We start from the raw sequence: 57,671 nt of genomic DNA, 5'->3' as shown, positions 1-57,671 counted from the left end.
GCAAAATCAAGCCCTCGGCCTGGCCCCAGTACAGCCGCTGGCAGGATATCAACATCCGCGCCGGCCGTGCCGACGTGCGCCTGTGGAGCAAGTGGCAGAACGCGCGCCTCAGCCATGTGAACGGCCTGCTGGCACTGGAAGACACACTGGTTCGCGGACACGGCAACAGTAACCTGATTCGCGAGTTTAGCGGCATGTTCAACCTGCAACGCGACAGTGACGACAGCTGGCAGGCGGCGGCCCGTATCAGCCGCCTGCAGACCTGGAACGGCAACTGGCCGGAAACGATACTGCGGGCCAGCGGTAAACGCACGGCGTCGGGGCAGCGTGTCGAATCAGCCTATGTCAGCCACCTCGCCATTGAGGACGTAATCGGCCTCGCCGGCATGGATGGACGCCTGGCGACAACGCTCGCTGACTGGACCGGGAGCAATCAACCACATGGTCATATCGAGCAGCTGCTTTACCGGCACGAGACAGCGGACGGTTGGCAGCTCAGCGGCCGGCTGAGCGAAGTCGGCATCGACAGCATCAGCCAGCGTAACCGGGTCAGTGGCATCAGTGCCGAGTTTGCCCTGAACGAACAGCGCGGCCGCCTGCGCCTGGCCAGCCAGACACTGGGCATTGCCGACCCGACACTGTTTGCGGCGCCGATCAACGACATCGGCGTCACCGGTACGGTCGACTGGTTCCGGCACGCTGGCGACAGCTGGCTGTTGCGCAGCGACGGTCTGCATATCGACACCCGACCGCAACGCCTGAGCCTGCGTGGCAAGCTGCAACTGGACGGTGCCGACGGCACGCACGTCGATCTGGCCGCGACATTGTCGGGCGGTGATATCGAACCGCTGAAACGCTTCATCCCGCAACCGGCCAAGGATAAGCTGAAGAACTGGCTGCGCGACGGGCTGGTCAGCGGTCGTCTGGCCCGCGCCGACCTGGTCCTGCGCGGCGATCTCGACGAATTCCCCTTCAAAGACGGCCAGGGGCAATTCAAGCTCGAGTCGCAATTCAACGACGTCAACATGGTCTACCACCCGGAGTGGCCGCCGATCTATCACATCGATGGCGAGGTGAGTATCGATGACGACCGGCTCATCGTCCGAATACCGGGTGCCGATGTCTACAACGCGCGTCTGCATGACGTTGAGGCAACGATCAGCGATCTGTATGCCGAGGACCACACCCTGAACATTGACGGCCAGGCGCGCGGCAGCACAGCCGATGCACGCCGCTTCCTGCAGGACAGTCCGCTGCGCGAGCGCGGCGCCATCCAGCGGCTGCTGGATCTGGAACTGGCCGGTGATCTCGATATCGACCTGGCGCTGGCTGTCGCCCTGTTTCCGGAAGGCGAGGATGTTGTCAGCGGCGAGATCGAGCTGCTGGACAACCGCATCGTTTCACCCGGCCTGGGCCTGACGCTGGAACAGGCCCGGGGCTACATTGCCTTCAATAATGACAAGATCGACTCGCGCGATCTCAGGGCCACGTACTATGAGACACCGGTCGATCTGACCATCAGCCGTGCCGCCGGCGACAACGCGCCGGTACGCTTGCGCATGCAAGGCCGGGCCGACGTTGACCTGCTCGAACGGATAGTCCGGGACAAGATCGCCGACAGCACGACCGCCACCAAGCTGTTACGCGAACACGTGCAGGGCGCCAGCTACTGGCAGTTCGAGATCGAGGCCGCCACCCCCGGCGACAAGGCGGAACAACTGTCGATTAGCAGTGACCTGGATGGCATGGCACTCGATCTGCCACCGCCGCTGGGCAAGCCGGCGACCGAGCGACGGCCACTGCAGCTGCAGCTGGAACTGGCGGACGGTACCGACGCCGCCGTAACCGGGCTGACACTGGATTACGCCGACATACTGAACGCCCGCCAGAGCGGCGATGGCCTTGCCGTTCGCCTCGGCGGCAACAAGGCCGCGGCCGTCAGCGACAATCGCGTTGTCATCGACGGCCGCATGGACACACTGGATGTCGATGCCTGGCTGGATTTCCTCGCCGCCCATGACACCGCGGTGCTGGCCGACGCAACCATAAAACCCTTCGACATCGATATTCGTGCCGACACGCTGGCCGTTTATGGTCAGCGCTTCAACAATACGCGGCTGGCTTTCGCGGTTAACGCCGACGCCAGTCGCCGCCTGCGACTGGATGGCCCGGCGATCGCCGGGCACGCCGATCTGCCTGCCGATCTGAGCCGCGGCACGGTCAACGCCGAGTTCGAACGCCTGCACCTGCAGCCCATCGAGGAACGCACCGACGACAACGATGAGCAGAACTTCGACCCGCGCGATTTTCCGGCTCTGGAGGTCAGCGTCGCGGACTTCCGCTACGGTGACTCCGATCTCGGCCGCTTCCGGCTGACAGCCGACAGGACGACGCGCGGACTCGACATCCGCGAGATCGGGTTCCACAAGCCCGGGCTCGATATTAGCGGCAACGGCACCTGGCAGAACACCGCCCGGGCGACGCGATCACAATTCAATCTCGAGCTGCAGTCCGAGCGTATCGGCGAGATGCTGTCGACTTTCGGCTATACCGACGAAACCATCGCTGGCGGCCAGACAGCACTCCGCATGCAGGCCAGCTGGCCCGGCAGCCCGATGACTTTCAGCCTCGCCAGTCTGAATGGTTCACTCGATCTTGCCATCGAAGAGGGCCGGTTCCTGGATATCGATCCCAAGGCCGGCCGCCTGTTCGGCCTGCTCAGTATCCAGACATTGCCGCGGCGCCTGTCGCTGGACTTCGAGGATCTGTTCAGCAAGGGCTTTGCCTTTGACCGCATTCGCGGCAGCTTTTCCCTCGAGGACGGCCAGGCCTATACCAGCGACCTGACCATGGAGGGGCCGGCCGCACTGATCACGGTGACCGGTCGCACCGGCCTGGCGGAACGCAATTACGACCAGATCGTTTCCGTGGTCCCGCAGGTCAGTGACAGTCTGCCGGTGGCCAGCGCCCTGTTCGGGCCGATCGGCATCGGCGTCGGCGCGGCCATATTCCTGACCGGGCAGATATTTGAATCCATTCCCAAGCAAATCAACCGCATGCTTGGCTACCAATACCGTATTACCGGCAGTTGGGAAGACCCGGTCATCGAACAGATGACGCGCACCCAACAGGCGCCGCAGTCACCGCCGCTACTGCCCGAAATGACGCCGTAAGTCGCGGCAACCGCGTGCGTTGCAGTTCGAATATTGTGACAATAGGCATGTTTTGCACTCCGCCCGACTTGCGGTACCGACCCATCAACACGGACAACCCGATCACGAATGAACCAGACTGCTGAGTCCGCCGCCGAGCGCCCCTGGAAGCCCAACGTCACCGTCGCCGCCATCATCGAACGCGACGGCCACTTCCTGCTGGTCGAGGAAGAAGCCGATGGCGGTATCTTCATCAACCAGCCGGCCGGACATCTGGAACCGGGCGAGACGCTGCTTGAAGCCGCCCGCCGCGAGGTACGCGAGGAAACTGGCTATGAATTCAAACCGCAGACCTTGATCGGCGTATACCTGTACCCGAACCCGCGTGTCGGTGTGACCTACCTGCGCTTCTGCTTTGCCGGCAATGCCCGCGCACCGGCTGGCGACGTCCGGCTCGATGACGGCATTCTGCGCACACTCTGGCTCAATCGTGCGGAAATCGCCGAGTTGGGTACACGGCTGCGCAGCGAACTGGTGCCGCGCTGTGTCGATGACTACCTGTCCGGCCGGCGCTATTCCCTGGAAATGCTGATGCATCTGTCAGCGACCGAATAGACCACGTCCATTCGCCGTGCCCAGCCCTGAGACCGCGCCCATCGTCGTTGCCCTGTCCGGCGGCGTTGACTCGTCCGTCACCGCATTGCTGTTGCAACAGCGCGGTTACCGCCTGCAGGGGCTGTTCATGAAAAACTGGGAAGGCGATGACCGGCCCGGTTATTGCGCGGCGGAAGCAGACGTCGCCGACGCGCTGGCCGTGTGCGAACAGCTGGACATCCCGTTGAATACCGTCAACCTGTCGCAGGCCTACTGGGATTCGGTGTTCAGCCGCTTTCTGGCCGAATACGCCGCCGGCCATACACCCAACCCGGACGTGCTCTGCAACCAGTCGATCAAGTTCGACGCCTTCGTCGAGCATATCCTTGCACTCGGTGCCGAACGCGTCGCCACCGGCCACTACGCGCGCATCGACGAGCGTGATGGCCGCTACCGTCTGCTCAAGGCCGTCGATCGGAACAAGGACCAGAGCTACTTCCTCTGCCGGCTTGGCCAGCCGCAACTCGCACGCACACTGTTCCCGCTCGGTGAACTGAGCAAGCCGGAAGTCCGTCGGCTGGCAGCCGCAGCCGGTTTCGCCACCCATGACAAGAAGGACAGCACCGGCATCTGCTTCATCGGTGAAAAACCGTTCCGCGAATTTCTCGGTCAGTACCTGACGCCGAAACCGGGGCCGATCCAGACCCCCGAGGGCCAGGTCATCGGCGAACACGACGGCGTCATGTTCTACACCCTCGGCCAGCGCCAGGGTCTGAATATCGGCGGTGTGCGTGGCATGCCCGACGCACCCTGGTACGTCGTCGCCAAGGATATCGACACGAACGTGCTGACCGTCGCCCAGGGCCAGGATCATCCGCTGCTGTATTCGACCGCGCTGTTGGCCTCCGAGGTGCACTGGGTCGCCGGTACGGCACCTGGCCTGCCGCTCGACTGCAGCGCCAAGACCCGTTACCGACAGCCGGACCAGCACTGCAGCGTGAGCGACGCCGGTGACGGCCGCATCCATGTAGCGTTCAGCGCGCCACAGCGCGCCGTCACGCCGGGCCAGTACGTAGTGCTCTACGCCGGCGAGGAGTGCCTGGGCAGCGCGCGGATCGACAGCAGCCTGCGCTGAACGCCAGGAAAAAGACCGGCAAACCTGTCACCGGGCGGCCAAATCAAGCATAATAGGCGGCTCGCTGAGGGCCGCGGCAGCACGAAGCCGCCGCGCCATCCGGGCACGCGTTCCGTCAAATCCATACCCCGTTCACGCCGGTAACCAGGTAATGCCAACGAAACGGAGCCGGGGCTGATGGCCACGACGGGTGCCCCGTTTAACTGGAAGTGACAGCCTGGCGCTGACCGGGCACTGATTTCGATCCAACATTGTGGAGCTGCTACATGAGCAACAGCTATAACGCCCGCACGACGCTCAACGTCGGCGATAAAACCTATGAAATCTTCAGCCTCAAGGCACTGGAAGACAAATACAAGGTCTCGCGCCTGCCCTATTCTCTGAAGATTCTGCTCGAGAATCTGCTGCGCACCGAAGACGGCGTCAACGTCACTGCCAACGACATCGAAGCGCTGGCACAATGGGACGCCAAGGCCGAACCGGACAAGGAAATCGCCTTTTCGCCGGCGCGCGTGCTGATGCAGGACTTCACCGGCGTACCGGCAGTTGTCGATCTGGCCGCCATGCGCGACGCGATGAAGCAGCTGGGCGGTGATCCGGCCAAGATCAATCCGCTGGCGCCGGCTGAGCTGGTGATCGATCACTCGGTCATGGTCGACTTCTTTGCCCAGGCCAATGCCGCGGAAAAGAATGCCGAGATCGAATTCGAGCGCAACAAGGAACGTTACACCTTCCTGCGCTGGGGCCAGCAGGCATTCTCCAACTTCAAGGTCGTGCCACCGGATACCGGCATCTGCCACCAGGTCAATCTCGAATACCTGGCACGTACCGTGTTCACCAAGGAAGAAGACGGCAAGACCCAGGCGTATCCGGATACGCTGGTCGGCACGGACTCGCATACGACCATGATCAACGGTCTCGGCGTGCTGGGCTGGGGCGTCGGCGGCATCGAGGCGGAAGCCGCCATGCTCGGCCAGCCGATCACCATGTTGATCCCGCAGGTTATCGGTTTCAAGCTGATCGGCAGCCTGCCGGAGGGCGCCACCGCCACCGATCTGGTCCTGACCATCACCAACATGCTGCGCGAGAAAGGCGTGGTCGGAAAATTTGTCGAATACTATGGCGACGGCCTGGCCAACCTGCCGCTGGCCGACCGCGCGACCATTGCCAACATGTCGCCGGAATACGGCGCCACCTGCGGCATCTTCCCGATCGACGAGGAAACCCTGACCTATCTGCGCCTGTCCGGCCGTTCCGATGAGCAGGTCAAGGTCGTCGAGGCCTATGCCAAGGCCCAGGGCATGTGGCGCGAGGACGGCGCCGCCGATGCCGACTATACCGACACCATGGAGCTGGACCTGAGCACGGTCGTGCCGAGCATTGCCGGCCCGAAACGGCCACAGGACCGCATCGCGCTCACCGACGCCAAATCCACCATCGGTCATCATCTGGGCGAGATGCAGGAACAGCGCGCCGGCGCGCCGACCCAGAATGAAGAAATCGCCGGTTTCGAGGGCGAGGGCGGCGGCACCGCCGTGGCGGCCGAGGAATCGCATCACGTCGGCACGGTCGCGGTGAAGGACGAGGACGGCAACGAGTACGATCTGACCGACGGCGCCGTGGTCATCGCCGCCATCACCTCGTGCACCAACACCTCCAATCCGTCGGTCATGGTCGCCGCCGGCCTGGTCGCAAAGAAGGCGCACGAGAAGGGCCTGACCCGCAAACCCTGGGTCAAGACCAGCATGGCACCCGGCTCGCTGGTGGTCACCGACTACCTGAACAAGTCCGGCCTGATGCCGCATCTGGAATCACAGGGCTTCCACGTCACCGGCTACGGCTGCACTACCTGCATCGGTAACTCCGGCCCGCTATCGGAAAGCATTACCCAGGCCATTCACGACGGCGATCTGATCGTCGCTTCGGTGCTGTCCGGCAACCGCAATTTCGAGGGCCGCGTGCATGCCGAAGTACAGATGAACTTCCTCGCCTCGCCACCGCTGGTCGTCGCCTACGCGCTGGCCGGCCGCGCCGATATCGACATCAACAAGGAACCGCTGGGTCAGGACCAGCAGGGTAACAATGTCTACATGAAGGACATCTGGCCGACCCAGAGTGAAATCCAGGAAGCCATTACCGCGGCCATCGATTCGGACATGTTCCAGTCCAGCTACGCGACGGTGTTCAAGGGCGACGAACGCTGGAACAGTCTCGATGTGCCGGAATCCGATCTGTACAACTGGGACAGCAAGTCCACCTATGTACAGAACCCGCCCTACTTTGAGGGCATGGGCAAAGAGCCGCAAGATTTCGAGCCGATCACCGGTGCCCGCGTGCTCGCGCTGCTGGGCGATTCCATCACCACCGACCACATTTCCCCGGCCGGTTCGATCAAGGTCGACAGCCCGGCCGGCAAATACCTGACCGACAACGGCGTCGAGCCGAAGGACTTCAACTCCTACGGTGCGCGGCGCGGTAACCACGAGGTCATGATGCGCGGCACCTTCGCCAACATCCGCCTGCGTAACAAGCTGCTGCCGGGTTCCGAGGGTGGCGTGACCAAGCACATACCGAGCGGCGAGGAAATGTCGATCTACGACGCGGCGATGAAATACCAGAGCGACAACGTGCCGCTGATCGTCATCGCCGGCAAGGAGTACGGCACCGGCTCGTCGCGTGACTGGGCGGCCAAGGGCACCAAGCTGCTGGGCTGCCGTGCGGTTCTGGCGGAAAGCTTCGAACGCATTCACCGTTCCAACCTGGTCGGCATGGGCGTGTTGCCGCTGACCTTCAAATACGGCGAAAGCGCGGAAGGTCTGGGCCTGACTGGCAGCGAGACCTTCGACATCGAGGGTCTGGAAACCGGGGCGAAGGAAGTGACCATCATTGCTAAAGCCGACAACGGCGAGGAGAAGCGCTTCCAGGCCAATGTCCGGGTCGATACGCCGAAGGAGTGGGAGTACTTCAACAACGGCGGCATCCTGCACTACGTACTGCGTCAGCTGGCTGCCTGAAGCGAAGCTGAACAACCCCGAAATCGGCACATGAAAACGGGTCTCCCTGCGGAGACCCGTTTTTGTTTGTTCTGTTCTGAACTTCCCCCGAACACACCGGTCGCAAATATTCGAGCAGGGGCGTTTGTACGATATTGACGTGCGAAGTCCAAATCGCGGCCCTGCCCGTCTGTCTTTTACGCAAGATGTAGCTATGCGGACCCTGAATTACAATCACCTGTATTATTTCTGGACTGTGGCGCGGGAAGGCACCATCGCCCGTGCCGCCGAAGTTCTGCACCTGACGCCACAGACGATCAGTGGCCAGATCGGCGAATTTGAAGTACGGCTGGAAGCACGACTGTTCAACCGTAACGGCCGTAAGCTGATCCTGACGGATGTCGGCCGCATGGTTTTCGACTACGCGGACAATATCTTCCAGCTTGGCAACGAGCTCACCGACATGCTCAAACGCGGCACGCAGAACAACAGCCAGCCGCTGAGAATCGGCATCGTCGACATCATGCCACCATTGCTGAGCAGCGAATTCATCAAGCCGGTGTTCGCATTCGAGAATACCAGCATCACCTGTCGTAACGGCCAGTTCGACGATCTGATTGCCGATCTGTCGCTACACCGTATTGATATAATCCTGGCGGATACACCGCTGAAAAGCGGCGGCAATATCCGCGCCTATAACCACCATCTGGGTGACAGCGGTATTGCGTTTTTTGCCGCCAGCGATCACGCGCGGCTCTATCGGGAAGACTTTCCAGAATGCCTCGACAAGGCACCGTTGCTGTTACCGACGATGGAAGCGCCGCTACGGCGTTCGCTGGAACAGTGGTTTAGAAAAAACGATATCACACCGGCCATTAGCGGCGAGTTTGAAGACAGCACACTGCAACGCTACCTGGGCGAGGCGGGCGCCGGCATTTTCGTGGCACCCAGTGTCATGAAGCAGCGACTGCTGTCGAGCTATGGGGTCGAGTGCATCGCCGACATCGACGATGTCACCGAATCCTACTACCTGGTTTCCACCGAACGACGCCTGCAGCATCCCGCTGCCGTCGCCATTTTTGACAATGCCCGCAATGGACTGCTGTACGGTCACCGGGAAAACCAGCCAGTACAGGCAGCGTCCTGAGAGGACTGCCCCGCGCGTTTGCCGGGGGCACAACCTGGCCGGCGTCAGAAAATACCGCTGGCGTCCTGCAGGTGACGCTTCAGCATTTGATCAACACAGCCGCCATCGGTCGTTTTGCCAATATAGTCATCGCAACCCGCCGCTATGGCACGATCGCGTTCCTGCTCGGATTCGGCCTGCGCCAGTACAACGATGGGATTGTTGTAGCCGTCGTCGCGCAGCAGCTGTACCACCCGTATGCCATCAAATCCGGCCAGCTTACTGTCCAGCAGTAACAGGTCCGGGTTCTCTTCCTGGCACAGCTGTAATGCCTGCTCGCCAGTGGCGGCGATAAGCAGCGCATAGCCGGCCTGTTCGACACGTGACCTGACACGGTCGACAAACAACTGATGATCGTCGGCGTACAGCACTGTCTTCACACTCACCTCCGTAGACCCTCCCATCAACCACCAGTATTACCGGCAAACCCGTGCGGGCGCATGCGCAACCGCTGCGCCACACATTAGTTCTGTGAGACGATACCGCCCTGGGCCAGCGCCGCCGGATCCAGTAGGCGGTCCAGTTCTGCCTCGGATAAATCGGTCATTTCGCGGGCAACTTCCTTCACCGGACGGCCTTCAGCATACGCCTTCTTGGCGATACTGGCGCCCTTTTCATAGCCGATAGCCGCATTCAGCGACGTTACCAGGATCGGGTTCAGATCCAGCGCCGCCTGCAGACGTTCTGCATTGACCGTGAAACCGGCGATGGCGCTGTCAGCGAGCAGTCGTGAACTGTTGGCCAGCATTTCGGTGCTCTGGCACAGGTTATATGCAATTACCGGCAGCATGACATTAAGCTGGAAATTACCCGACTGGCCGGCGACCGTCATGGTCGTGTCGTTACCGATAACCTGGGCGCAGACCATGCACACGGATTCCGGAATCACCGGATTGACCTTGCCCGGCATGATACTGCTGCCCGGCTGCAGGCTCGGCAGCGCAATCTCGGCCAGCCCGGCCAGCGGGCCGCTGTTCATCCAGCGCAGGTCGTTGGCGATCTTCATCAGGCTGACGGCGATCGTCTTCAGCTGACCGCTCATCTCGACCGCCGCGTCCTGTGAACTGAGACCCTCGAACAGGTTCTCCTTGCGGCTGAAGGCAATGCCCGTCGCCTGCTGCAGTTCCTCGGCAACCAGGCGGCCGAACTCGGGGGGCGTGTTGATGCCGGTACCGACCGCGGTGCCGCCCTGGGGCAATTCCTGCAACCGTATCAGGGCCGATTCGACGCGCGCGATGCCATGACGCACCTGGGTTTCCCAGCCCGACAGTTCCTGACCCAGGGTTACCGGCATCGCATCCATCAGGTGCGTACGGCCGGTGGTCACGACATTCGCCAGTTCCGCGGCACGCTCGCCAATCGTGTCAGCCAGATGATGCAACGCCGGCAGCAGCGCCTGCCGCGCCAGCAAACAGCTACTGACGTGAATGGCCGTCGGGATCACGTCGTTACTGCTCTGCCCCATGTTGACGTGATCGTTGGGATGCACTGTTTCACCGAGCTTGTCCGTGGCCAGCCGTGCAATCACCTCGTTGCTGTTCATGTTCGAACTGGTGCCGGAACCGGTCTGAAATATATCAACCGGAAAATGCGCGTCATGCTGACCTTCGGCAACCTCGTTGGCGGCCGCCTGTATGGCATCGCTCATGGCCTGATCCATCAGACCGAGACGCGCGTTTGCCGCAGCAGTGGCTGCCTTGATGAGCCCCAGTGCACGGATGACGGCACGCGGCATGGCCAGGCCACTGACGGGAAAGTTATCGACCGCGCGCTGTGTCTGGGCGGCATACAGCGCATCGGCCGGCACCTGCACTTCACCCATGCTGTCTTTTTCCGTACGGAATTTCTTGTCCGTCATATCACTTATCCTCTAACTCATAGATCATGTAAAACTTCCGCTCGTATCTCGTTATCCAACGAGACTTTGCCGCCAGGGCTATCCTGTCAAGTCTGCCCCCACCCACGAGATACGCTTCACGAACGACGAGATACGAGTTTGATTCGCGTTCATTGGCGGTTTCTCTAATAGTTTTCAAACAGCTACCGGCAAACCCTGCCTGAACACCGTCAGCTCTCCCGGCTGCATGATGTTCCAGTCTTCATTATTCGTCAGTGGCCGCGTAGCGATCACGGTGACGATATCGTTCGGCGTGGTTTCTTCCTTGAAGTCCACCGTCATATCTTCATCAATTAAGCGCGCCGGACCGAACGGTGCCCGCCGGGTAATCCAGCACAGCGAGGTGCTGCAATAAGCAAACAGATCACGCGAATCGCTGAGCAGAAAATTGAAGATGCCCAGTTTCCCCAGTTCTGTTGCCAGTTTGCCGATGTATTGCCGCAGCTGGCGGCTGCTGCGTGGCGCCTGCGGGAAACGCCGGCGAATACGATCGAGCATCAGGCAGAAAGCGTATTCGCTGTCGGTAGTGCCGATCGGCCGGTAATGACGCAGCGGATATTGCTTGATACCGCGCAACTGACCGTTATGTGCAAATGTCCAGCTACGTCCCCACAACTCGCGCGTGAATGGATGCGTATTTTCCAGACAGACACGCCCGCGGTTGGCCTGACGGATATGGGAGATGACAATCCGGCTCTTGATCGAATACTCACTGATCAAACGGGCGATTTCCGATTCCGCGCTGGCCAGCGGATCGTGAAAGACACGGCTGCCATTACCCTCGTAAAACGCGATGCCCCAGCCATCCCGATGCGGGCCGGTCCGGCCACCACGCCGCATCAGCCCGGCAAAGCTGAAACAGATATCGGTCGGCGTATTGGCACTCATACCCAGTAATTCACACATTGGCGGGAGGCGCTGGCAAAAAGGCTATTTTACCGAAGCACAGACGCCAGCACAGCCACTAATTCGGCCGCCTGCAGCCAGGGCGAGACTGGCAAAAAATAGCCAATTATGGTTTCATGCCAACATGTCCGTTTCCCGATTCAGTGACCATACCGGCGCCATAATTTGCCTGTTGTTGGCCCTGCCGGGCCTGCTCGGCGGCTGTGACGGCGACGCCTCAGCGGCCAACCAGACCGGCGCGGGCGCGACGGCGACGCTCAATGCGCCCGAGCCGCAATTGCTGGCCAGGCATGACCCGGCGACCGCCGAGCGCTCACCGGCCGATCGACGGCAGACACAATCGACCGCGCCCGATGATCGCAGCAACCCGCAATTCAGCATCGCCCAGAACCAGTATCTGTTCGACGTATCGCAGCGCAGCCGGGAAGAATTCATCGCTTTTCTCAAGCGAGCCGATGAACTGGTCACCGTGGCCGCACCGGAAACCGAGAAGCTGGAGCTCGCGCTGATTCTGAGCGACCATGATATTGACTGGTTTGCCAAGGACAATTATGAACAGAACAAGGAACTGGTCGACCTGGCCGCGCGTCTGGATGCACTTGAAGTCATCGACCTGAAAATCTGTCAACGTGCCATGCAGGAACATGGCTACCAGGAAGACGATATACCCACCTTTATCGATCGTGTTCCCTATGCGGCTGCAGAAATGCAACGCCTGCAGGGGTCCGGCTATTTCCAGTTGTAGCCGGCTGTTGTCAGCCTTTTGAATTCCTGAAATATTCGTACGAGAGTGCGCAGTATGTCGCAAGAAAAGACACTGTACATGACGCTGCTGATGTCGCCGGACATGGCCAATTTTGCCGGCAATGTCCATGGCGGCGCACTCCTGAAGATGCTCGACCAGGTGGCCTATGCGTGTGCCGCACGCTATTGCGGCACGTACGTGGTTACGCTGTCACTGGATCAGGTCAGCTTCAAGGAACCGATCAAGGTCGGCGAGCTTGTTTCATTCCGTGCCCATGTCAACTACGTTGGCCGTACGTCGATGGAGATCGGCGTCAAGGTGGTTACCGAGGATTTGCGTAACAAGGAAAAGCGCCACGCCGTATCCTGTTACTTCACCATGGTAGCACTCGACGAAAACGGCAAACCGACGCCGGCACCGCCGCTGAAATTCAACAACGAGTTCGACAAGAAACTTTACGAGGCGGCCAAGATGCGCCAGGAAATGCGACGAGAGACCCAGCGTCGCAACAAGGAAATCACCGCCGGCATTCCCAGTTATAATCCGGACCTGTCGGAAACCGACGACGACAGCTAGTCGGGACGCTGTTCCAGCATCCGGCTGAGTGGCGCACCCGGTTCGCCAACGGCAAACATCACGATAACGGCATCTTCATCGCCATGGTTGAAGCCATTATGCGGCGTATTGATAGCTTCGGCTAAGGCATCCCCGGCCGTGTAGGTACGGCGTTCATGATTTTCGAATTCAACCGTCACCGTACCGCTTAATACGTAGGCAAAGGCATGAATGTCATGAACATGCCAGCCCGTTTCGGTGTTGGGCGGAATGACAACTCGTACTGCCCTGACTTCGGCCGTCGATAATTCACTGAAATCCAGCGTCTGCCCGACAACGGTACGGTCCGTTTCCAGTAACGGCTTGATACGGATATCGCTGCCATACTCGGCAGCATGAACTGCAGTCACATGAGTTGCGATCAGCATGACCGACAGCAGCATGATCAGGGCGGAGCCCTGTGTGCTACTCCGTGTTGATAACATGGTATCGCGCTCCTCGCCGTTCACGGCTGACGTCAGTGGTACCTAGAAATGCGCATAACCGGACTGACTGAGCCCGTCTACTGCCGGTTCAAGCTGCACGCCCGAACCTTCATGCAGGCAGCCTAGCACATACAGTTCACGGTTGACGGCACGCAGCGCTGTGCGCACGTCATCTTCGGCAGCGGCGGCCAGAGCCAGGCATAACTCGTAGTCATCACCGGCGGTCAATGCCAGTTGCAGGGCCGTCTGCCGATCGCAGGCAGCGGCCAGCTGCGGACTGATCGGGATGTGGTCGGTGTGGATGACGGCGCCAAGGCGGCTTGCTGCCAACAGGTGATCGCTATCGGCCAGCAGTCCGTCGGATATATCGATGGCCGCGTTGACGCGTCCGCGTACAGACATTCCCGCGGCGACCGGTGGATGGGGCCGATGCAGGCGTTGCCGGAAGTAATCAGCATCGTTATCAGCAGCACCGCTGCCGGTCAGCGCGTAACCGGCATCGCCCAGATAACCGCTAACGGCGAGCAAATCACCGCATTGCGCCCCGCTCCGCGTAATCGCTGTCGCCGCCGGCACCAAACCGTGTGCCTGTACCGTGATCGTCAACGGCCCACGGGTCAGATCGCCACCTACCAGGCCGACACTAAATTGCTCTGCCAGGTCAAAAAAGCCCTGGCTGAATCCTGCCAGCCAGTTGCTATCGGCCTGCGGTAACGTCAGCCCCAGGGTAATCCAGCGCGGTTCAGCGCCCATCGCCGCCAGGTCGCTGAGATTGACCGCCAGTGCCTTCCAGCCAATATCGGCTGGTGCTGCCGTGGCAGCGAAGTGAACGCCGCTGACCAGCGTGTCCATCGTCACGACAAGCTCGTAACCGTCAGGTACCTGCAAAACGGCGGCGTCATCGCCGACACCCACGCGTACAGCGACATCGTCGATATCGCGCCGGAAGTACTGGCGGATGAGGTCAAATTCGTTCATTGAATGCTGTCCGCGAATGAACGCAAATCATAAAACTGGCTTTTAAGCTGACACGTTTAATAAACAGGATTATTTTGAAACCAAGATGACTTTTCTGTTGCGTTCATTAACGCTTTCTCACGTGCCTACTGTTTCACACCAAATTGTTCAAACCGGATACGTCGCGCTGCCTTGTCGAGCACACTGTTGATGTACTTGTGCGATTCCTCGGCACCAAACATCTTTGCCAGTTCGACGGCTTCATTGATGATCGCGCGCGGCGGCATATCGGTTTCATACAACAATTCGTACACGGCGATGTGCAATATTGCCTGTTCGACCGGATCGATTTCCTTTAATGGTCGATCCAGCAATGGTTCGATCTGTTCATCAAGTTCGCTGTGCTGCTCGCAAGCGCCCTTGACCAGCGTACGGAAGTAGTTCTTGTCGGCACGCTTGAGTGCCGGATCATCGACATAGCGGTTGAGTATTTCCGCCACCGACTTGGCGCTCAGACGGACCTCGTAAAGCGCCTGCAAGGCGGTGCGCCGGGCGCGTTCGCGGGCGCGACGTGAAAACGGAGCCGGTATCAGGCTCATCGGCGTACGTCGCGCTTAAGCGCGAGCATTTCCAGCGCCGCCTGCACGGCCTCGCAACCCTTGTTATCCTCATCGCCGGCTCGCGCCAGTGCCTGCGCCTCGGTATCGACGGTCAGCAGGCCAAACCCCAGCGGCAGACCGTGATCCAGGCTGACACGCATGAGTCCGGCGGAAGCCTGCGAGCAGACGTAATCAAAATGCGCGGTTTCACCACGGATCACTACACCCAGTGCGATCACGGCATCGCAGCACCCGGTCGTGGCCAGTTCGCTCGCCGCCAGTGGCAGTTCGAACGCCCCCGGTACGCGCAGGATGGTTATCCGGTCATTGCCGATGCCATGTTCGGCAAGGGTCTGCTCGGCACCCGCAACCAGGCGGTCCACCACAAAACTGTTGAAGCGGCTGGCGACTATACCAATGCGTGCGTCCTCGACGTTGAGATTGCCTGTCGCCGCAGCGCGGCCTTTTTGTTCGCTCATATTCTTTTCAGTCATGGATATACTCCACCACTTCCAGGTTGAAGCCGGAAATGGCATGGATTCGTTTCGGCGCACTCAGGACGCGCATCTTGCGCACACCAACATCGGCCAGTATCTGTGCACCGAGACCAATCGTGCGCAGGTCACGAATATTTGCACGTGGCACCGGCACCTGTTCGTCAGCATAGCTGGCCAGGCTCTCGACCTGGCGGATAATCTCGTTGTTCTGCACCTGGTTACAGAGAATGACGGCCACTCCCGCGTCGGCCTCACCAATACGCTTGAGCACATCGCGTAACGGCCAGCCAAACTGGTCACTGACCGCCGCGGTCAGATCGGCGACGGGGTTTTCGATATGCACCCGCACCAGTGTCGGTTTTTCCGGTTCGATATCGCCTTTCACCAGGGCCATGTGCAGATCCTTGTCGATACTGTCCTCATAGGTAATAAGCCGGAATTCACCGAACTCGGTCTGCAACGGCGTCTCGGCAACACGCATCACGGTTTTTTCATTACTGATTCGGTAGTGAATCAGATCCGCGATCGTGCCGAATTTCAAATCATGCTCGTGGGCAAAGGCCTCGAGATCGGGGCGCCGGGCCATGGTCCCGTCTTCATTCAGGATCTCAACGATCACGGCAGCCGGACGGTAACCCGCGAGCCGGGCCAGATCGCAACCGGCTTCGGTGTGACCGGCACGCGCCAATACGCCGCCCGGATGCGCCATGAGCGGAAACACGTGGCCCGGTTGCACCAGGTCGGATGGCCTGGCATCCAACGCCACCGCCCTCTGCACCGTAACCGCGCGGTCGGCCGCAGAAATGCCGGTGGTCACGCCATCAGCTGCCTCGATAGACACGGTAAAGTTGGTGCCGTGACTGGTCGGCGAATTACTCGCCATCAGCGGCAGCTTGAGCTGCTCGCAATGTTCCTTGGTCAGCGTCAGGCAGATCAGTCCGCGCCCGTAGCGCGCCATGAAATTGATATCCTCGGGGCGCACGCATTCTGCCGCCATGACCAGATCGCCCTCATTCTCACGATCCTCATCGTCCATGAGAATGACCATCTGGCCGGCGCGTAACGCCTCAATCAGTTCCTCGGGTCGGTTCAGAGACATAGCTGTTTTCTGCAATCACCCGCATCATGACAACCGGGCGTGTTCGAATGGGACCGGCCAGGCGCCGGCGTAAACGCGTGATTATACCCGCTCAGCGGGATTCAGTAATCATCAAACCCGCCTAGCCACTGCGCATGGCCCGTCAGCTAGCGTTCGCCGAGCAGCCGCTCCAGGTAACGAGCGATCATGTCAGCTTCGAGATTGACACTGGCGCCGCGCTCCAGCGCCCCCAGTGTTGTCACCGCCTGTGTGTGCTGGATCAGATTGACGCTGAATTCAGCGCCGCTCACGGTATTGACCGTCAGGCTGACGCCATCGACGCAGATCGAGCCCTTGACCGCGATATAGCGGGCCAACGCACGTGGCGCCTGGATCTGCAGCTGCAGGGATTCGCCGACCGGGTCGCGACTCACCACCGTGCCGACACCGTCGACGTGACCGCTGACCAGATGGCCGCCGAGGCGCTCGCCAAGCTGCAGCGCCCGCTCGAGATTCACGCGGCTGTCGCGGTGCAAATCGCGCAGGGTCGTGCAGCGCAACGTCTCGGCGGAAACATCGACCACGACGCTGCGATCGTGCTTTTCGACCAGCGACAGGCACACGCCGCTGACGGCCAGACTATCACCCAGCGCCATATCCGCCAGTTCCAGGTCGGCGGTATCGATAATCAGCCGTGCGTCCTCGGCCCGGCTGTCCAGCTCGATGATACGACCTATGCTTTCAACAATTCCGGTAAACATCGTGGTGCCTCAGTCCGCGTTGCCGGCAGCTGTCACGCAGGGACAATAGGTCAGGCGCAAATCCTGACCGACGCGGCGACTGTCGATCATTTTCAGGTTCAGACGTTGCTGCATCTGCTCGATACCGGCCAGCTGCAGGGCGGCACGCGCGTCCGGCCCCAGCAACAGGGGTGCCATGTAGACCACCAGTTCATCGGTCAGTCCCGCCTGCAGCAGGCTGCCATTCAGCATCGCACCGGCCTCGACCATGACTTCGTTGATGCCACGCTCATGGGCCAGCCAGTGTAGCGCGGTGTGCAGGCGCTCGGTACGATCCGTTGCCTGAAGACGCACGACCTCGGCACCCGCTTGTTCCAGTTGCGCCTGCTTGCTGGCATCCGCGGCCGCCGTGGTGAATACCAGGGTCTGACCGGGCTGGTGCAGCAGCGCCGCGGTCGGCGCCAGTCGCAGCTGGCTGTCGAGTATGACGCGCAGTGGCTGGCGTGCGGCCAGCGCGCCGTTCGGCCGTGCCGTCAGTTGCGGATCGTCGGCCAGTACCGTGCCGCTGCCGGTCAGGATCGCGCAGCTCTGTGCCCGCAGGCGATGGACATCCTGGCGCGCGGCGCCACTGGTGATCCAGCGGCTCTCGCCACTGGCCAGTGCGGTACGGCCGTCCAGGCTCATGGCCAGCTTGGCGGTCACGAACGGCAAGCCCTCGCGCATGCGCTTGAAAAAGCCGCGGTTGAGCTGCTCTGCCGGACCGTCCAGCAGACCGCAGGCGGTCGCAATGCCGGCGGCCTCAAGCTGCTGCAGACCGCGGCCGCTGACGGCCGGATTGGGATCGCCGACGGCGGCAACAACGCGCCCTACCCGGGCGTCGACCAGCGCCTGGCTGCACGGCGGCGTGCGGCCCGTGTGCGAACACGGCTCCAGGCTGACGTAAACCGTAGCGCCGGCCGGCTGCTCGCGGCAGGCGCCCAGGGCATTGATCTCGGCGTGGGGGCCACCAGCGTGTTCGTGCCAGCCCTCAGCGATGATCCGATCCTCACGCACAATGACACAGCCGACGCGCGGATTTGGCGTCGTCGTGTACAGGCCACGCCGCGCCAGTTGCAGCGCCCGCGCCATGTAACGGTGATCCGGGGCGGAAAACTCCACAGGCAAGCCGGTTTACTGCTCGTTGCCGCCGTCGTTACCACTGCCGTCGGGCGGTAACAGCTTTAACTGGTTCTCCTGGAACTCGGGTGGCAGCTCGTTTTCCAGACGTTCGATCTCCTCCAGGAAAGCGCGCACATCTTCGAAGGAACGGTACACGGAAGCAAAGCGCACGTAGGCGACCTGATCCAGGGCACGCAACTCATCCATGACCCATTCACCGAGCTTCAGCGATGGAATTTCGCGATCGCCATACGACTGCAGTTGCTGCTTGATATGCGACACGGCGACCTCGACCTTGTCCATCTCGACCGGCCGTTTTTCCAGTGCCTTGAGAATACCGCCACGCAGCTTGTCTTCCTTGAACGGCTCGCGCCGATCATCGGATTTGATGATGCGCGGCATATTCAGCTCGGCCGTCTCATAGGTCGTAAACCGGGCCTGACAGTCGTTACACGAACGCCGTCGCCGGATCTGTTCACCCTCGCCCACCAGGCGAGAATCAATAACCCGTGTATCCAGACTGGCGCAAAACGGACAGCGCATGATCCGCCCCGCTAGGAAGACACCGGTAACAGCCGGTGGTCACCACGACCACCGGCCTGTTCGACGGCGATTAATGAAGGGACCTGACGTTGCAGGCCCGGTTGTAACCGTTCACCCCCGACAGTCAGTTGCCTGACGCTTACTTGGGATAGACCGGGAAACGGCCGCACAGCTCAAGCACCTCGCCCTTGACGCGCTTGATGGTGGCCTCGTCCTCGATATTATCGATGATCTGGCATATCCAGTCGGCGATCTGCTTGCACTCGGCTTCCTTGAAACCACGGGTGGTTACGGCCGGGGTACCGATACGAATGCCGCTGGTGACGAACGGGGACTGCGGATCATTCGGCACGGCATTCTTGTTCACGGTAATGTTGGCCTGGCCCAGTGCGGCGTCGAGCGCCTTGCCGGTAATGCCCTTGTCGACCAGATCAACCAGGAACAGATGATCGTCGGTACCACCGGAGACGATCTTCACACCCTTGTCGATGAAGGCCTGCGCCATGACCTTGGCGTTTTTCACGACCTGCTCCTGATAGGCCTTGAAGTCCGGTTCCATGGCTTCCTTGAAGGCGACCGCCTTGGCGGCGATAACGTGCATCAACGGACCACCCTGGTAGCCCGGGAACACCATCGAGTTGATCTTCTTCTCAATCTCGTCGTTCTGTTTGCCGAAGATGATGCCGGAGCGCGGTCCACGCAGGGTCTTGTGCGTGGTCGTCGTGCAGATGTCGGCGTACGGCACCGGGCTGGGATAGACACCCGCGGCAACCAGACCGGCGACGTGGGCGATGTCGGCCAACATGTAGGCGCCGACCTTGTCGGCGATCTCGCGGAAACGCTTCCAGTCGAGGATGCGGGAATAGGCCGAGAAACCGGTAATGAGCATCTTCGGCTTGTGCTCCAGCGCCAGCTGTTCAACCTGATCGTAGTCGATCTCGGCAGTATCCGGCTTGATGCCATAAAGCACCGAGTTGTAAGTCTTGCCGGAGACATTAACCTTGGCACCATGCGTCAGGTGTCCACCGTCAGACAGACTCAGACCCATGATGGTGTCGTGCGGCTGGAGCAAGGCATTGTAAACAGCGCCGTTGGCCTGCGAACCGGAATGCGGCTGGACATTGGCCCAGTCGGCATTGAACAGTTTCTTGGCACGGTCGATGGCCAGCTGTTCAACGACATCGACATATTCGCAGCCACCATAGTAACGCTTGCCCGGATAACCCTCGGCGTACTTGTTGGTCAGCACAGATCCCTGCGCTTCCAGGACCCGCGGGCTGGTATTATTTTCCGACGCGATCAGCTCGATGTGCTCTTCCTGGCGCGTAGCCTCATTTTCCATCGCCTGCCAGAGCTCGTCGTCATAGCCTTTGATCGTCATGTTATTGGTAAACATCTCAATCCTCTCTCGTCATTCTTGATGTTGTAGCGCTTAATCGCGTTCTACCGGGTTCGGGAAACGGTATCCGGGCTGCCAGGCAACTCTCTATTCAGGCACGAACACCCGCCAAAGCGCATCAGATTAGCAAAAACCGGAGACGCTTGCATGCCCGGGGATACACGGTCCCGGTTCGACCGGCACAAGCCGGCCGCGGTTTCCCCGCCGCCCCGCGGTATCCCATCCACGCTCTTACGTTATTGTTTTACATGGAAATTACAGGCCCTGCTGCGGATTCTTCTGTGCGCCCATGTTCAGCAATGGCTTGAGCATGTCCAGGGGCAGCGGGAAGGCGATAACCGAACTCTTGTCACCGGCAATCTGCGCCAGCGTCTGCATGTAGCGCAGTTGCATCGCCTGCGGATTGCGGCCCAGCACCTCGGCTGCCTGGGTCAGCTTCTCCGACGCCTGCAGTTCACCCTCGGCATTGATAACCCGCGCCCGACGTTCACGCTCGGCCTCGGCCTGGCGGGCGATCGCCCGGATCATGCTCTCGTCGATGTCAACATGCTTGATCTCCACGTTCGACACCTTGATACCCCAGCTGTCGGTCTGCTCGTCGAGAATCCCCTGGATGTCGGTATTGAGCTTGTCACGCTCCGACAGCATCTCGTCGAGTTCGTGCTTACCGAGCACTGAACGCAGCGTGGTCTGGGCCAGCTGGCTGGTGGCCATGTGGTAATTCTCGATCTGGATGATCGCCCGCTCCGGATCGATAACCCGGAAATACAGCACCGCATTTACTTTCACCGAGACATTATCCTGCGAAATCACGTCCTGGCTCGGCACGTCCATGGTGATGATGCGCAGGTCCACCTTTTCCAGTTGCTGGATCAACGGAAAGACAAACGTTAGGCCCGGGCCTTTTACGGCGGTGTAACGCCCCAGTGTAAAAATAACCCCGCGTTCGTATTCGCGCAGGACATAAAAGGCCGACCAGATAAACAGTAACAGGGCAATAACAACAAACATGGTTACAGACATATCAGCTCTCCTCGCTCTTGTAAGGCTCGACTTCGAGTATCAATCCCCGGCGGCTGACTACACGCACACTGTCACCGGCACGTAATGATTCATGACTATGACACTGCCAGGTTTCGCCATGCACGAACACCCGGCCCTGACCCTGGCAGTCTTCAAGCATCCGACCGCTACTGCCGATCATCTCCTCGCTGCCGCTGACCACGCGGCGCCGGTGCGAACGAATCAGAAGCCCCATGGCCGCCATGACGAGCAGACCGGACAGCACTGCGGCGGTGCCGATCATCCACAGCGACAGTTCATAACCTGGTGCATCGGCATCGAACAGGATAACCGAGCCGATGACGAACGCGATCAGACCGCCGATACCAAGCGCGCCGAAGCTGGGTACGAACATCTCACCCGCCATGAATGCGAGACCGACAAGTATCAGTGCCATGCCGGCATAATTGACCGGTAACACCTGCACCGCGTACAGCGCCAGAATCAGGCAAATGGCGCCGACCACACCCGGCAGTATGTAACCGGGATTGGCCAGTTCGAAAATCAGGCCGTAGAAACCGAGCAGCATGAGCAGGTAGACGATGTTCGGATTGGTAATGATAGCCAGCAGTTCGGTGCGCCAGTCCGGGTCAAAGCTTTCCACGGCGAGACCGGCGGTATCCAGCGTCACGTTCCTGTCACCCAACATGACGCTGCGGCCATCGATCTGCGTCAGCAGCTCGGCCGTGCTGCCCACGACCAAATCGATCACATTCTGTGCCTCAGCCTCACTGGCGGACAGGCTGGCGGCCTCGCGCACCGCCTGCTCGGCCCAGTCGGCATTGCGCTCGCGCAGTTCGGCCAGGCTGCGAATGTAGGCAATCGCATCATTGACCATCTTGCGCGACATGGCGTCGCCTCCGGTCTCGTCATCGCCATTGTCATCCGCCGACTTGGCATCGCCGGGCTGGCGCTCGCCGCCATTCGGTTCCGGCTGACCCGGCATGCCACCGCCCAACTGCACGGGTGTCGCCGCACCAAGATTGGTCCCCGGCGTCATTGCCGCGATGTGCGAGGCATATAGCATGTAGGTGCCGGCACTGGCGGCGCGGGCACCGGCCGGATGGACGTAGGTGGCCACGGGGATCGGCGAATCGATAACGGCCTGGTTGATCTGGCGCATGCTGGCATCCAGGCCGCCCGGCGTATCCAGTTTTATGACGACGAGTTCAGCCTGCCGCTGCCGCGCCTTGTCCAGGCCACGCAGAATATAGTCACTGATGGCCGGACCAATGGCATCGGCAACGGTCAGTTCCAGTGCGATCGGCTGGCGTTGTTCCGTTGCCTCATCGGCCATGCCAACCGATAGCAGCAACGCGGGTAGTAATGCTGCCACGTATAGCAGCCGCCTGAGCCAGCGCCGGGTGGTAACGAGTCTCATGATAGGCACAGTGTAACGCCTGTCACGCCGAAAAGCGCGTTCGATCCGGGGACGTGCTATTCCTGTCCGGGACAAAATTCGTTAGAGTTCTGCGCTGCCCAAGCAAAGCAATCAGACATGTCAGAACAGGACCGTTTTTTTAACCGCGCCAATGCGTTGCTCGACCGCGTCGAGGCGTTGTTCCCCGAAGTGCAGGCGCCGGCCCCGCCGACAGACAGCCCGGCTTACCGCTGGCTACAGCGCGGCTATCGCGGCCAGTTACAGGCTATAGAGCATATCAGCCGGGTTCAACTCGACGATCTGCTCTGCGTCGATGCACAAAAGGAAAAACTGGTCCGCAACACGCGCCAGTTCCTCGCCGGACTGCCGGCGAACAACGCCCTGTTATGGGGGCCGCGCGGCACCGGCAAATCGTCGCTGCTGAAGGCACTACTGAACGATTTCAGTGACCGGGGCCTGCGCCTTATCGAAGTGGAAAAAGGCCTGCTCAAGGACTTGCCGGAGATTGCCGGCGCGTTGCCGGACAGAGACCACCGCTACATCATCTACTGTGATGACCTGTCGTTTGAATCCGGCGATCCGGGCTACAAGGCACTGAAGGTCATGCTCGACGGTAGCCTCAGCCGCATGCCCGATAACCTGCTGATATATGCCACCTCGAACCGACGCCATCTGTTGCCGGAATACCAGAGCGACAACCAGGCCAGTCAGATCATCGATGGTGAACTGCATCACAGCGAAGCCGTGGAAGAAAAGATATCGCTGTCCGAGCGCTTCGGACTGTGGCTGGCTTTTCACCCATTTTCCCAGGATGATTACCTGACCATTGTGCAATACTGGCTCAATCAGCAGGGTATTGCTGAATTTGACGATGAAATACGCCAACAGGCGCTGCGCTGGGCACTGGAACATGGCTCGCGCAGTGGCCGCGTTGCTTCCCAGTTCGCCCGCGACTACGCCGGCAGGAACCAACTTGATGATCGCGAGCATGACTGAAAACAAAGTAACTCTGACAGAAATCGAACAGGTCCGTGCTGAAGCCGAACGTCTGTTCACGACAGAACAGGTCAATGCGTCCTACGACAGCATGGCGGTAGCCATCGCCAGCCGCCTGCGGGATAGCAATCCGCTGCTGTTGAGCGTGCTGATCGGTGGCATCATGCCCACCGCTGCAATCATGGCGCGACTTGATTTCCCGCTGCAGGTCGATTACCTGCACGCGACCCGCTACCGTGAAAAAACGCACGGTGGCGCGTTAGAATGGCTGAAACCGCCTACTGATATTCAGGGTCGCAGTATCCTGGTGATTGACGACATACTCGATGAAGGTCACACCCTGCGCGAGATCGTCAGTGCCTGTCATGATGCCGGCGCCGCGGAAGTACTGACCGCCGTATTGGTCGACAAGCAGGTCCGCCGCGATAGCGGCCTGGCACAGGCGGATTTCACCGGCCTGACCATCCCCAACCGTTACGTCTTCGGCTGTGGCATGGATTACAAGGGCTATATGAGAAACCTGCCGGAAATTTATGCCGTAAAGGGAATGTAGATGACACAACTCGCCATCATCGGGGGTTCCGGGCTAACCGCATTGCCGGGGCTGACCATCACGGGACAGCAGGTTTTCAAGACACCCTACGGCGAACCGTCGGGATTCCTGACTTTCGGCACCTACGCCGGACACGAACTGCTGTTTCTGCCGCGCCACGGCAATCCGCATACGATCCCGCCCCACAAGGTCAACTACCGCGCCAACATCTGGGCGCTACAGGCCAACAACATCACCGACATCATTGCCGTCAACGCGGTTGGCGGCGTTACGGATGAGATGTATCCGGGCCGACTGGTAATTCCGGATCAGATCATCGACTACACCTGGGGCCGTGGCCACACCTTCTTCGAGGACGGGCTCGCGCACGTCACGCACATAGACTTTACCCAGCCCTACAGCGAACCGCTACGGCGCCTGCTGATCCAGGCCGGCGACCAGGCCGAACTGCCGATCTATGCCGCCGGTACCTACGGCGCCACCCAGGGTCCACGGCTGGAATCCACCGCCGAGATCGACCGGCTCATGCGCGATGGCTGCGATCTGGTCGGCATGACCGGCATGCCGGAAGCGGCGCTGGCCCGGGAGATGGATATCAATTACGCCAGCGTCTGTGTGGTCGCCAACTGGGGCGCCGGCCGCGGCAGCGAGGCGATTACCATGGAGTCCATCCGTCTGACACTGGATTCCGGCATGCAGAACGTCGTGCAGCTGCTGGAAGCGGCCATTCCCTTGCTGGAACACGACAATTGATTGGTGATTAAAAAAGCGTGACCGCCACCGTTCCAGCGTCAAGGAAATAATTCAATACCGATAACCAGTTAACCACCCAACCTGCAGGAGCCGACTTCAGTCGGCGAAACATGGTCTGAAGAATTCGCGGATTTCAATCCGATTTCACAGCAGCCGGACCTGCTAATCACTAATGACCTATCACCAGTCACCAATTACCCCCCGGCCCGCGTCACCCGCACGATCGCGCCGAACACCGGGTTATCGAAGTAATGCAGTTCCTTGAGCTTCAGGCGGCGCCGTTCCTTGATGCGGGCGTAACGTCCGTCGCGATCGCCGAACGGGTAGATCAGGTCCAGATCAACGTATAGAAAACGCGACTGCTCCAGCTTCAATTGCCCCTCGACCTGGCCGCCGTCGCTTTCCAGATAAACGGCCCGGGCGCGCGACGCCGGCAGACCATCCTGTATCCAGGCCGCATGCAGCAGCGGCCGGTAGGCCTGTGCCGAACGCAAGGTCCGATAGACACCGGACATCCGGTAACTACCTGACGAAAGCGGGTTGAAACGGCTGTCACTGTCGCCGGCGAAGATACGCTGGGCATTGTCCCAGCGCGGGCGTTCATCCTCCGGCGGCCAGCTTTCACTGGAATTCATGTTCAAGTGCTCGAAGACAATGACTTCCACGTGATAGCGATAGTCGGCAGCCGTCAGCGGCTGATGAAACAGGGCCAGCGCCAGCAGCGTCAGCAGGGGTAGTAATCGTTGGCGGCACATTCAGGCAGCATCCCGGGTTGCGAGTTCGTCGAGTAAATCATGCAATACTTTGAAGCGCGTATCGACCTCTGAAGTGTCGGCCATGATGCGCAGCTTGTCGGGGCCATCGAAGCGATACATCTGTGGCTGCTGCTTCAGCAGCTGGACCAGGCGTTGCGGGTCGACTACGGCATTGTCCTGATCGAACTGGATACGGCCGCCCTGGGCGCCAATATCGATCTTGCGCACGCCCAGCGATTTCGCCTTCAGCTTCAGCTGGGTCTGGCGGAACAGGTTGGCCGCCGGCTCCGGTAATGGACCGAAACGATCGACAACCTCCTCCCTGAGATCATTGAGTTCCTCGATATCCGCTGCCGAGGCGATGCGCTTGTACAGGATCAGGCGGGCATGGACGTCGGGCAGATAGTCTTCCGGCAGCAACGCCGGCAGGGTCAGGTTGATCTCCGTGCCGGTGTCCAGCGGCCGATCCAGTTGCGGCTGCTTGCCGGCCTTGAGTGCCTCGACGGCACGTTCCAGCATGTCCATGTACAGACCAAAACCGATCTCGTGCATCTGGCCGCTCTGGTCCTCGCCGAGAATTTCGCCGGCACCGCGGATCTCCAGGTCGTGCGTCGCCAGGGTGAAACCGATACCGAGCTCTTCCAGTGATTCGATCGCTTCCAGCCGCTTGACCGCGTCGGCACTCATCGCCTTGCGCGAGGGCACAATCATGTAGGCGTAGGCACGGTGATGCGAACGGCCGACGCGGCCGCGCAGCTGGTACAGCTGCGCCAGGCCAAAGCGATCGGCACGGTTGATGATGATGGTATTGGCGCTCGGCACGTCGATGCCGGTTTCGATAATGGTCGTGCACACCAGCACGTTGAAGCGCCGGTGGTAGAAATCCAGCATCACCTGTTCGAGCTGTTTTTCCGGCATCTGACCGTGTGCCACCTGTACGCGTGCCTCCGGCATGAGCGCCTCGATCTGCTCGGCGGTCTTCTCGATCGTCTCGACCTTGTTGTGCAGAAAGTAGACCTGGCCGCCGCGTTTGATCTCGCGCAGCAGGGCCTCGCGCATCAGGCCATCGTCCCATTCGCGCACGAAGGTCTTCACCGCCAGGCGCTTCTGCGGTGGCGTGGCAATGATTGACAGGTCGCGCAGCTCCGACAGTGCCAGGTTGAGCGTGCGCGGGATCGGCGTCGCTGTCAGCGTGAGAATATCAACGTCGCTGCGCAAGGCCTTGATCTTTTCCTTCTGGCGCACGCCGAAGCGGTGTTCCTCGTCGATGATCACCAGACCCAGCCGCTTGTACTGCACGTTCGACTGCAGCAACTTGTGCGTGCCGATGACGATGTCGACCTGGCCGTCCTTCAGCCCCTTGAGCGCGGCCGTGTGTTCTTTGGCACTGCGAAACCGCGACAATAGTTCGACCTTCACCGGCCAGTCGGCGAAGCGATCGCGGAACGTCTGGTAATGCTGCTGGGCGAGCAGTGTCGTCGGCACCAGTATCGCGACCTGGTAGCCGTTCTGTACCGCGATAAACGCTGCGCGCAGCGCCACCTCGGTCTTGCCGAAACCGGCGTCGCCGCAGATCAGCCGGTCCATGGGCTTGGCGCTCTTCATGTCGCCGAGCACCGCATCGATCGCTTCCTGCTGACCGGCGGTTTCCTCGAACGGAAAGCCCTGCACGAACGCCTGGTAGGCGTCGTCATCGATCGCCTGGCTGACGCCCTCGCGGGCGGCACGCCGGGCATAGAGATCGAGCAGTTCGGCAGCCACGTCGTGCACGCGCTTGGCGGCCTTGCGGCGTGCCTTCTCCCACTGGCCGCTGCCGAGCTTGTGCAGCGGTGCGTGTTCGGGATCGGTGCCGGTATAACGGCTGATCTGATCGAGGTTGGTCACCGGCACGTACAGCTTGTCGCCCTCGGCGTAGCTGAGCGTGATGAACTCGGACTCGATGGCGTTAACGGTCAGCCGCTCGAGACCGACGTAACGGCCGACACCGTGCTCTTCATGCACGACGGCCGCGCCCTCGGTGAGCTCGGTCAGATTGCGGATGATGGCGTCCGGGTCGCGCTTGCCGCGGCGACGCAGGCGTCGCTGCTGGGCACGCTCGCCGAACAGCTGCGACTCGGCGATGACGGCGATGCGCGGATCGTCCAGCTGTGCGCCCTGCTCCAGCGGCGCGACGGTCAACGCCAGCCGCGCGTCAGCGTGCAGGAACGCCGGCCAGTCATCCACCAGGGCCGGTTTCAGTCTGTGCTGCTGCAGCAGTTCCAGCAGCGTCTCGCGCCGGCCGCCGGATTCGGCGACCAGCAGCAGACGGCCGTCGAATTCGTCGATAAAGCGGCGCAGCAGTGCCAGCGGGTCGCTGGCACGGGCGTCGATCGGCATCTTGGCCGGTAGCGTGGCGGCAAACGCCTGCGCCGCGTCCGGCCCGCCGACGGTATGGATGCGGATGCGGCTGTGCAGGCCGGCGCGTTCCTCGAGCTGCGCCGGGCTGATGAACATCGTCTCCGGCGGCAACAGCGGCCGCTCGACGTCGTGACGGCCGGACTCATAGCGCGATTCGATGTCGTCCCAGAAGCCGCTGGCCGCCTCGCCGACATCATCGACCTCCACCAATACGGCGCTGTCGCTCATGTAGTCGAACAGCGACTGCGTCTCCTCGTAGAACAGCGGCAGGTAGTACTCGATGCCGGCCGGCGCCAGTCCCTGGCTGACATCGCGGTAGATCGGGCAATTGCTCGGGTTGCCGGCAAACCGCGCGCGCCAGTTGGCGCGGAAGCGGGCGATGGCGTCATCAACCAGCGGCACCTCGCGTGCCGGCAGCACGCGTACCTCATTGACGGTCTCCTGTGAGCGCTGGCTTTCCGGATCGAACACGCGGATGGTATCGATCTGGTCGTCGAACAGGTCGATGCGCAGGGGCTCACGCGTGCCCATCGGGTATAGGTCGATGATCGAGCCGCGCACTGCCAGGTCGCCATGTTCCATGACCTGCGACACCACCCGGTAGCCGCTGTCGACCAGGCGCCGGCGGAAGGCGTCGATGTCCAGCTGCTGGCCGACCTGCAGGTCGAGACTGTGGGCCAGCAGGTACTCGCGCGGCGGCAGCCGGTGCATGACGGTGTTGACCGGTGCCACCAGAATGCCGCGTTCGATGTCCGGCAGGCGCACCAGCGTCGCCAGGCGCTCGGAGATGATGTCCTGGTAAGGCGAGAAAATGTCGTACGGCAGCGTTTCCCAGTCGGGAAAGAACAGCACCGGCCAGTCGCCGGCCGCGCCCTGGTAGAAACGCAGCTCGTCGGCCAGTCGCTGGGCACTGAGGCTGTCCGGCGTCAGCACCAGCAGCGGGCGCTCGGCCTGCGCGGCCAGCTGCACCAGTGCCAGCGCACGGCTGCTGCCGGCGAGCCGGCTCCAGTCACTGCTGCTGCCTATGGCGGGAACGGCGGGCGGGTTAAGTGGACTGCAACGCGCGGACTTCTGACTCACACAGCTTCCTCGACAGCGGTTTCGATTTCATGTTCGATGGCACCCAGAACGGCGAGCGGATCCGCCGCGCGGGTGATCGGCCGGCCGATCACCATGTAATCGACGCCGGCTCGGACGGCGTCGGCCGGTGTCATGATACGCCGCTGATCGTCGGCATCGCTGCCGGCCGGCCGGATGCCGGGCGTCACCAGCCGGAATGCCGGGTCGAAGCGACCGCGCAGCGATGCCGCCTCGCGCGCCGAACAAACGACACCGTCGAGGCCGCAATCGCGGCTGAGATCGGCCAGCGCGGTAACCTGGCCGTCGATGTCGCGCTGGTAGCCGAGCTCGGCGAATTCCTCCACCGACAGGCTGGTCAGTACCGTCACGGCGGTCAGCAACGGCCGCCGGTCGGCGCCCCGGACGGCCTCGGCGGCGACCTCGAGCATGCGGCGGCCACCGCTGGCGTGGACGTTGACCATCCACACACCCAGGCCAGCAGCGGCCCGGCAGGCGGCCGCAACCGTCGCCGGGATATCATGGTATTTCAGATCGAGAAATACGCCGAAACCGCGTTCAACCAACTCACCCACCAGCGCCGGACCGCTGGCGGTGAACAGCTCCTTGCCGACCTTGAGCCGGCAGCGCGCCGGGTCCAGCTGTGCGGCCAGCTGCCGCGCCGGTTCGGCGTCGGCGTAATCGAGCGCGACGATGATGCGTGGTTCGGTTTTACTCACCCTCGACCCCGTGAATCGGCTTGATCGTGTTCCACTGCTTGCAGCTCGGGCATTGCCAGTGCAGCGACTTGCCGACAAAGCCGCAGTGGTAGCACTTGTAGACGGGCCGGTTCTCAAGCAGTTTCGCGGTCAGTTCGCGAATCGTGATAAGGCTCTCACGGGTGCGGCCCTCGGCCTGTTCCAGGGCATAGGCGATGAGCCGCTCGAGGCCGCGCACCGACGGCCGCTTGCGCAATTCACTGGTAATGAATTCCGCCGCGGCTTCCTCACCCTCGCGCTGGGCGATGAGATCGGTCAGCGTCAGCATGGTGGTGATACCGCCGTCGCGGTCCAGCACGTCGCGCAGATAGGCGGTGCATTCGTCCAGCTTGTCGAGCTGGCGGTAACAGTCGAGCAGCAGCGGGATCACTTCCGGCATGTACTCGGGATCCTGCTTCTCGATGCGTTTGTAGGCACGCAGGGCGTGACGCAGCTTGCCGGACAGCTGCGCCAGCTCGGCCTCGAGAAAGCTGGCCCGGGCGCAGTTCGGGTCGATCGCCAATGCCCGGCGAATATTGTCGCGCGCCGGCCGATGCTGGCCCTGGTCGCGCAGTTCCTCGGCCTTCTCGCAATAGTACTGCGCCACTACCGGGTCAAGGCGCTCGCCCGAGGTCGTCTCCAGCCGCCGCGCGGTAGTGATGCATTTGTCCCACTCCTTTTCCTGCTGGTAGATGTCCAGCAATTCGCGGAAGGCCTGCACCGAGTAACTGCCGGTTTCGACCAGCTCCTCGAACAGGCTCTCGGCGCGGTCCAGCAGGCCGGAGCGCATGTAGTCCATGCCCAGCTCCAGCAGCGCCAGGGCACGCTGCTCCCTGTCCAGGGTCGGCCGCGCAATCAGGTTCTGGTGGATGCGGATGGCGCGATCGACCTCGCCACGGCGGCGGAACAGGTTGCCCAGCGCCAGGTGCGTCTCGACCGTTTCGCTGTCGACCTCGAGCATCTTGATGAAGACCTCGATGGCCTTGTCCGGCTGTTCGTTCAGGACATAGTTCAGGCCCTTGAAATACTCCGGGTGAATGCCCCGGCCGTGTTTGCCTTCACCGCGCTGGTAATGACGGCGCGCCACCCACCAGCCGGACCAGGCGGCGACCGGCAGTAGAGCGAGCAGGAAGTACTGGATCAGGGTGTGATCGGTTATCAATGCGAATCCTTGACCGGTATGACCCGCAAGTTATTGATCTCGCGCGCCGCCAGCGATGCCTGCTTCGACAGTTTCATGTTTTCACGCTTGAGCGTCAGCACCAGTGGCATGCAGGCAAGCACGCCGAGGACGGCACCGAGCGCCAATGCCAGCACCATGAAAAAGGAAAACGGCAGATCGAAACTGCCAAGGTAATAATTGAAATTGACGAACTGATCGTTTCGCAAATGAAACGCCAGACCGATGAGAAACACCACCAGCACAAGACTCAGTTTCAAAAGACGCGACATGGGACCTCCTTCAATAAGGTTGAAACAAGGGCCAGCGCACCCTCATTCAACGACCGGCGTCGACACACCCGACAACGGGCGGCGCGCCCGGCTATATGGGCTACAGATAGGACCAACCTTACGCAGAGGCTTGCGTCAAGACAAGAGACGGGACCCCGTCGAGCACCATTATTCCGGAATAGGCGACTGCCGACGGGCAACAGGCGGTTACGGACAGCTGCTACTAGCTGGCCTGGGATTCGCTTTGCCGGGCATCATCCTGTTCCTGGCGGAACTGATCCACGCGTTCGCGCAGCTGCTTGCCGGGCTTGAAGTGTGGTACGTACTTGGCAGGCAGAGACACCGGATCGCCGGACTTCGGATTGCGACCGACACGTGGCGGCCGGTAGTGCAATGAAAAGCTGCCAAAACCGCGGATCTCGATACGCTCACCCGCCGACAGGGTATTGGCCATGTGCTCGAGAATCGTCTTCACGGCCAGTTCCACATCCTTATAGGCCAGTTGGGCCTGACGCCGCGATAATGATTCAATCAGCTCTGACTTGGTCATCGTTGTTCCCCTCGGCTTTGCATCCCGCCAGTTACAGATGAAGTGCGAGTGACTGCATTATTCTGCCTCCCCGGCCGGGCTTCACAACACACCCGCCGGCCCCGTACTCGTGACGGCACCCGTTCGGGTGCCGCCCTGATAATGCACTGTCTTACTTGTTTTCGAGGTGCTCTTTAAGAATATCACCCAGTTTGGCACCACCGCCCTCGCTCGGCGCATAGTCCTGCACCGCGGCACGCTCGTCGTCGCTGTCCTTGGCCTTGATCGACAGGCTGATGGAACGCTTCTTGCGATCAACGTTGGTGATCTTGACCTCGATGTCATCACCCTCGTTGAGTTCGTGACGGGCATCGTCGATGCGCTTGTCCAGGGAAATTTCGCTGGCCTTGAGATAGCCCTCGACACCGTCCTCCAGATGAATCACAGCGCCCTTCGGGTCAACTTCGCCGACCTTGCCCTTGACGATTTCACCCTTGCCGTGTTCGGCGGTGTAGCTGGTAAACGGATCGCGCTCCAGCTGCTTGATACCCAGCGAAATGCGTTCGCGTTCGGCATCCACCGACAGAACCACGGTTTCGATCTCGTCACCCTTGGAATACTTGCGAATGGCTTCTTCGCCGGTCTCGTTCCAGGAAATGTCGGACAGGTGCACCAGGCCGTCGATACCGCCGTCCAGGCCGATGAATATGCCGAAGTCGGTGATCGACTTGATCGTACCGGTGACGTGCTCGCCCTTGTTGTGGGTGGCAGCGAAGTTTTCCCACGGATTCGGCTGGCACTGCTTCATGCCCAGCGAAATGCGGCGGCGCTCCTCGTCCATGTCCAGCACCATGACCTCGACTTCCTGGCCGACATGGACCAGCTTGGACGGGTGCACATTCTTGTTGGTCCAGTCCATCTCGGAGACATGCACCAGACCCTCGACACCTTCTTCCAGTTCGACGAAACAGCCGTAGTCGGCCAGGTTGGTGACCTTGCCCAGCAGCCGCGCACCTTCCGGATAACGATGGGTAATGCTTTCCCACGGATCCTCGCCCATCTGCTTCAGGCCCAGCGACACGCGGTTGCGCTCGCGGTCAAACTTCAGCACCTTGACGTCGATCTCGTCGCCGATGTTGACGACTTCCGACGGATTCTTGACCCGCTTCCAGGCCATGTCGGTAATGTGCAGCAGGCCGTCGATGCCGCCCAGATCCAGGAACGCACCATAATCGGTGAGGTTCTTGACGATACCCTTGACGATCTCGCCCTCGGTCAGGCGATCCAGCAGGGCTTCGCGCTCGGCGCTGTTTTCGTTTTCCACCACGGCGCGGCGCGACACGACGACGTTGTTACGCCGGCGGTCGATCTTGATGACCTTGAATTCCAGCGGTTTGCCTTCCAGGTAGGAGGTATCGCGGACCGGACGCACGTCGACCAGTGAGCCCGGCAGGAACGCGCGCACGCGTTCGATATCGACGGTGAAACCGCCCTTGACCTTCTCGGTAATCGTACCGGTGACCGTTTCGCCGTTTTCGTGTGCTTCCTCGAGCCGCTGCCAGGCCTTCAGGCGCTTGGCTTTTTCACGCGACAGTCGGGTTTCGCCCCAGCCGTCCTCGACGGCATCCAGCGCCACATCAACCTGGTCGCCAACGGCGACTTCCAGCTCGCCCTGCTCATCGTAAAACTGGTCGATCGGGATCAGACCTTCGGATTTCAGACCTGCATTAACGACGACCATATCACCGTCGACTTCAACGATGGTGGCACTGATAATCGTGCCAGGGCGCATCTTGGTTTCGATCTGGCTCTGTTCAAATAATTCGGCGAAACTCTCACTCATGTAAAATTCATTCCCAGTTCACAACCGTAACTACACGGCCAACTCCCGGTGTGAACGCTCAATTGATGTTGGTTGGTGGATTAAAGGATCGGACCTTTGCCCGAACCCGGTTCAATGAGACTTTACAGTGGCAGGCAAGTCGGAAATATTCTCGGTAACCTGCGCCAGCACACGTTGCATCACGGTTTCGATGTCGATACCCGTAGTATCGACCACAACGGCATCTGTCGCAGGCTTCAACGGGGATATTGCGCGCTCGCTGTCCCTGGCGTCCCGCTCGGCCAATTCAGCCGAAAGCTGGCGGAGATTAACACCAATTCCTTTGTCCTTCAACTGTTTATAACGCCTGCGGGCGCGCTCCTCGGGGCCCGCGGTAAGGAACAGCTTGACCGGTGCATCGGGGAAAACCACCGTGCCCATGTCGCGGCCGTCGGCAATCAGCCCCGGCGGCCGGCGCGCGGCGCGCTGGCGTATCAGCAGCGCCTGGCGCACGCCCGGGTGGGCCGCTACCTCCGAGGCCAGCCGGCTGATGGATTCGGCGCGGATGGCGGCGGTCACGTCCTCGCCGTCCAGCAGCGCCCGGATCGGCGTTTCGCCCTCGCCCTTGACGAATTCCAGCGGCATCTCGCGCGCCAGGCGACTGAGGCCCGCCTCGTCGCTACCGGCGGTACCGCTGCGTTCGGCGACCAGCGCCACCAGGCGATACAGCGCGCCGCTGTCGAGCAGGTGCCAGCCGAGCAGCGCCGCCAGGCGGCCGCAGACCGTCCCCTTGCCGGTGCCACTGGGCCCGTCGATGGCAATGACCGGGGCGTTGCTGGACTCATCGGCCATCAATGCACCTCGCGGATATCCAGGCCCAGGCCGCGGGCGGCGTCGACGAAGCCCGGGAACGACGTCGCGACGTTGGCGCAGTCGTCGATCTCGACCGGTCCGGCGGCCACCAGTGCTGCCATGGCGAAGGCCATGGCGATGCGGTGGTCACCATGACTGTTGATATGGCCGCCGTTCAGGCGGCCGCCATGGACGATCAGGCCGTCTTCGAGCACCTGCGTGTCGATACCCAGCGTGGCCAGGCCGTCGGCCACCGTCTGGATGCGGTCGCTTTCCTTGACCCGCAACTCGGCGGCACCGCGCAGCTCAGTGGTGCCCTCGGCGATTGCGGCAGCGACCAGGATGGCGGGAAACTCGTCGATGGCGATCGGCACCAGCGCCTCGGGGATACTGACGCCCTGCAGCGGCGCGTAACGCACGTGCAGATCGGCGACCGGTTCGCCGGCCAGCTCACGCCGGTTATCCACCACGATATCGGCCCCCATCATTTTGAGGATGTCGATCACCGCGGCACGGGTCGGGTTGATACCGACCGACTCCAGCAGCACGTCCGAGCCCGGCGCCAGGCTGGCACCGACCAGGTAGAACGCCGCCGAGGAGATATCCGCCGGCACTTCCAGATCGAACGGCTGCAGCTCGCCGCCGGCACGGATATGCAGGCTGCCGCTGTCGTTGCGCCGCAGCGGCCAGCCGCAGGCAGCCAGCATGCGCTCGGTGTGGTCGCGCGTCGTGGTGTGCTCGTGAATGACGGTTTCGCCGTCGGCATAAAGGCCGGCCAGCAACAGACAGGATTTCAGCTGGGCGCTGGCCACCGGTAGCCTGTAGTCGATGCCGTGCAGCGGGCTGCCGTCGATGTGCAGCGGCAGCGTGCCGGCGTCGCTGGTGTCAATACGCGCGCCCATAGTGCGCAGCGGCTCGACCACGCGCAGCATCGGCCGCCGGGTCAGCGAGCGATCGCCGGTCAGATCACTGGCGAAATCCTGGCCGGCCAGCAGACCGCAAAGCAGGCGTGCCGAAGTGCCGGAGTTACCCAGATCCAGCGGCCGGGTCGCAGCGCGCAGGCCGTGCATGCCGACCCCCTGGATACGCACCTCGCCGGGCCCGTCCGCGTCGATGACGACGCCCATGGCGCGAAACGCGGCGATGGTGGCACGGGTGTCCTCACTCTGCAGGAAGCCAGTGGCGTGGCTGTCACCGCTGGCCAGCGCACCGAGCATGACCACGCGATGCGAGATCGACTTGTCTCCCGGCACGCGCAGACGACCGACCAGCGCGCCGCCCGGGCCCACGTGGTAGCGCAGCGATTTTGGCGCGCTCATTCGCTGCTGTCCCCGCTACCCACCACCGTGCCGCCGGCGGCACGCAGGTCGCTGAAGCGATCGCGGGCCGCTTTGGCGCGCTCGAACATATTCACCACCGTCTGACGGTCGTCATTCTCGATCGCCGCGGTCAGGGTGGTCAGCTGCTCCTGGAAACGCGCCATCACGTCGAGCAGTTCGTCGCGGTTGGCAAAACAGATGTCGTGCCACATCTGCGGACTGCTGCTGGCTATGCGGGTAAAATCGGCAAAACCGCCGGCGGCGTAACGGAAGATGTCGCGGTGCTCGCCCATCCCGGCAAGGCAATCGACCAGGGCGTAGGCCAGCATGTGCGGCAAGTGGCTGGTCGCGGCCAGCGTGGCATCGTGCTGGCGCGCCGGCATCCGGATCACTTCGGCGCCGGCGTGCTGCCATAGGGTTTCCACCATCGCCAGCGCCGCCGGGTCGGTTTCGTTGACCGGCGTCAGGATCACGCGATGGGCGTCGAACAGGTCGGCGAATGACGCCTCGACACCGCTTTTTTCGGTGCCGGCCACCGGGTGGCCGGGCACGAAACGGCTGAACTGTTCGGCCGTGAGGTGATCACGCGCCGCCTGGATGACGCTGCCCTTGGCGCTGCCGACGTCGGTGATAACTGTATGCTCCGGTAATGCTTCGCGCATGGCGGCGAACAATTCGCCGCTGGTCGACGGCGGTGTAGCCAGCACCACCAAGTCGGCATCGGCCACTGCCGCGGCGACGCTGTCGCCGGCCCGGTCGATCACGCCCAGTTCCAGCGCCGGTTCGAGCGCTTCGCGCGTGCGGCCGCAACCGGTCACCTGACCGACGCAGTCGGCGCGCTTCAACGCCCGGATCAACGAGCCGCCGATAAGCCCCACGCCGATGACGGTCAGGCGTTCAATGTAAAACTTCTCTGTCAACGTTGTTCCTTGTTTAAATATCTAATGAGGTCCGCAAATGAACGCCAATGCACGCGAATTATGTTGAACCATACCACCCCGCAACATCATCTTTTCCTCTCTAATTTGCGTTCATTCGCGTTGATTTGCGGATTCTTTATCACCTGCGACGATCACCGATGGTCAATTACCCAGCACTTCGGCAAGCGTTTTCAGGAAACGCGTGTTCTCTTCCTCCAGGCCGATGGACACGCGCAGGTGGTTCGGCATGCCGTAGTTGTCGATCGGCCGGACGATCACGCCGCGCCTGAGCAGTTGGTCATAGATTGAATGCGCCGGCTGTTCCATGTCGATGCAGATGAAATTGCCCAGCGACGGCAGATAATGAATACCGAGGCTGTCGAAACCGGTAGTCAACTGCTGCATGCCGCTGTTGTTCAGCGCCACGCTGCGCGCCATATGTTCGCTGTCATTCAGTGCTTCTTCCGCGGCCAGTTGCGCCAGTGTGTTCACGTTGAATGGCTGGCGAATCCGGTTCAGCAATTCAGCCAGCTGCGGATGCGACAGGCCGTAACCGATGCGCAGGCCGGCCAGGCCATGTGCCTTGGAAAACGTCCGCGTAACCACCAGGTTCGCGATCTCGCTGACCCAGATCGCGGCATTCGGATAATCGGCGACGTTCTCGGCATACTCGAAGTAGGCCTCGTCGATCACCACGATCACGTGGTCCGGCACGCTTTCCAGTAGATCCCGCAGCTCGGCCGCGGTACTCCAGCTGCCGGTCGGATTGTTCGGGTTGGCGACAAACATCACCTTGGTACGCTCGGTCACCGCGCGCGCCATGGCGCGCAGATAATGACCGTAATCCTCGGTCGCCGGTATGACCACCGACTTTGCCCCCACCGCCTGTGAAGCAAGCGCATAAACGGCGAAGGCGTGATCCGAATAGATCACTTCATCGCCGGGCGCGACAAAGGTCCGGGTGATCAGTTCGAGAATGTCGTTGGAGCCGTTGCCGAGCGTGACCATATCCGGCCGCATGCCGTGATGATGGGCCAGTTTCGCACGCAGACTGAAACCGCCACCGTCCGGGTAACGCCCCAGGTCCGGCAACTGCTTCAATGCCTCGAGCGCCTTCGCGCCCGGGCCCAGCGGATTCTCGTTCGATGCCAGCTTGATGATGTCGTCGAGGCCGAGTTCGCGCTTCAGCTCGCCGATCGGTTTACCCGGATGATACGGCGTCAATCCGACGACCCCGGGCGTCGCCAGGTGCGTGAAATCGCAGTCGACCCAGTCGACCCGGTCACCGGTTTCCTCATTAACAATCCAGTCTTTACTCACAACAACCTCGAAAGTCTGTTCCCCGGATCAGGCTTCGCTGAACCGGGCTGCTGAGTTTATGCCGAAATACGAGATACGGACGACGAGATACGCTTACAGCACGGCGCGCGGGTATGAACCCAGCAGTTTCAGCACGCCGGCCTTTTCGCCAAGATCCCGCATGGCACTGGCAACCGCCGGATCCTCGGCATGGCCGAGAATGTCGATAAAGAACACGTAATCCCACAGTCCCTGGCGCGATGGCCGTGACTCCAGCCGCGTCATGTTGATGCCGTTGCCGGCCAGCGGCTTGATCAGATCGAACAGCAGACCGGAACGGTTCGGCCCGGAGACCAGCAGCGAAGTCTTGTCGTCACCGGACGGCGGTGTACTGTGACGGCCGATGACGAGAAAACGCGTCGTGTTGTCCGGATGATCCTCGATATTGCGCGCCAGGTAACCGAGTTCATAGATCTCGGCCGCAGCCTCGCCGGCAATGGCAGCGCTGTCCGGCTCCGCGGCGACACGACGGGCCGCCTCGGCATTGCTGCTGACGGCCACACGTTCGGCATCCAACAGATTCTCGTCCAGCCAGCGGCGGCACTGCGCCAGCGACTGCTGATGCGAGTAGACGCGCTTTACCTGCGCGCGATCCGCCGCATTGCCAAGCAGGTGATGATGAATGCGCAGCTCCACTTCACCACTGATCTTCAGCGGTGAATCGATCAACATATCCAGCGTGTGATTGACCACGCCCTCGATCGAGTTCTCGATCGGTACCACGCCGTAATGGCAGGCACCGGCCTCGACCTCACGGAACACCTGGTCGATACTGCCGAGCGTCTCGGTATGTACCGAGTGACCGAAGTGCTTGAGCGCGGCCAGCTGCGTGAACGTGCCTTCCGGACCGAGGTAGGCGATCTTCAGTGGCTGTTCGAGTGCCAGGCAGGCCGACATGATCTCGCGGAACAGCCGCGCCATTTCCTCCTGCGGCAAAGGACCACCATTGTCCGCCATGACCCGGCGCAGGATCTGTGCCTCGCGCTCCGGTCGGTAGAAACCGTTGCCGGAACCATCACTGTTCTTGACGTGCGCGACCGCCTGCGCCAGGCGCGCACGCTCGCTGATCAACTCCAGCAGCTGGGTATCGACAGCGTCGATGTCGGCGCGCAGCTCGGTCAGTTTGTTATTCGTGGACGTTTTTTTCGACATGACGGCCCGCGGCCCCCAGGCATTAAATCAATGAACCCGCAAACGATGCCAGGCCAGCCGGCCGGAGCCGGCTGGCAGCGTTCGTCCAGCCTAGCCGTGACGACGCTCGAATTCACCCAGAAAATCGATCAATGCATCGACACCGGCTTCCGGCATGGCGTTGTACAGGCTGGCGCGCAGACCGCCGGTGACGCGATGACCGGCCAGCGCCTTGAGGCCCGCAGCACCGGCCGCTTCCAGCACCCCCTGCTGCAGCGATTCGTCGCGCAGGCGGAAATGAACGTTCATGTCGGAACGGCAGGCCGGGTCGATCTCGTTGTAGTAGAGGCTACTGGCATCGATGAAACGGTACAGCTTGTCCGCCTTGCGGCGGTTGGCCGCGGCCATCGCTTCCAGGCCGCCGTTGTCGAGCAGCCAGCGGAAATTCAGCCCCGCCATGTACCAGGTGAACGTCGGCGGCGTGTTCAGCATCGAGCCGGCCTTGGCCTGCAGGGCATAGTCTTCGAGGCTCGGCATGTTGCTGCGGGCGTTACCGGCCAAGTCCTTGCGGACGATGACCACGGCCATGCCGGTCGGGCCGATGTTCTTCTGCATGCCGGCGAACACCACGCCGAAACGCGACACGTCCAGCGGCCGCGCCAGCAGGTTCGAGGTCATGTCGGCCACCAGCGGCACATCGCCGGTATCCGGCGTGTCGTGGAATTCGACCCCGAGCAGGGTCTCATTGGCACAGTAGTAAACGTACGCGGCGTCCGGGTCCAGCTGCCAGTCGGCGCGATCCGGAATTTTGCAGTAGTTCGTCGTCGCGCCGTCGGCGGCCACGCGCGCCCGGGCAATACGCACCGCTTCCTTGTGCGCCAGCTGCGACCAGTGGCCGGTGATCAGGTAGTCGGCGCTTTTGCCGCTGTCACCCAGCAGGTTGAGCGGCACCATGCCGAACTGACCGGTGCCGCCGCCCTGCAGGAACAGGACGTGGTAATCGTCGGAGATGTCGAGCAGATGGCGCAGATCGGCCTCGGCCTGCTGCGCGATCTGCAGGAATTCGGGCGTGCGGTGGCCCATTTCCAGTACCGAGATGCCGGTGCCCTGCCAGTCCAGCAGTTCCGCCTGCGCCTGCTCCATGACCGCCTGCGGCAGCATCGCCGGCCCTGCGCTGAAATTCCAGGCACGGCCCGGTCCCGGGCCGTTCGTTCTTGCTTCGTTCGTCACTTCCTTCAGCACACTATTCACGCTCACTATCCTCGTCGCTTTCTGCTTGTTCCGTGGTATTGTCCGCCGCCGGCACGGCCTCGATCGCTTCCTCTTCCGGCGTAATGCGCTGCAGGCCGGCGAGGCGTTCACCCTCGCTCAGGCTGACCAGGCGCACGCCCTGGGTATTGCGGCTCAGCACCGACACGTCGCGCACCGGCGTGCGGATCAGGGTACCGCGATCGCTGATCAGCATGACCTCGTCATCTTCGGCGACACAGATGGCACCGACGACCTCGCCGTTGCGCTCGCTGGTCTTGATCGAGATCACGCCCTGGGTGCCGCGGCCCTTGGCCGGGTAGTCGTCGGTATCGGTGCGCTTGCCGTAGCCGTGCATGGTCGCCGTCAGTACCGAGCAGCCCGGTGACGGTACCAGCAGCGAGATGACGCGCTGGTCGGCGGCCAGGCCGATGCCGCGCACGCCGCGCGCGGTACGCCCCATGGCGCGCACGGTCTGCTCGTTGAAGCGCACCGCCTTGCCGGCATTGCTGAACAGCATGACGTCCTGCTTGCCGTCGGTCAGCTCGACACCGATGAGCCAGTTGTCCTCGGCCAGGTCGATGGCGATGATGCCGGACGGCCGCGGCCGCGAGAACGCCGTCAGCGGCGTCTTCTTGACCGTACCGTCGGCGGTAGCCATGAACACGAACTTGTCGTCGCTGTACTCACGCACCGGCAACAGCGTGTTGATGCGTTCACCCTCGTCCAGCGGCAACAGGTTGACGATCGGTTTGCCGCGCGCCGTGCGCGTCGCCTGCGGCAGTTCGTATACCTTGAGCCAGTACAGTTTGCCGCGACTGGAGAAGCACAGCACCGTGTCATGGGTGCTGGCGATGAACACCTTGTCGATGAAATCCTCGTCCTTCATCGTCGTTGCCGACTTGCCGCGGCCGCCACGCCGCTGCGAGCGGTAGTCCGAGATCGGCTGGCGCTTGGCGTAGCCGGCATGCGACAGGGTGACGACGACATCCTCGTCGGTGATCAGGTCCTCGATACTGAGATCCGAGGCGTCTTCCTGGATCTCAGTACGGCGCGCGTCGCCGAAGCGTTCGCTGAGTTCGCTGAGTTCATTGCGGATGACTTCCATCAGCCGCGCCGGGCGCGCGAGGATGTCGAGCAGCTCGGCAATGGTATCGAGCAGCTCGCCGTACTCCTTCAGAATCTTGTCCTGTTCCAGGCCGGTCAACCGCTGCAGCTTGAGATCCAGGATCGCCTGCGCCTGCGCGTCGGACAGCTGGTAGCCGTTGTCCTGCAGGCCGATCTCCGGCGGCAGGTCGTCCGGCTTCGACGCCGCGGCGCCGGCGCGGCCGAGCATCTCGCTGACCATGCCGGAATTCCAGATCGGCTCCAGCAGCGCGGTCTTGGCCTCCGCCGGGGTCGGCGAGTTCTTGATGCGCTCGATGACCTCGTCGATGTTGGCCAGCGCCACCGCCAGGCCTTCCAGCACGTGGGCGCGCTGGCGCGCCTTGCGCAGCTCGTAGACGGTGCGCCGGGTCACCACCTCGCGGCGATGACGGATGAACGCCTCGAGCAGCTGCTTGAGGTTCAGCAGCCGCGGCTGGCCATCTTCCAGCGCCACCATGTTCATGCCGAATACGCTCTGCATGGCGGTGTGCTTGTACAGATTGTTCAGGATGACATCCGCGTTCTCGCCGCGCTTGAGCTCGACGACCATGCGCATGCCTTCCTTGTCGGACTCGTCGCGCAGCTCGCGGATACCGCTGAGCTTCTTGTCCTTGACCAGTTCGGCGATCTTTTCCAGCAGCCGCGCCTTGTTGACCTGGTACGGCAGCTCACTGACGACAATACGCGCGGCGCCGCTGTCGGCATCCTCCTCGATGGTCGTGCGTGCGCGCATGACCACGCGGCCGCGACCGGTCAGGTAGGCCTCGTGGATGCCGCTGGTGCCGTTGATGATTCCGGCAGTCGGGAAATCCGGGCCCGGCACCAGTTTCATCAGCATCTCGATCGGCGTCGCCGGATCGTCAATCAGCTGGATGCAGGCGCGCAGCACCTCGTTGAGGTTGTGCGGCGGAATGTTGGTCGCCATGCCGACGGCAATGCCGGAACTGCCGTTGACCAGCAGATTGGGAATCCGCGCGGGCAGAACGGACGGCTCGCTTTCGCTGCCGTCGTAGTTGGGCACGAAATCGACGGTTTCCTTATCGATGTCGGCGAGCATCTCATGGGCAATCCGCGCCATGCGCACCTCGGTGTAACGCATGGCTGCCGGCGCGTCGCCGTCGACCGAACCGAAGTTGCCCTGGCCATCGACCAGCACGTAACGCAGCGAAAATGGCTGCGCCATGCGCACGATGGTGTCGTAGACGGCCGAGTCGCCGTGCGGGTGGTATTTACCGATGACGTCACCGACGACGCGCGCCGACTTGCGGTACGGTTTGTTCCAGTCGTTGCCGGCCTCGTGCATGGCGTAGAGCACGCGCCGGTGCACCGGCTTGAGGCCGTCGCGTACGTCCGGCAAGGCCCGGCCAACGATCACGCTCATGGCGTAGTCCATGTAGGACTGCCGCATTTCGTCTTCGATATTGACGGGGGAAACGCTACGCGCGATATCGGATTCGGCCATGTTCAGTTATCAGTCAAAGTACCAGGAAGCTTGGATCGATAACGGTCCTTTGCAGGCCGTTATTTTCGGCTCGGCAAGGATGGTTGGGGACCGTCATAAAAGTTCGCAATTCTACCACAATTGCACCGCTGAAGTGCCTATTTAAGGCAATCATTCCAGGCCGTGGCGACGGCCCGGCGGCAGACCTCCGGCGGCACCGTTCAGGCGCGCATGAGACCGTCGATGGCGGCGCTGTCCGGAGCGGTCAGCACGCCCTTCTCGGTCACCAGCGCGTCGACCAGTTCGGCCGGGGTAACGTCGAATACCGGGTTCCAGGCCGGCATGTCGGCAACGCCCGGGGTATGGCCGCCATAGCTGAGCAGTTCGGCGGCGCCGCGATCCTCGATCGGGATGTCGGCGCCGCTGGCCGTCGCCGTATCGATGGTGCTGGTCGGCGCCACCACCATGAAGCCGACGTCATGCCGGCGTGCCGCCAGCGCCAGCGCGTAGGTGCCGATCTTGTTGGCAACGTCGCCGTTGGCGGCCACCCGGTCGGCACCGACGATGACCCAGTGCACGCCGCCCTGCGCCAGCAGCGCAGCGGCGGCGCTGTCGGCGATCAGAGTTGCCGGGATGCGGTCCTGCTGCAGTTCCCAGGCGGTCAGGCGGGCGCCCTGCAGCCACGGCCGGGTTTCGGTGGCGTAGACCCGCTCGATGCTGTTGCGGCCGTAAAGGGTACGTACCACGCCCAGCGCGGTGCCGAAGCCGCCGGTCGCCAGCGAACCGGTATTACAGTGGGTCAGCACGGCACCGCCATTACGCCTATCATGGTCGATCAGGTCGGCGCCCAGCGCCCCCATATGGCGGTTGGCGGCAATATCCTCGTGCTGGATGGCGGCGGCCAACTGCAGCAGCTGCGGTTCCGGATCGCCGTCACTGGCGGTGAAAGCCGCGCGCATGCGTGCCAGCGCCCAGTTGAGATTGATCGCCGTCGGCCGCGCCGCCGCCAGCGTGGTGAGATCCGGCTCGATCGCGGCGCGCCAGTCGGGCCCGGCGTCGCGATACGCCGCGCGCGCTGCCAGTACCACACCGTAGGCGGCCGCAATGCCGATCGCCGGGGCGCCGCGCACGACCATGTCGTGTATGGCCCGGGCCACGGCCGGCGCGTCGTCGAGCGTCAACCAGACGCTTTGTCCGGGCAGCTGGCGCTGATCGAGCAGCTGCAGCCGATCATCGTCCCAGACGATGGCGCGGATGGTGTCGGGTAACCCGTCAGTCTGCGGCAGTGAACTCATGACATCCTCGATAAAAAACCGGCGCAACCGGTGTGGCGCGGGCCTGTTGGCCTGCTGTTACAATGCCGGGCAAGAACAACAACCCATTTGCACGCCGGTATTTTACCAAAACTATGGCCACCCAGATTGACACCCTCGTGACCGCGCGCTGGATTGTGCCGGTCGAGCCCGAAAATACGGTGCTGGAAAAGTCCGCCATCGCCATCAACGCCGGCCGCATCGTCGACATCCTGCCGACCGACGCGGCGCTGGAACGCTACAGTGCCGGCGAAACGCACGAACTCGGCGATCATGTCCTCATCCCGGGCCTGGTCAACACCCATACCCACGCCGCCATGACCCTGTTCCGCGGCATGGCCGATGATCTGCCGCTGATGACCTGGCTGCAGGATCACATCTGGCCGGCGGAACAGCAGTGGGTGGCACCGGGCTTCGTCGAGGACGGTACGCGCCTGGCAATCGCGGAAATGCTGCGTGGCGGCACCACCTGCTTCAATGACATGTACTTTTTTCCCGACCATGCCGCCGAAGTCGCCAGCGCCATCGGCATGCGCGCCAACGTCGGTCTGATCGTCATCGACTTCCCGACACCGTGGGCGCAGAACGCGGGCGAATATATCCATAAGGGTCTGGAGGTGAACGATCGCTTCCGCAACGACCCGCTGATCAGCTGCTCGTTCGCGCCACATGCACCGTACACGGTGTCGGACCAACCGATGCGCCAGCTTGCCACGTACGCCGAGGAACTGAACCTGCAGATCCACATGCACGTGCACGAAACCGCGTTCGAGGTCGACCAGGCGATGGAACAGCACGGTCAGCGGCCGCTGGGCAAGCTGTCGGCCATGAACCTGCTCAACGAGCGCCTGCTGGCCGTACACATGACCCAGCTGGACGAGGCCGAGATGGATCTCGTCGCCGGCTACGGTGTGCATGTCGTCCACTGCCCGGAATCCAATCTCAAACTGGCCAGCGGCTTCTGCCCGGTAGATACGTTACTGGCACGCGGCGTCAACGTCGCCCTGGGTACCGACGGCGCCGCCAGCAACAACGACCTCGACATGCTCGGTGAAGCGCGCACCGCTGCCCAGATCGGCAAGGCGATAGCCAATGATCCCAGCGCCGTGCCCGCCTGGCAGACACTGCGCATGGCAACGATTAACGGCGCCAAGGCATTAGGGCTTGATGCTGACATCGGCTCGCTGGAAATCGGCAAGGCCGCCGACATCGTCGCAGTCGATCTCATGCAACCGGCAACACAGCCGGTCTACGATCCGGTCTCGCAGCTGATCTATGCCGCCAGCCGCCAGCAGGTCAGCGACGTCTGGATCGCGGGCAAACAGTTGCTGCGTGATTCGGAGCTGACAACGATCGACCAGGAGCAACTGATCACGCTGGCGGAGGACTGGCGGCTGAAGATCAACCAGTCGTAGGAGGTCCGACCCCGGGCCGTATCTTGACTGGTGATGGGTGATTGAAAATAGCGTGACCGGCGTTGTTTCAGTATCAAGGATAAATTCGATACCAATAACCAGTTAACCACATCCGTAGGACCCGAATTTATTCGGCGAAACATGCACTGATGGTTCGCGGATTATAATCCGCTCCACAGGTGTTAGGCCTTGCCAACCACTAATTACGAATCACCAGTCGCCAACCACACCCCATCCGTACCTTCCCCCGTCAAGGGGGAAGGAAGAAGGTGGCGCTACGCGCTGTTAGTTGATTCGCGCCCGCAGGAGCCGGCCTTGCCAATCACCAGTTACCAATTAACCAGTTAACCAGAAATCTTCGCGGCGGGGTCGTCGCTCCTTGTATGTTACCGGCCATGCTGCTGCTAGAGTTTTATCAGTTATCGGGGAAGCCGTTCGCTCCTGGAGACAGGCTTGGCCTGATCTCGTTCCGTAGAGTGGCTCCCCGCCTCATTGCCAACCTCGAAGAGTATCCGGAAGCCCGTTGGACGGGACTTCGCATGGCAAGGTCGAGGCCGCATCAAGTACGAGGTCGGGGAACCGGTAGCTATTGTTACGCAATCTTTCACCGGAGATAAAGCCCATGACCGTTTCTGTCGGTATCGATATCGCGGCCCGTTCCTTTGACCTCGTCTGCCGCGACAACGGCCGTAACCAGCCGGCGCAGACGTTCGCCCAAACGCCCGCCGACCAGGCCCAAGTGGTTCAGCAACTGCAGGCGCTCAGGCCGACCCATATCGTTGTCGAAGCCACCGGCATCTATTATCTCGACCTCGCCGTGGCTCTGGCCGAGGCGGGTTTGCCGGTGTCGGTCATCAATCCGAAGAGCTTCCGCCACTTCGCCCAGCTCAAGCTCACCGGCAGCAAGACCGACCCGGTCGATGCCGCGCTGCTGGCCGAGTACGGCGCGCGCATGACGCCGCCGCTTTGGACGCCGCCCGAGGCTACCCACCTGGCGCTGCGCGATATCGGTCGCCAAATCAACCGCCTGACCGGCGCCCGCACCCAGGCCAAAAACCGCCTGCATGCGCTGACCGCCAAACAGATGACCCCGCAACTGCTCATCGACGACGAACAGCAGGCCATCGACGCACTCGACCAGCGCATCGACCGGCTGCAACAGGCCGCACGCGAGCTTATCAATGAATGCCCCGTGCTGGCGCAGCAGTTCCAGGTCATGACCACCGCCAAAGGCATCGGCCAGGCCAGTGCCGTTGCCCTGCTGGCTGAACTGGCAGTGTTGCCGGACCACCTCAAGGCGGCCCAGGTCAGCCGTCATGCCGGTCTTGATGTCCGCCTGAACCAGTCCGGCAGCAGCGTCCATAAGCCCGGCCGCCTGGCCAAAACCGGCAATGCCTATCTGCGCGCCGCACTGTTCATGCCGGCACTGAGCGCCGTCCGCCATGACCCGCGCGCCAAAGCCTTTTATGAATCGCTCATCCAGCGCGGCAAAAAGAAAATACAGGCCCTGTGTGCCGTCATGCGCAAATACCTGACCGGACTCTGGGCCTGCCTGCGGGACAATACGCCGTTCGATAGCGCCAAACTCTTCAGTGAGTGCCACCTGAAAACTTGACGCGCAACAGAGTATCTACGCTTTATGATCCCACTGATTGACGATGGCGCAGAACAGTTCGGCGGTCTTTTCGGCGTCGTAGGCGGCCGAGTGCGCGCGATCGCTTTCCCATTCGATGCCGGCAGCCTCGATCGCGCGTGCCAGTACTGTCTGGCCGTAAACGAGCCCCGCCAGTGACACGGTGTCGAAGGTGCTGAACGGGTGAAACGGACTGCGCTTGATGCCGCAGCGCTCGACCGCCGCGTTAAGGAAGTTGAGATCGAAGGCGGCGTTGTGGCCGACAAGGATGGCGCGCTTGCAGTTGTTTTCCTTCATCGCCGTACGCACCGCCGTGAAGATGCGGCCGAGGGCGTCCTTTTCCGGGATCGCCGGGCGCAGCGGATGATACGGGTCGATACCGTTGAAATCGATCGCCGCCTGTTCGATGTTGGCGCCGGTGAACGGCTTGACGTGATAGGCGATCGTACGCGTTGGCCGCCACTGCCTGTCGCCGTTCATGGACACCACCACCGCGGCGATTTCCAGCAGCGCATCCGTGTTCGAGTTGAAACCGCCGGTTTCAACATCGACCACGACCGGCAGGTAGCCGCGAAAGCGGTTGTCGGCGGGCGTCAGGTTGTTCTCTTGCGTCAGGCTGTCTTCAGTTTCCATTGCAACTCGCTTGCCGCCCGTAATGGCACCAGGGTGTCGTCACCGAACGGCAGGGTTTCCGGCAATTGCCAAGGTTCGCGCACCAGGGTGACGGTGTCACAATTACGCGGCAAACCATAAAAGTCGGCGCCGCGTTCGCTGGCAAATGCCTGCAGCCGGTCCAGGGCACCGGCCGCTTCAAAAACTTCCGCATACAGCTCCAGGGCCGTATGCGCTGAATAAATACCGGCACAACCGCAGGCATTTTCCTTCGTATGACGACCATGCGGTGCGCTGTCCGTGCCGAGGAAAACGCGCTCGCAGTCGCCGGTCGCCAGCGCCACCAACGCCTCACGATTTTCCTCGCGCTTGAGCACCGGCAGACAATAATGATGCGGCTGGATACCGCCGACCAGCAACGCATTGCGATTCAGCAGCAGGTGCTGCGGCGTGATCGTCGCCGCCAGCCGCGCCGGCCCGCCGGCCACGAAGTCGGCCGCCCCGGCGGTGGTGATATGTTCCAGCACCACGCGCAGGCCGGCGAATTCATCCATTAATGGACTGAGTACCTGTTCGATGAAGACCGTCTCGCGGTCGAAGATGTCGACATGGGCATCGGTGACCTCGCCGTGCATCAGCAACGGCAATCCGGCTTCCTGCATCGCTTCAAGAACCGGGTAGACCCTGGCGATGGAACGTACGCCGCTGTCGGCATTGGTTGTTGCCCCGGCCGGGTAGTACTTGACCGCGTGGATGAAATCGCAGGCCGCTGCTTCACGAATATCGGCGACTGTCGTTTTCTCGGTCAGGTACAGCGTCATCAGCGGCTCGAAGTCGCTGCCGGCCGGCAACGCCGCCAGGATGCGCTCGCGGTAGGCGCGGGCGTCGGCCACCGTCACAACCGGCGGCTTCAGGTTGGGCATGATGATCGCGCGGGCGAACTGGCGCACCGAGTCGGGCAGCACGGATGCCAGCGCCGTCCCGTCACGCAGGTGCAGGTGCATGTCGTCGGGACGCGCCAAAGTCAGCGTTTGGCCGGTCTGGGTCTGCATGGGTAACGGCTCGGTGGAACTCATCTCGATCAGGCCGGGCCAAGGTATCACAAGCCCGCGCTGCAGGGTACCGACGGAACCCGGCACGCCATGGAAACACCAAGAAATCAGTCACTCGCGCGATATGGGCCAGGCGAATAACCCATAGCCCGATCGAATTAAGGCTGCCGCGACAGAGAATGTATAATTAAGGTCAATAATTCACGCAATACAATGAAAATCGACACAGGAGAACGACCATGGCTTTGCAGATAGGCGACACCGCCCCCGATTTCGAGGCCGAAACCACTGAAGGCACGATCCGCTTCCACGACTGGATCGGCGACAGCTGGTGCATCATCTTCTCGCACCCGAAGGACTTCACGCCGGTATGCACCACCGAGCTGGGCTACATGGCGAAACTCAAACCCGAGTTCGACAAGCGCAACTGCAAGATCATCGGCCTGTCGGTGGACCCGGTCGACAACCATGCCGAGTGGTCGAAGGACATCGAGGAAACCCAGGGCACGGCACCGAATTACCCGATGATCGGCGACAAGGATCTGCAGGTGGCCAAGCTCTACGGCATGCTGCCGGCTGGCGCCGGCGATTCCGCCGAGGGCCGCACGCCGGCGGACAATGCCACGGTACGCACCGTGTTTGTCATCGGTCCGGACAAGAAAGTGAAGGCCATGATCATCTACCCGATGAGCACCGGCCGCAACTTCGATGAGGTCCTGCGGCTGCTCGACTCCTGCCAGCTCACCGCCGAGCACACCGTGGCGACGCCGGTGAACTGGCAACCGGGTGACGACGTGATCATTCCGCCGACGGTCAGCGACGACGATGCGAAAAAGAAATTCCCCGAGGGCTGGACCACGCTCAAGCCCTACCTGCGCGTCGTCAAGCAGCCGAAATAATCAGGACCGCCAATGCACGCGAAAAACGTGACTCCTGCAGCGGCACCGAACGGCTGGCAGAACGCCAGTGACAGTGCCGCATTCAGGATGCTGCAAACCTGTTTGCGTTATTTGCGTTCATTGGCGGTTTCGGTTCCTGAATGATCGGCAAGCTGCTTGTCTTCATCGGTCTCGTCCTGGTCATCGCCGGCCTGGCGGTGACCTACGCGCCATGGCTCATCAACTGGTTCGGCAAGCTGCCGGGCGACATCCACATCAAGGGTGAGAACGGCACGGTATTCATTCCCATCACATCGACGATCATCGTCAGCGTGGTCCTGTCGGTCATCATCAACTTCTTCTTCCGCCGCTAATGAAAAAACTGATTGCCTCACTGCTGCTCCTGTTCATCGCCCTGCCGGCCGCGGCCGAATTCGGCCTGGAACAATTCAAGGACCAGCAACGGCCGTTGCTGGTCTTCAGCCCGGACAACAAGCACGCCGCGTATCAGGAAACGACCCGGGCGGTCGCTGCAAGACAGGAAGGCTTCGACCGTCGCGACATGGTATTGCTCAGCGTCTTCCGCAACACCGGCAGCGCCGACGACTATTACCTGTCCAGCGCCGATGCCAATCAGCTGCGCGATCGCTACGACATAGCCGACGAAGAATTCCGCCTGCTGCTCATCGGCAAGGACGGCGGCATCAAGTTCGAATCGAACGAGGCCGCCAACCTGGACGAGCTGTTCGAACTGATCGACGCCATGCCCATGCGCCAGCGCGAAATGCGCCAGTCGCGCTGAGCGGGGGCTTGCTGTAGGAGCGCATCAACCGACAGCGCGCAGCGCCACCTTCTGCCTTCCCCCTTGATGGGGGAAGGTACGGATGGGGGTGTGGTTGGTAACTGGTAATTGGTGATCAGTAACCAGCGATATCTACCTTTGCGCAAGCGAATCAATCACCGAGGGAACCAATCCACGGCCCCGGCACTCTCACGAGATATATCCCGACCGCATAGAGCAAAGCGACAATGAATCGACGGCATTTCGTACTCGGCGCCTCGGCCGTGGCGCTGACACCACTGGTACTGCATCGACTCTCCTACGAGGCACGCGCCAACCATGACAATGGCCGCAGCAATGGCGATCTTGAAAAGATCCGGCGCAGCGAGGATGAATGGCGCGAGATACTAACCAAAGAGGAATTCCACATTCTGCGCGAGGAGGGTACCGAGCCCGCCGGCAGCAGCAAGCTGAACGACGAGGATCGCGACGGCACCTATGTCTGCGCCGGCTGCGAACTGCCCCTGTTCAAGTCGGAATGGAAATACGACAGCCGCACCGGCTGGCCGAGCTTCTGGGACGTCATACACGAACACATCGGCACCAAGGTAGATCGCAAGCTGTTCGTCACGCGCACGGAATACCACTGCGCCCGCTGCGGCGGCCACCAGGGCCATGTCTTCGACGACGGCCCGGAACCAACCGGCAAGCGGTGGTGTAATAATGGCTTGGCTTTAAAATTCGTACCCGCTTAACATCTGTTCTTTTTGTCGTATAAGATTTTTCTGCCCAAACGTATAAAATCCTGATGTTTTTTGTATAATTCGGTTGCTTTGCTGTTCAACTCATTCCTCTTGTTCCACACAGATTATTCTGCGCCGACATCATCTATATCCATAGTGCGGAAGCCACCCCTATCAGGATATGTGTTTTTTAGATAGCTCTTTCAAAAAATCATCCAAGTCTTCCCAAAGTTTCTTCTTCGCCTCCTCCAATTCATTATTCAAGAATTCGTGCTCTGCGTTATTCCACATATAGCGAAAACGCTCTAGCTCTTGAGTATGATCCCCAGGGAAAGGCGCGCCAATATCATGCTCCTTAAGAAAGAAAGCAGATTTGCCATTAGATGGAAACACATCCAGAAAATCATTAAAAAGTTCTCTGTCTTTTTCCAGTCCATCAGTCTTTTTATTTACATTAAGCTCCTGACCAATCAAGGCAATTAAAAAACCTAGAAATGCGGTAGCGGAAGGATAATTTGGATATCTAGCTATCCATATTGTTGAAATAATTAGCTCTACAAAAGTTAAAACCCTAATCATGATTTAAACTCATGTCTGTATTTAATCAACTCCGCTTATTGCTGTCACAATTAAGCAAAAAAACTCTCCTTCACACCATCCACCACAAACTGCATTGCCAGCGCGGCGAGAATAATGCCCATCAGGCGCGTGATCACATTCGTGCCGGTCTCGCCCAGCACTTTCTGGATTCGATTCGCACTGAAAAACATCAGTAACGTAATCACGAGCACGACGGCGACGACGGCTAGCACGATCCAGTGGCCGTGGTCGCCGCCCTGGCGGCTGAGCAGCATGACAGTGGCGAGCGCGCCGGGGCCGGCGATCAGCGGGATGGCGAGCGGGAATACGGAGATATCGGCGCGCTGGGCGGCCTCGCGCTGTTCGGTGACGGTGGTCATGCGCAGGCCGGAGCTGCGCACGAACAGCATATCGATGGCGATGAGAAACAGCAGAATGCCGCCGGCAATGCGAAACGCCGGCATACCGATGCCGAGCACGCTGAGCAGGCCGCTGCCGAACAGCGTGAACACGGCGAGGATACCGCCGGCGACGAGCACGCCCTTGATGGCGGTCTGGCGGCGGTGTTCGGGCGTTTCCATTACCGTCAGCGCCGAGAACAGCGGTGTGAGCGCGAACGGCTCGACGACCACCAGGATCAGGATGAAGGCATGCAGGGCGAATTCGGCTGTGGCGGCCATTCCTTTTCTCCCCCGGGCCAGGCCCTAGCATGTTGGGCCCGTCAAGGTTGTAATGTCAGACTGGCACTTTAATATGACTGGCCTGATTTGTCAGATCGACGCTGCAAGCGCCTGGCACATCGCCCCGTCATGTCATGTGCCGGCGCGCATGATTGACCCGACATCACCCGATTCATCAGCCAAACCGCAGGACCGTTAACGACTCATGCAATACCGTACCCTGGGCAATACCAATCTCAATGTCAGCCTCATCTGCCTCGGCACCATGACCTGGGGCGAACAGAACAGCGAGGCGGAGGCGCACGAACAGCTCGACCACGCCGTCGCCGCGGGCATCAATTTCATCGACGCCGCCGAGATCTACCCGGTGCCGCCGAAGGAAGAGACCCAGGGCCGTACCGAGGCATACCTGGGTTCGTGGCTGAAACAGCGCAAGGATCGCGACCAGCTGGTGCTGGCCAGCAAGGTCTGCGGGCCCGGCGAATGGGTCGGCTACATGCGCGACGGCCAGCCGCGGCTCGATCGCAAGAATATCGAGCAGGCGCTGGACGCCAGCCTCAGGCGCCTGAATACCGACTACATCGACCTTTATCAGCTGCACTGGCCGGAACGCAAAACCAACTTCTTCGGCAAGCTCGGCTACACGCCCACTGATGCCGACGACGGTGTGCCGATCGCCGAGACGCTGGGTGCGCTCGGCGAGCTGGTGCAAAAGGGCAAGATCCGCCACATCGGCGTATCCAACGAAACGCCCTGGGGCGTGATGGAATACCTGCGGCTGGCGGAGCGCGAAAACCTGCCGCGGCTGGTGTCGATCCAGAATCCCTACAACCTGCTCAACCGCACCTTCGAGGTCGGCCTGGCGGAGATCGCCCACCGCGAGCAGACCGGCCTGCTGGCCTACTCGCCGCTGGGTTTCGGTGTGCTGAGCGGCAAGTACATCAATGATCAGAAACCAGCCGGCGCGCGGCTGACGCTGTTCGAACGGTTCCAGCGCTACACCAATCCGCAGGCCATAGCCGCCACCGCCGCCTACGTGGCGCTGGCCGAGAAACACGGCCTGAGCCCGGCGCAGATGGCGCTGGCCTACGTGAATTCGCGGCCGTTTCTGACCAGCACGATAATCGGCGCGACGACTATGGACCAGTTACGGCAGAATATAGACAGCGTCAATATCACGCTGGACGCCGGGCTGCTGGAGGAAATCGAGGCGATTCATACCCGCCAGCCGAACCCGGCGCCGTAAACCGGCAAGTTGACGCGTTACCTTAAGCATCACTGCACAATAACCGGCTGCCTCGCAACATGACCCTGGCAGCATTCTCTGACTGGATTCCGGGTCCAACCCGGGACGGATAACAAGCATGGAATTATCACCACTCACCGCCCTGTCACCGGCCGACGGCCGCTACGCCGGCAAGGCTGACAGCCTGCGCCCGATTTTCAGCGAGTACGGCCTCATCCGCCATCGCGTGATCGTCGAACTGACCTGGCTGGACACGCTCACCGGCAACGCCATTCCCGATATCCCGCAGGTGGACACCGCCGCGCGCGAACGCCTCGCCGCCATTGGCGAGAACTTCGACGTGCAGGCGGCCGAACAGGTCAAGCAGATCGAGGCAACGACCAACCACGACGTCAAGGCGATCGAGTATTACCTGCGCGAGCAGATCAAGGCCGACGCCGATCTGAAAAGCCTGTCCGAGTTCATCCACTTCGCCTGCACTTCGGAAGACATCAACAACCTGTGTTACTCGCTGGCGCTGCTGCGGGCGCGCGAGGAAGTGCTGCTGCCGATGCTGGACCAACTGATCGACGGTCTGCGCGAACTGGCGCTGCGCTACGCTGACGCCGGCATGCTGGCGCGCACCCACGGCCAGCCAGCGACGCCGACGACGCTGGGCAAGGAGATGGCGATCTTCGTCAACCGGCTGCAGCAGCAACGCAATGTCTTCGCTCAGATCAGCCTGCTCGGCAAGCTGAACGGCGCGGTCGGCAACTACAATGCCCACACGGTCGCCTACCCGGAAGTCGACTGGCCCGGCGTGTGCAGGGAAGCGGTGGAAAAGCTCGGCCTGCAGTTCAATCCGCTGACCACGCAGATCGAACCGCATGACTGCATCGCCGAGTACAACCACGCGCTGATGCGCATCAACACCATCGTGATGGACGCCGCGCGCGACATCTGGGGCTACATCTCGTTGGGTTACTTCAAGCAGCGCGCCGTCGATACCGAGGTCGGTTCGTCGACCATGCCGCACAAGGTCAACCCGATCGACTTCGAGAACGCCGAGGGCAATCTCGGCATCGCCAACGCGACGCTGGATCATCTCGCGGGCAAACTGCCAATCTCGCGCTGGCAGCGCGATCTGACCGACTCGACCGCACTGCGCAATCTCGGCGTCGGCTTCGCCCATACCGTCATCGCCTGGCAGGCGTTCGAAAAGGGCTTGGGCAAGCTCGAGGCCAATCCGCAGGTCTTGGCGCGCGATCTGTCCGAGGCCTGGGAAGTGCTGGCTGAACCGGTACAGACCGTGATGCGCCGGCACGGCATCGAGGAACCCTACGAGAAGCTGAAGAAACTGACGCGCGGCAAGCCGATTACCAAGGACGTGCTGCACGATTTCATCCGTCAGCTCGAACTGCCGGAGGCGACGAAAGAAAAGCTGCTGAACCTGCGGCCGGAAGACTATCTCGGCCACGCCATCACGCTGGCGCAGTCGGTGGCGAAAGCGAGGTAGTGCCGGGAAAGATATCCGTCAAGCATAAAACGCATGCTGTTTGAACCGCAAATGAACGCGAACAACGCAAATTAATGAATTCACTCAACAGACAGATGAGCGAGTAATTTTCTACATTGACGCACACGGGCCATTACCTGCCTATTTCACTATTCGCGTTAATTTGCGTTCATTTGCGGATTCATTTTTCTTTGGAACAATCCATTATCTAACGGCAATTCCAATCCCGATCTTCTCCACCTCACGGGTAAATACGTAAGATCGCAATACCACCGCGCTGCGAGAACGAACCGACATGACCGACAGCGATAATCACGACAACTGGCCCGACCCCGAATCCCTGCTCGGCGGCATCAGCATTGAAACCTTTCTGCGCGAGTACTGGCAGAAAAAGCCGCTGCTGATCCGCGGCGCCTGGCCGGGTTTCCAGCCGCCGGTCACGGCGGACGAACTCGCCGGCCTGGCCTGTGAACGCGAGGTCGAGTCGCGGCTGATACTCGAGCGCGACGGCGAATACCCATGGCAGGTATTGAACGGCCCATTCGACGAAAGCGAGTTCGGCAACCTGCCGCAGTCGCACTGGTCGCTGCTGGTACAGCGCGTCGACCGCCATGTACCCGACGCCGCCGATCTATTGCAGCGGTTTCTGTTCATTCCCGCCTGGCGCGTCGATGATCTGATGATCAGTTTTGCCCCGGAACACGGCAGCGTCGGCGCACACATCGATCAATACGATGTATTCCTGCTACAGGGCCTCGGCCGGCGCGAGTGGCAAATCAACGATCGCGACTACAGCGAGACGGATTTCGTACCGGACATGGATCTGAAGATCCTGCCGGAATTCACGCCGACCGAGCGCTGGACGCTGGAACCCGGCGACATGCTCTACCTGCCGCCCGGCGTGGCCCATCACGGTGTCGCGCAGGAACCCTGCATGACCCTGTCGATCGGTTTTCGCGCGCCCAGCCGGCTGGACCTGCTGTCGGCCTTCGCCGACGACTGCCTGATCGACGGCCACGACCGCCGCTACCGCGATCCCGACCTGCAGACTGGCGGCTACAGCCATGAACTGAACGATACCACGCGCGCCGATCTGCGTACGTTGCTGCGCGAGGCCCTGGCCGACGACACTGCCCTCGATCAGTGGCTCGGCCGGCAACTGACCCGTGTCGACAGCGACCCGCAACCGGTCCCCTGCGACCCGCCCTGGAACCTGGAACAGTTCAAGCAGACCTGCCGCGAACAGGGTGAACTGCTGCAAAGCCTCGATGCCCGTTTCCTGTTCCAGACAAGCGCCGATGGCGCGGTACTCTATGCCAACGGCGAGGCGTATCCGTTGACGGATGTCCAGACCGCCACCTGGATCGCCGAGAACGACGATCTCGATGTCAGCGACATCGACGAGCTGCCGGAGACCACGGTCGAATTGCTATGCACGCTGTTCAACCGGGGATTGCTGGATTTCGAAGAGGAATAGGTGACTGGTGACTGAAAAAAGCGTGATCGACACTGTTTTGGTGTCAAAGAAAAATCAAAATTCAATGACCAATTAACCGGTTAACGAATTAACCAGTGAACCAGAAATCGAGCCTGTAAATAATTCTGTGTAAGTGCCCGTTCAAAGATATTGTGTCACGCGTTCACCGTATTCGATGATAAAGCGATTGAGTGCGGGCTTCCAGTTGCTGATGGGCC

The 57,671-nt window shown here is 61.4% G+C and carries 52 protein-coding genes (1 of these 52 running past the window's edge); 19 read left to right on the top strand and 33 right to left on the bottom strand.

Annotated features, from left to right (window positions below; all coding sequences use genetic code 11):
* From J2T55_RS01545 to nhaR, 5 genes are all read left to right on the top strand, one after another.
* Positions 1 to 3,173, top strand: the 3' portion of a protein-coding gene (locus J2T55_RS01545; RefSeq protein WP_259053826.1) for a YhdP family protein. Its footprint begins 700 nt before the window's first position; 3,173 of the gene's 3,873 nt are visible here — the last part of the coding sequence; its start codon lies beyond the left edge, outside the window; it ends in the stop codon at positions 3,171 to 3,173.
* 108 nt (positions 3,174 to 3,281) lie between these two features.
* The gene (locus J2T55_RS01540) at positions 3,282 to 3,767 is read left to right on the top strand and encodes an NUDIX hydrolase (RefSeq protein ID WP_259053825.1); all 486 of its coding nucleotides are present in this window, start codon (positions 3,282 to 3,284) and stop codon (positions 3,765 to 3,767) included.
* 16 nt (positions 3,768 to 3,783) lie between these two features.
* On the top strand, positions 3,784 to 4,881 hold the full coding sequence (gene mnmA, locus J2T55_RS01535; RefSeq protein WP_259053824.1) for a tRNA 2-thiouridine(34) synthase MnmA: 1,098 nt from the start codon (positions 3,784 to 3,786) through the stop codon (positions 4,879 to 4,881).
* Between the two features lie 266 nt (positions 4,882 to 5,147).
* Positions 5,148 to 7,895 carry an aconitate hydratase AcnA gene (acnA, locus tag J2T55_RS01530; RefSeq protein ID WP_259053823.1) on the top strand — a complete coding sequence of 916 codons (2,748 nt, stop codon included), beginning with the start codon at positions 5,148 to 5,150 and terminating at the stop codon, positions 7,893 to 7,895.
* Between the two features lie 193 nt (positions 7,896 to 8,088).
* Positions 8,089 to 9,021: a transcriptional activator NhaR gene (gene nhaR / locus J2T55_RS01525; RefSeq protein ID WP_259053822.1), complete on the top strand. Its 933-nt coding sequence runs from the start codon at positions 8,089 to 8,091 to the stop codon at positions 9,019 to 9,021.
* A 44-nt stretch (positions 9,022 to 9,065) separates the two neighbouring features.
* Here the strand turns inward: nhaR and J2T55_RS01520 are convergent, their stop codons facing one another.
* The 3 genes from J2T55_RS01520 to J2T55_RS01510 form a co-directional block, all read right to left on the bottom strand.
* On the bottom strand, positions 9,066 to 9,446 hold the full coding sequence (locus J2T55_RS01520; protein ID WP_259053821.1) for a response regulator transcription factor: 381 nt from the start codon (positions 9,444 to 9,446) through the stop codon (positions 9,066 to 9,068).
* A gap of 77 nt (positions 9,447 to 9,523) precedes the next feature.
* Complete coding sequence (locus J2T55_RS01515) at positions 9,524 to 10,918, bottom strand: class II fumarate hydratase (RefSeq protein WP_259053820.1); 1,395 nt, start codon at positions 10,916 to 10,918, stop codon at positions 9,524 to 9,526.
* A 174-nt stretch (positions 10,919 to 11,092) separates the two neighbouring features.
* On the bottom strand, positions 11,093 to 11,863 hold the full coding sequence (locus J2T55_RS01510) for a class II glutamine amidotransferase (RefSeq protein ID WP_259053818.1): 771 nt from the start codon (positions 11,861 to 11,863) through the stop codon (positions 11,093 to 11,095).
* 124 nt (positions 11,864 to 11,987) lie between these two features.
* On the opposite strand from J2T55_RS01510, the gene J2T55_RS01505 reads away from it, so the two are divergent.
* Both J2T55_RS01505 and J2T55_RS01500 read left to right on the top strand, forming a co-directional pair.
* A complete protein-coding gene (locus J2T55_RS01505) occupies positions 11,988 to 12,608 on the top strand; it encodes a DsrE family protein (RefSeq protein ID WP_259053817.1) in 621 nt (206 codons plus the stop codon).
* 54 nt (positions 12,609 to 12,662) lie between these two features.
* Positions 12,663 to 13,184 carry an acyl-CoA thioesterase gene (locus tag J2T55_RS01500; protein ID WP_259053815.1) on the top strand — a complete coding sequence of 174 codons (522 nt, stop codon included), beginning with the start codon at positions 12,663 to 12,665 and terminating at the stop codon, positions 13,182 to 13,184.
* Here J2T55_RS01500 and J2T55_RS01495 read toward each other — a convergent pair.
* The 11 genes from J2T55_RS01495 to J2T55_RS01445 form a co-directional block, all read right to left on the bottom strand.
* The gene (locus J2T55_RS01495) at positions 13,181 to 13,648 is read right to left on the bottom strand and encodes a cupin domain-containing protein (RefSeq protein ID WP_259053814.1); all 468 of its coding nucleotides are present in this window, start codon (positions 13,646 to 13,648) and stop codon (positions 13,181 to 13,183) included. The two genes, J2T55_RS01500 and J2T55_RS01495, sit on opposite strands and share 4 nt — an antisense overlap.
* Before the next feature lie 42 nt (positions 13,649 to 13,690).
* The gene (thiL, locus tag J2T55_RS01490; protein ID WP_259053812.1) at positions 13,691 to 14,626 is read right to left on the bottom strand and encodes a thiamine-phosphate kinase; all 936 of its coding nucleotides are present in this window, start codon (positions 14,624 to 14,626) and stop codon (positions 13,691 to 13,693) included.
* A 125-nt stretch (positions 14,627 to 14,751) separates the two neighbouring features.
* Positions 14,752 to 15,204, bottom strand: a complete 453-nt coding sequence (gene nusB, locus J2T55_RS01485; RefSeq protein ID WP_259053811.1) for a transcription antitermination factor NusB — start codon at positions 15,202 to 15,204, stop codon at positions 14,752 to 14,754.
* Positions 15,201 to 15,698 (bottom strand): 6,7-dimethyl-8-ribityllumazine synthase, encoded by a 498-nt coding sequence (gene ribH, locus J2T55_RS01480; RefSeq protein WP_259053810.1) that lies wholly within the window; start codon positions 15,696 to 15,698, stop codon positions 15,201 to 15,203. The genes nusB and ribH overlap by 4 nt, the downstream gene beginning before the upstream one ends.
* Complete coding sequence (gene ribBA, locus J2T55_RS01475; RefSeq protein ID WP_259053808.1) at positions 15,691 to 16,800, bottom strand: bifunctional 3,4-dihydroxy-2-butanone-4-phosphate synthase/GTP cyclohydrolase II; 1,110 nt, start codon at positions 16,798 to 16,800, stop codon at positions 15,691 to 15,693. Before ribBA ends, ribH begins: the two co-directional genes overlap by 8 nt.
* A gap of 146 nt (positions 16,801 to 16,946) precedes the next feature.
* Entirely contained in the window at positions 16,947 to 17,540 is a 594-nt protein-coding gene (locus tag J2T55_RS01470) for a riboflavin synthase (protein WP_259053807.1), read from the bottom strand.
* A 9-nt stretch (positions 17,541 to 17,549) separates the two neighbouring features.
* Entirely contained in the window at positions 17,550 to 18,677 is a 1,128-nt protein-coding gene (gene ribD, locus J2T55_RS01465; protein WP_310521958.1) for a bifunctional diaminohydroxyphosphoribosylaminopyrimidine deaminase/5-amino-6-(5-phosphoribosylamino)uracil reductase RibD, read from the bottom strand.
* A gap of 12 nt (positions 18,678 to 18,689) precedes the next feature.
* The gene (gene nrdR / locus J2T55_RS01460) at positions 18,690 to 19,220 is read right to left on the bottom strand and encodes a transcriptional regulator NrdR (RefSeq protein WP_259053806.1); all 531 of its coding nucleotides are present in this window, start codon (positions 19,218 to 19,220) and stop codon (positions 18,690 to 18,692) included.
* A 139-nt stretch (positions 19,221 to 19,359) separates the two neighbouring features.
* Positions 19,360 to 20,616, bottom strand: coding sequence for a serine hydroxymethyltransferase (gene glyA, locus J2T55_RS01455; protein ID WP_259053805.1), 1,257 nt, complete (start codon positions 20,614 to 20,616; stop codon positions 19,360 to 19,362).
* 258 nt (positions 20,617 to 20,874) lie between these two features.
* A complete protein-coding gene (locus J2T55_RS01450; protein WP_259053804.1) occupies positions 20,875 to 21,642 on the bottom strand; it encodes a slipin family protein in 768 nt (255 codons plus the stop codon).
* Between the two features lies 1 nt (position 21,643).
* Entirely contained in the window at positions 21,644 to 23,062 is a 1,419-nt protein-coding gene (locus tag J2T55_RS01445; RefSeq protein ID WP_259053803.1) for an NfeD family protein, read from the bottom strand.
* A gap of 117 nt (positions 23,063 to 23,179) precedes the next feature.
* Here J2T55_RS01445 and J2T55_RS01440 point away from each other — a divergent pair, with 117 nt between their 5' ends.
* The 3 genes from J2T55_RS01440 to J2T55_RS01430 are packed head-to-tail and all read left to right on the top strand — an operon-like array spanning position 23,180 to position 25,364.
* The gene (locus J2T55_RS01440) at positions 23,180 to 24,058 is read left to right on the top strand and encodes an ATP-binding protein (protein ID WP_259053802.1); all 879 of its coding nucleotides are present in this window, start codon (positions 23,180 to 23,182) and stop codon (positions 24,056 to 24,058) included.
* A complete protein-coding gene (locus J2T55_RS01435; protein ID WP_259053801.1) occupies positions 24,051 to 24,611 on the top strand; it encodes a hypoxanthine-guanine phosphoribosyltransferase in 561 nt (186 codons plus the stop codon). The genes J2T55_RS01440 and J2T55_RS01435 overlap by 8 nt, the downstream gene beginning before the upstream one ends.
* Complete coding sequence (locus tag J2T55_RS01430) at positions 24,612 to 25,364, top strand: S-methyl-5'-thioinosine phosphorylase (protein WP_259053799.1); 753 nt, start codon at positions 24,612 to 24,614, stop codon at positions 25,362 to 25,364.
* 194 nt (positions 25,365 to 25,558) lie between these two features.
* Here the strand turns inward: J2T55_RS01430 and J2T55_RS01425 are convergent, their stop codons facing one another.
* The 15 genes from J2T55_RS01425 to mtnA form a co-directional block, all read right to left on the bottom strand.
* Positions 25,559 to 26,119 (bottom strand): peptidoglycan binding protein CsiV, encoded by a 561-nt coding sequence (locus J2T55_RS01425; protein ID WP_259053798.1) that lies wholly within the window; start codon positions 26,117 to 26,119, stop codon positions 25,559 to 25,561.
* Positions 26,120 to 29,596: a transcription-repair coupling factor gene (gene mfd / locus J2T55_RS01420; protein WP_259053797.1), complete on the bottom strand. Its 3,477-nt coding sequence runs from the start codon at positions 29,594 to 29,596 to the stop codon at positions 26,120 to 26,122. It lies immediately after the preceding gene.
* Positions 29,593 to 30,312, bottom strand: a complete 720-nt coding sequence (gene pyrF / locus J2T55_RS01415; RefSeq protein WP_259053796.1) for an orotidine-5'-phosphate decarboxylase — start codon at positions 30,310 to 30,312, stop codon at positions 29,593 to 29,595. Before pyrF ends, mfd begins: the two co-directional genes overlap by 4 nt.
* Positions 30,305 to 31,492 (bottom strand): lipopolysaccharide assembly protein LapB, encoded by a 1,188-nt coding sequence (gene lapB, locus J2T55_RS01410; protein WP_259053795.1) that lies wholly within the window; start codon positions 31,490 to 31,492, stop codon positions 30,305 to 30,307. Before lapB ends, pyrF begins: the two co-directional genes overlap by 8 nt.
* Positions 31,489 to 31,782 (bottom strand): LapA family protein, encoded by a 294-nt coding sequence (locus J2T55_RS01405; RefSeq protein ID WP_259053794.1) that lies wholly within the window; start codon positions 31,780 to 31,782, stop codon positions 31,489 to 31,491. Before J2T55_RS01405 ends, lapB begins: the two co-directional genes overlap by 4 nt.
* A gap of 223 nt (positions 31,783 to 32,005) precedes the next feature.
* Positions 32,006 to 32,332 carry an integration host factor subunit beta gene (locus tag J2T55_RS01400; RefSeq protein ID WP_259053793.1) on the bottom strand — a complete coding sequence of 109 codons (327 nt, stop codon included), beginning with the start codon at positions 32,330 to 32,332 and terminating at the stop codon, positions 32,006 to 32,008.
* 151 nt (positions 32,333 to 32,483) lie between these two features.
* Positions 32,484 to 34,154 (bottom strand): 30S ribosomal protein S1, encoded by a 1,671-nt coding sequence (gene rpsA, locus J2T55_RS01395; protein ID WP_259053792.1) that lies wholly within the window; start codon positions 34,152 to 34,154, stop codon positions 32,484 to 32,486.
* Positions 34,155 to 34,265: 111 nt separating this feature from the next.
* Entirely contained in the window at positions 34,266 to 34,985 is a 720-nt protein-coding gene (gene cmk / locus J2T55_RS01390; protein WP_259053791.1) for a (d)CMP kinase, read from the bottom strand.
* On the bottom strand, positions 34,985 to 36,304 hold the full coding sequence (aroA, locus tag J2T55_RS01385; protein ID WP_259053790.1) for a 3-phosphoshikimate 1-carboxyvinyltransferase: 1,320 nt from the start codon (positions 36,302 to 36,304) through the stop codon (positions 34,985 to 34,987). Before aroA ends, cmk begins: the two co-directional genes overlap by 1 nt.
* Positions 36,301 to 37,224 carry a prephenate dehydrogenase gene (locus J2T55_RS01380; RefSeq protein ID WP_259053788.1) on the bottom strand — a complete coding sequence of 308 codons (924 nt, stop codon included), beginning with the start codon at positions 37,222 to 37,224 and terminating at the stop codon, positions 36,301 to 36,303. The genes aroA and J2T55_RS01380 overlap by 4 nt, the downstream gene beginning before the upstream one ends.
* 162 nt (positions 37,225 to 37,386) lie before the next feature.
* Complete coding sequence (hisC, locus tag J2T55_RS01375; RefSeq protein ID WP_259053787.1) at positions 37,387 to 38,544, bottom strand: histidinol-phosphate transaminase; 1,158 nt, start codon at positions 38,542 to 38,544, stop codon at positions 37,387 to 37,389.
* A 93-nt stretch (positions 38,545 to 38,637) separates the two neighbouring features.
* A complete protein-coding gene (gene pheA / locus J2T55_RS01370; RefSeq protein WP_259053786.1) occupies positions 38,638 to 39,735 on the bottom strand; it encodes a prephenate dehydratase in 1,098 nt (365 codons plus the stop codon).
* 90 nt (positions 39,736 to 39,825) lie between these two features.
* The gene (gene serC / locus J2T55_RS01365; RefSeq protein WP_259053981.1) at positions 39,826 to 40,956 is read right to left on the bottom strand and encodes a 3-phosphoserine/phosphohydroxythreonine transaminase; all 1,131 of its coding nucleotides are present in this window, start codon (positions 40,954 to 40,956) and stop codon (positions 39,826 to 39,828) included.
* Position 40,957: 1 nt separating this feature from the next.
* Positions 40,958 to 43,570, bottom strand: a complete 2,613-nt coding sequence (gene gyrA, locus J2T55_RS01360) for a DNA gyrase subunit A (protein ID WP_259053784.1) — start codon at positions 43,568 to 43,570, stop codon at positions 40,958 to 40,960.
* Positions 43,571 to 43,770: 200 nt separating this feature from the next.
* Positions 43,771 to 44,844, bottom strand: a complete 1,074-nt coding sequence (mtnA, locus tag J2T55_RS01355) for an S-methyl-5-thioribose-1-phosphate isomerase (protein ID WP_259053783.1) — start codon at positions 44,842 to 44,844, stop codon at positions 43,771 to 43,773.
* 113 nt (positions 44,845 to 44,957) lie between these two features.
* Between mtnA and J2T55_RS01350 the strand changes: the two genes are divergently transcribed.
* Together J2T55_RS01350 and J2T55_RS01345 are read left to right on the top strand one after the other, a co-directional pair.
* A complete protein-coding gene (locus J2T55_RS01350) occupies positions 44,958 to 46,277 on the top strand; it encodes a TRZ/ATZ family hydrolase (protein WP_259053778.1) in 1,320 nt (439 codons plus the stop codon).
* Between the two features lie 622 nt (positions 46,278 to 46,899).
* Entirely contained in the window at positions 46,900 to 47,892 is a 993-nt protein-coding gene (locus J2T55_RS01345) for an IS110 family RNA-guided transposase (RefSeq protein WP_259053775.1), read from the top strand.
* A gap of 15 nt (positions 47,893 to 47,907) precedes the next feature.
* Here the strand turns inward: J2T55_RS01345 and rnt are convergent, their stop codons facing one another.
* Together rnt and pyrC are read right to left on the bottom strand one after the other, a co-directional pair.
* Positions 47,908 to 48,543, bottom strand: a complete 636-nt coding sequence (gene rnt / locus J2T55_RS01340; RefSeq protein ID WP_259053772.1) for a ribonuclease T — start codon at positions 48,541 to 48,543, stop codon at positions 47,908 to 47,910.
* Positions 48,522 to 49,574, bottom strand: coding sequence for a dihydroorotase (gene pyrC / locus J2T55_RS01335; RefSeq protein WP_259053980.1), 1,053 nt, complete (start codon positions 49,572 to 49,574; stop codon positions 48,522 to 48,524). Before pyrC ends, rnt begins: the two co-directional genes overlap by 22 nt.
* A gap of 239 nt (positions 49,575 to 49,813) precedes the next feature.
* Here pyrC and J2T55_RS01330 point away from each other — a divergent pair, with 239 nt between their 5' ends.
* The 4 genes from J2T55_RS01330 (at position 49,814) to msrB (ending at position 51,988) form a co-directional block, all read left to right on the top strand.
* Positions 49,814 to 50,473: a peroxiredoxin gene (locus tag J2T55_RS01330; protein WP_259053771.1), complete on the top strand. Its 660-nt coding sequence runs from the start codon at positions 49,814 to 49,816 to the stop codon at positions 50,471 to 50,473.
* Between the two features lie 140 nt (positions 50,474 to 50,613).
* On the top strand, positions 50,614 to 50,826 hold the full coding sequence (locus tag J2T55_RS01325) for a DUF2905 domain-containing protein (RefSeq protein ID WP_259053769.1): 213 nt from the start codon (positions 50,614 to 50,616) through the stop codon (positions 50,824 to 50,826).
* Positions 50,826 to 51,254, top strand: coding sequence for a DUF4174 domain-containing protein (locus tag J2T55_RS01320; protein WP_259053767.1), 429 nt, complete (start codon positions 50,826 to 50,828; stop codon positions 51,252 to 51,254). Before J2T55_RS01325 ends, J2T55_RS01320 begins: the two co-directional genes overlap by 1 nt.
* 227 nt (positions 51,255 to 51,481) lie before the next feature.
* Positions 51,482 to 51,988, top strand: coding sequence for a peptide-methionine (R)-S-oxide reductase MsrB (gene msrB / locus J2T55_RS01315; RefSeq protein ID WP_259053766.1), 507 nt, complete (start codon positions 51,482 to 51,484; stop codon positions 51,986 to 51,988).
* 162 nt (positions 51,989 to 52,150) lie between these two features.
* On the opposite strand, the gene J2T55_RS01310 is transcribed toward msrB, so the two are convergent.
* Both J2T55_RS01310 and J2T55_RS01305 read right to left on the bottom strand, forming a co-directional pair.
* Entirely contained in the window at positions 52,151 to 52,555 is a 405-nt protein-coding gene (locus tag J2T55_RS01310; RefSeq protein WP_259053764.1) for a hypothetical protein, read from the bottom strand.
* Between the two features lie 50 nt (positions 52,556 to 52,605).
* Complete coding sequence (locus J2T55_RS01305) at positions 52,606 to 53,235, bottom strand: MarC family protein (RefSeq protein WP_259053762.1); 630 nt, start codon at positions 53,233 to 53,235, stop codon at positions 52,606 to 52,608.
* Between the two features lie 205 nt (positions 53,236 to 53,440).
* On the opposite strand from J2T55_RS01305, the gene J2T55_RS01300 reads away from it, so the two are divergent.
* The 3 genes from J2T55_RS01300 (at position 53,441) to J2T55_RS01290 (ending at position 57,453) form a co-directional block, all read left to right on the top strand.
* On the top strand, positions 53,441 to 54,481 hold the full coding sequence (locus J2T55_RS01300) for an NADP(H)-dependent aldo-keto reductase (RefSeq protein ID WP_259053760.1): 1,041 nt from the start codon (positions 53,441 to 53,443) through the stop codon (positions 54,479 to 54,481).
* Positions 54,482 to 54,599: 118 nt separating this feature from the next.
* Entirely contained in the window at positions 54,600 to 55,976 is a 1,377-nt protein-coding gene (gene purB, locus J2T55_RS01295; protein WP_259053758.1) for an adenylosuccinate lyase, read from the top strand.
* A gap of 295 nt (positions 55,977 to 56,271) precedes the next feature.
* Positions 56,272 to 57,453 carry a cupin domain-containing protein gene (locus J2T55_RS01290; protein ID WP_259053756.1) on the top strand — a complete coding sequence of 394 codons (1,182 nt, stop codon included), beginning with the start codon at positions 56,272 to 56,274 and terminating at the stop codon, positions 57,451 to 57,453.
* Positions 57,454 to 57,671: the final 218 nt, after the last annotated feature.

The organism is Methylohalomonas lacus, assembly GCF_024808875.1.
Classification (GTDB): domain Bacteria; phylum Pseudomonadota; class Gammaproteobacteria; order Methylohalomonadales; family Methylohalomonadaceae; genus Methylohalomonas; species Methylohalomonas lacus.
Note: the sequence above shows the minus strand (reverse complement) of the source record. Positions and strands in the feature narration are given on the sequence as shown.

Excerpts from the sequence above, each read along its gene's own strand:
- J2T55_RS01540 (WP_259053825.1), top strand. The coding sequence starts at position 3,282 with ATGAACCAGACTGCTGAGTCCGCCGCCGAGCGCCCCTGGAAGCCCAAC.
- acnA (WP_259053823.1), top strand. The coding sequence starts at position 5,148 with ATGAGCAACAGCTATAACGCCCGCACGACGCTCAACGTCGGCGATAAA.
- nhaR (WP_259053822.1), top strand. The coding sequence starts at position 8,089 with ATGCGGACCCTGAATTACAATCACCTGTATTATTTCTGGACTGTGGCG.
- J2T55_RS01515 (WP_259053820.1), bottom strand. The coding sequence starts at position 10,918 with ATGACGGACAAGAAATTCCGTACGGAAAAAGACAGCATGGGTGAAGTG.
- J2T55_RS01510 (WP_259053818.1), bottom strand. The coding sequence starts at position 11,863 with ATGTGTGAATTACTGGGTATGAGTGCCAATACGCCGACCGATATCTGT.
- J2T55_RS01505 (WP_259053817.1), top strand. The coding sequence starts at position 11,988 with ATGTCCGTTTCCCGATTCAGTGACCATACCGGCGCCATAATTTGCCTG.
- J2T55_RS01500 (WP_259053815.1), top strand. The coding sequence starts at position 12,663 with ATGTCGCAAGAAAAGACACTGTACATGACGCTGCTGATGTCGCCGGAC.
- J2T55_RS01495 (WP_259053814.1), bottom strand. The coding sequence starts at position 13,648 with ATGTTATCAACACGGAGTAGCACACAGGGCTCCGCCCTGATCATGCTG.
- thiL (WP_259053812.1), bottom strand. The coding sequence starts at position 14,626 with ATGAACGAATTTGACCTCATCCGCCAGTACTTCCGGCGCGATATCGAC.
- nusB (WP_259053811.1), bottom strand. The coding sequence starts at position 15,204 with ATGAGCCTGATACCGGCTCCGTTTTCACGTCGCGCCCGCGAACGCGCC.
- ribH (WP_259053810.1), bottom strand. The coding sequence starts at position 15,698 with ATGACTGAAAAGAATATGAGCGAACAAAAAGGCCGCGCTGCGGCGACA.
- ribBA (WP_259053808.1), bottom strand. The coding sequence starts at position 16,800 with ATGTCTCTGAACCGACCCGAGGAACTGATTGAGGCGTTACGCGCCGGC.
- J2T55_RS01470 (WP_259053807.1), bottom strand. The coding sequence starts at position 17,540 with ATGTTTACCGGAATTGTTGAAAGCATAGGTCGTATCATCGAGCTGGAC.
- nrdR (WP_259053806.1), bottom strand. The coding sequence starts at position 19,220 with ATGCGCTGTCCGTTTTGCGCCAGTCTGGATACACGGGTTATTGATTCT.
- glyA (WP_259053805.1), bottom strand. The coding sequence starts at position 20,616 with ATGTTTACCAATAACATGACGATCAAAGGCTATGACGACGAGCTCTGG.
- J2T55_RS01450 (WP_259053804.1), bottom strand. The coding sequence starts at position 21,642 with ATGTCTGTAACCATGTTTGTTGTTATTGCCCTGTTACTGTTTATCTGG.
- J2T55_RS01445 (WP_259053803.1), bottom strand. The coding sequence starts at position 23,062 with ATGAGACTCGTTACCACCCGGCGCTGGCTCAGGCGGCTGCTATACGTG.
- J2T55_RS01440 (WP_259053802.1), top strand. The coding sequence starts at position 23,180 with ATGTCAGAACAGGACCGTTTTTTTAACCGCGCCAATGCGTTGCTCGAC.
- J2T55_RS01435 (WP_259053801.1), top strand. The coding sequence starts at position 24,051 with ATGACTGAAAACAAAGTAACTCTGACAGAAATCGAACAGGTCCGTGCT.
- J2T55_RS01430 (WP_259053799.1), top strand. The coding sequence starts at position 24,612 with ATGACACAACTCGCCATCATCGGGGGTTCCGGGCTAACCGCATTGCCG.
- J2T55_RS01425 (WP_259053798.1), bottom strand. The coding sequence starts at position 26,119 with ATGTGCCGCCAACGATTACTACCCCTGCTGACGCTGCTGGCGCTGGCC.
- J2T55_RS01405 (WP_259053794.1), bottom strand. The coding sequence starts at position 31,782 with ATGTCGCGTCTTTTGAAACTGAGTCTTGTGCTGGTGGTGTTTCTCATC.
- J2T55_RS01400 (WP_259053793.1), bottom strand. The coding sequence starts at position 32,332 with ATGACCAAGTCAGAGCTGATTGAATCATTATCGCGGCGTCAGGCCCAA.
- rpsA (WP_259053792.1), bottom strand. The coding sequence starts at position 34,154 with ATGAGTGAGAGTTTCGCCGAATTATTTGAACAGAGCCAGATCGAAACC.
- cmk (WP_259053791.1), bottom strand. The coding sequence starts at position 34,985 with ATGGCCGATGAGTCCAGCAACGCCCCGGTCATTGCCATCGACGGGCCC.
- aroA (WP_259053790.1), bottom strand. The coding sequence starts at position 36,304 with ATGAGCGCGCCAAAATCGCTGCGCTACCACGTGGGCCCGGGCGGCGCG.
- pheA (WP_259053786.1), bottom strand. The coding sequence starts at position 39,735 with ATGTCGAAAAAAACGTCCACGAATAACAAACTGACCGAGCTGCGCGCC.
- gyrA (WP_259053784.1), bottom strand. The coding sequence starts at position 43,570 with ATGGCCGAATCCGATATCGCGCGTAGCGTTTCCCCCGTCAATATCGAA.
- mtnA (WP_259053783.1), bottom strand. The coding sequence starts at position 44,844 with ATGAGTTCACTGCCGCAGACTGACGGGTTACCCGACACCATCCGCGCC.
- J2T55_RS01350 (WP_259053778.1), top strand. The coding sequence starts at position 44,958 with ATGGCCACCCAGATTGACACCCTCGTGACCGCGCGCTGGATTGTGCCG.
- J2T55_RS01345 (WP_259053775.1), top strand. The coding sequence starts at position 46,900 with ATGACCGTTTCTGTCGGTATCGATATCGCGGCCCGTTCCTTTGACCTC.
- rnt (WP_259053772.1), bottom strand. The coding sequence starts at position 48,543 with ATGGAAACTGAAGACAGCCTGACGCAAGAGAACAACCTGACGCCCGCC.
- pyrC (WP_259053980.1), bottom strand. The coding sequence starts at position 49,574 with ATGCAGACCCAGACCGGCCAAACGCTGACTTTGGCGCGTCCCGACGAC.
- J2T55_RS01330 (WP_259053771.1), top strand. The coding sequence starts at position 49,814 with ATGGCTTTGCAGATAGGCGACACCGCCCCCGATTTCGAGGCCGAAACC.
- J2T55_RS01325 (WP_259053769.1), top strand. The coding sequence starts at position 50,614 with ATGATCGGCAAGCTGCTTGTCTTCATCGGTCTCGTCCTGGTCATCGCC.
- J2T55_RS01320 (WP_259053767.1), top strand. The coding sequence starts at position 50,826 with ATGAAAAAACTGATTGCCTCACTGCTGCTCCTGTTCATCGCCCTGCCG.
- msrB (WP_259053766.1), top strand. The coding sequence starts at position 51,482 with ATGAATCGACGGCATTTCGTACTCGGCGCCTCGGCCGTGGCGCTGACA.
- J2T55_RS01310 (WP_259053764.1), bottom strand. The coding sequence starts at position 52,555 with ATGATTAGGGTTTTAACTTTTGTAGAGCTAATTATTTCAACAATATGG.
- J2T55_RS01305 (WP_259053762.1), bottom strand. The coding sequence starts at position 53,235 with ATGGCCGCCACAGCCGAATTCGCCCTGCATGCCTTCATCCTGATCCTG.
- J2T55_RS01300 (WP_259053760.1), top strand. The coding sequence starts at position 53,441 with ATGCAATACCGTACCCTGGGCAATACCAATCTCAATGTCAGCCTCATC.
- purB (WP_259053758.1), top strand. The coding sequence starts at position 54,600 with ATGGAATTATCACCACTCACCGCCCTGTCACCGGCCGACGGCCGCTAC.
- J2T55_RS01290 (WP_259053756.1), top strand. The coding sequence starts at position 56,272 with ATGACCGACAGCGATAATCACGACAACTGGCCCGACCCCGAATCCCTG.